This window comes from Paenibacillus taihuensis, assembly GCF_003386535.1.
Lineage (GTDB): Bacteria > Bacillota > Bacilli > Paenibacillales > Paenibacillaceae > Paenibacillus_Z > Paenibacillus_Z taihuensis.
In genome coordinates this window covers 1-57671 of the sequence record NZ_QTTN01000019.1, presented here as the reverse complement: position 1 = coordinate 57671, position 57671 = coordinate 1, and the positions used below count along the sequence as shown (strand labels likewise).

At 52.9% G+C, this 57671-nt stretch carries 53 protein-coding genes and 2 pseudogenes; 6 read left to right on the top strand and 49 right to left on the bottom strand.

All coding sequences use genetic code 11. From position 1 onward, the window contains the following. Positions 1-690: 690 nt before the first annotated feature. From A8990_RS16565 to A8990_RS16510, 12 genes and pseudogenes are all read right to left on the bottom strand, one after another. Positions 691-1152 (bottom strand): annotated as a pseudogene (locus tag A8990_RS16565) (ATP-binding cassette domain-containing protein); the annotation flags it as partial. Positions 1153-1165: 13 nt separating this feature from the next. Next, entirely contained in the window at positions 1166-1441 is a 276-nt protein-coding gene (locus A8990_RS16560; RefSeq protein WP_116190156.1) for a YqkE family protein, read from the bottom strand. Positions 1442-1493: 52 nt separating this feature from the next. After that, entirely contained in the window at positions 1494-2504 is a 1011-nt protein-coding gene (locus A8990_RS16555; RefSeq protein WP_116190155.1) for a HoxN/HupN/NixA family nickel/cobalt transporter, read from the bottom strand. Between the two features lie 103 nt (positions 2505-2607). Next, positions 2608-4044 (bottom strand): sulfatase family protein, encoded by a 1437-nt coding sequence (locus A8990_RS16550; protein ID WP_116190154.1) that lies wholly within the window; start codon positions 4042-4044, stop codon positions 2608-2610. Positions 4045-4065: 21 nt separating this feature from the next. Next, positions 4066-4947, bottom strand: a complete 882-nt coding sequence (locus A8990_RS16545) for an AraC family transcriptional regulator (RefSeq protein ID WP_116190153.1) — start codon at positions 4945-4947, stop codon at positions 4066-4068. Between the two features lie 46 nt (positions 4948-4993). Beyond that, a complete protein-coding gene (locus A8990_RS16540; protein ID WP_181909619.1) occupies positions 4994-6427 on the bottom strand; it encodes a sulfatase family protein in 1434 nt (477 codons plus the stop codon). Further along, positions 6424-6981, bottom strand: a complete 558-nt coding sequence (cysC, locus tag A8990_RS16535; protein WP_116190212.1) for an adenylyl-sulfate kinase — start codon at positions 6979-6981, stop codon at positions 6424-6426. The genes A8990_RS16540 and cysC overlap by 4 nt, the downstream gene beginning before the upstream one ends. A 25-nt stretch (positions 6982-7006) precedes the next feature. Continuing rightward, a complete protein-coding gene (locus tag A8990_RS16530) occupies positions 7007-8005 on the bottom strand; it encodes a Gfo/Idh/MocA family protein (protein ID WP_116190151.1) in 999 nt (332 codons plus the stop codon). Continuing rightward, complete coding sequence (locus A8990_RS16525) at positions 7998-9440, bottom strand: sulfatase family protein (protein WP_116190150.1); 1443 nt, start codon at positions 9438-9440, stop codon at positions 7998-8000. Before A8990_RS16525 ends, A8990_RS16530 begins: the two co-directional genes overlap by 8 nt. A 67-nt stretch (positions 9441-9507) precedes the next feature. Further along, entirely contained in the window at positions 9508-10311 is an 804-nt protein-coding gene (locus A8990_RS16520; protein WP_116190149.1) for a sugar phosphate isomerase/epimerase family protein, read from the bottom strand. Between the two features lie 41 nt (positions 10312-10352). Continuing rightward, a complete protein-coding gene (locus A8990_RS16515; protein ID WP_116190148.1) occupies positions 10353-11459 on the bottom strand; it encodes a Gfo/Idh/MocA family protein in 1107 nt (368 codons plus the stop codon). A gap of 44 nt (positions 11460-11503) precedes the next feature. Continuing rightward, positions 11504-12568 (bottom strand): Gfo/Idh/MocA family protein, encoded by a 1065-nt coding sequence (locus A8990_RS16510; RefSeq protein WP_116190147.1) that lies wholly within the window; start codon positions 12566-12568, stop codon positions 11504-11506. Between the two features lie 216 nt (positions 12569-12784). Here A8990_RS16510 and A8990_RS31585 point away from each other — a divergent pair, with 216 nt between their 5' ends. Next, complete coding sequence (locus tag A8990_RS31585; RefSeq protein WP_181909626.1) at positions 12785-12931, top strand: hypothetical protein; 147 nt, start codon at positions 12785-12787, stop codon at positions 12929-12931. Positions 12932-12998: 67 nt separating this feature from the next. Here the strand turns inward: A8990_RS31585 and A8990_RS16505 are convergent, their stop codons facing one another. Continuing rightward, entirely contained in the window at positions 12999-13937 is a 939-nt protein-coding gene (locus A8990_RS16505; protein ID WP_116190211.1) for a methylenetetrahydrofolate reductase, read from the bottom strand. Between the two features lie 87 nt (positions 13938-14024). Next, the gene (locus tag A8990_RS16500; RefSeq protein ID WP_116190146.1) at positions 14025-14897 is read right to left on the bottom strand and encodes a LysR family transcriptional regulator; all 873 of its coding nucleotides are present in this window, start codon (positions 14895-14897) and stop codon (positions 14025-14027) included. A gap of 114 nt (positions 14898-15011) precedes the next feature. Here A8990_RS16500 and dapA point away from each other — a divergent pair, with 114 nt between their 5' ends. Both dapA and A8990_RS16490 read left to right on the top strand, forming a co-directional pair. After that, positions 15012-15893 (top strand): 4-hydroxy-tetrahydrodipicolinate synthase, encoded by an 882-nt coding sequence (gene dapA / locus A8990_RS16495; protein ID WP_116190145.1) that lies wholly within the window; start codon positions 15012-15014, stop codon positions 15891-15893. Between the two features lie 124 nt (positions 15894-16017). Further along, the gene (locus A8990_RS16490) at positions 16018-16794 is read left to right on the top strand and encodes a DeoR/GlpR family DNA-binding transcription regulator (protein ID WP_116190144.1); all 777 of its coding nucleotides are present in this window, start codon (positions 16018-16020) and stop codon (positions 16792-16794) included. A gap of 336 nt (positions 16795-17130) precedes the next feature. Here A8990_RS16490 and A8990_RS16485 read toward each other — a convergent pair whose 3' ends face one another. The 12 genes from A8990_RS16485 to A8990_RS16430 all read right to left on the bottom strand — a co-directional run bounded on the left by A8990_RS16485 (position 17131) and on the right by A8990_RS16430 (position 30186). After that, a complete protein-coding gene (locus A8990_RS16485) occupies positions 17131-17403 on the bottom strand; it encodes a hypothetical protein (protein WP_147306821.1) in 273 nt (90 codons plus the stop codon). Positions 17404-17464: 61 nt separating this feature from the next. Continuing rightward, positions 17465-17821 carry a hypothetical protein gene (locus A8990_RS16480; RefSeq protein WP_116190142.1) on the bottom strand — a complete coding sequence of 119 codons (357 nt, stop codon included), beginning with the start codon at positions 17819-17821 and terminating at the stop codon, positions 17465-17467. A gap of 75 nt (positions 17822-17896) precedes the next feature. Next, positions 17897-18868 (bottom strand): ABC transporter ATP-binding protein, encoded by a 972-nt coding sequence (locus A8990_RS16475; protein ID WP_116190141.1) that lies wholly within the window; start codon positions 18866-18868, stop codon positions 17897-17899. Next, positions 18865-19845: an ABC transporter ATP-binding protein gene (locus tag A8990_RS16470; RefSeq protein ID WP_116190140.1), complete on the bottom strand. Its 981-nt coding sequence runs from the start codon at positions 19843-19845 to the stop codon at positions 18865-18867. Before A8990_RS16470 ends, A8990_RS16475 begins: the two co-directional genes overlap by 4 nt. Positions 19846-19857: 12 nt before the next feature. After that, positions 19858-20790 (bottom strand): oligopeptide ABC transporter permease, encoded by a 933-nt coding sequence (opp4C, locus tag A8990_RS16465; protein ID WP_116190139.1) that lies wholly within the window; start codon positions 20788-20790, stop codon positions 19858-19860. A 12-nt stretch (positions 20791-20802) separates the two neighbouring features. Further along, on the bottom strand, positions 20803-21756 hold the full coding sequence (locus tag A8990_RS16460; protein ID WP_116190138.1) for an ABC transporter permease: 954 nt from the start codon (positions 21754-21756) through the stop codon (positions 20803-20805). A gap of 64 nt (positions 21757-21820) precedes the next feature. Next, the gene (locus tag A8990_RS16455) at positions 21821-23572 is read right to left on the bottom strand and encodes an ABC transporter substrate-binding protein (protein WP_116190137.1); all 1752 of its coding nucleotides are present in this window, start codon (positions 23570-23572) and stop codon (positions 21821-21823) included. A gap of 268 nt (positions 23573-23840) precedes the next feature. Beyond that, complete coding sequence (locus A8990_RS16450) at positions 23841-24752, bottom strand: ArsR/SmtB family transcription factor (RefSeq protein ID WP_116190136.1); 912 nt, start codon at positions 24750-24752, stop codon at positions 23841-23843. Positions 24753-24899: 147 nt separating this feature from the next. Beyond that, complete coding sequence (locus A8990_RS16445) at positions 24900-26306, bottom strand: NAD-dependent malic enzyme (RefSeq protein ID WP_116190135.1); 1407 nt, start codon at positions 26304-26306, stop codon at positions 24900-24902. Position 26307: 1 nt separating this feature from the next. Next, on the bottom strand, positions 26308-27567 hold the full coding sequence (locus A8990_RS16440) for a Glu/Leu/Phe/Val family dehydrogenase (RefSeq protein ID WP_116190134.1): 1260 nt from the start codon (positions 27565-27567) through the stop codon (positions 26308-26310). Positions 27568-27669: 102 nt separating this feature from the next. Further along, a complete protein-coding gene (pruA, locus tag A8990_RS16435; protein ID WP_116190133.1) occupies positions 27670-29241 on the bottom strand; it encodes an L-glutamate gamma-semialdehyde dehydrogenase in 1572 nt (523 codons plus the stop codon). 30 nt (positions 29242-29271) lie between these two features. Then, positions 29272-30186: a proline dehydrogenase family protein gene (locus A8990_RS16430; protein ID WP_116190132.1), complete on the bottom strand. Its 915-nt coding sequence runs from the start codon at positions 30184-30186 to the stop codon at positions 29272-29274. A gap of 214 nt (positions 30187-30400) precedes the next feature. On the opposite strand from A8990_RS16430, the gene A8990_RS16425 reads away from it, so the two are divergent. Further along, positions 30401-32179: a sigma-54 interaction domain-containing protein gene (locus A8990_RS16425; RefSeq protein WP_116190131.1), complete on the top strand. Its 1779-nt coding sequence runs from the start codon at positions 30401-30403 to the stop codon at positions 32177-32179. Positions 32180-32331: 152 nt separating this feature from the next. Here the strand turns inward: A8990_RS16425 and rocF (A8990_RS16420) are convergent, their stop codons facing one another. From rocF (A8990_RS16420) to A8990_RS31575, 13 genes and pseudogenes are all read right to left on the bottom strand, one after another. After that, the gene (rocF, locus tag A8990_RS16420; protein ID WP_116190210.1) at positions 32332-33267 is read right to left on the bottom strand and encodes an arginase; all 936 of its coding nucleotides are present in this window, start codon (positions 33265-33267) and stop codon (positions 32332-32334) included. Between the two features lie 19 nt (positions 33268-33286). Further along, positions 33287-34477 (bottom strand): ornithine--oxo-acid transaminase, encoded by a 1191-nt coding sequence (locus A8990_RS16415; protein WP_116190130.1) that lies wholly within the window; start codon positions 34475-34477, stop codon positions 33287-33289. A 42-nt stretch (positions 34478-34519) separates the two neighbouring features. Beyond that, on the bottom strand, positions 34520-35431 hold the full coding sequence (rocF, locus tag A8990_RS16410; protein WP_116190129.1) for an arginase: 912 nt from the start codon (positions 35429-35431) through the stop codon (positions 34520-34522). Positions 35432-36081: 650 nt separating this feature from the next. Then, positions 36082-36957 carry a LysR family transcriptional regulator gene (locus A8990_RS16405; RefSeq protein WP_116190209.1) on the bottom strand — a complete coding sequence of 292 codons (876 nt, stop codon included), beginning with the start codon at positions 36955-36957 and terminating at the stop codon, positions 36082-36084. Positions 36958-37043: 86 nt separating this feature from the next. Then, positions 37044-37262 (bottom strand): annotated as a pseudogene (locus tag A8990_RS31580) (DUF6886 family protein); the annotation flags it as partial. A gap of 24 nt (positions 37263-37286) precedes the next feature. Then, positions 37287-37574, bottom strand: a complete 288-nt coding sequence (locus A8990_RS16400) for a HesB/YadR/YfhF family protein (RefSeq protein WP_116190128.1) — start codon at positions 37572-37574, stop codon at positions 37287-37289. 92 nt (positions 37575-37666) lie between these two features. After that, entirely contained in the window at positions 37667-38920 is a 1254-nt protein-coding gene (locus tag A8990_RS16395; RefSeq protein ID WP_245996058.1) for a D-alanyl-D-alanine carboxypeptidase family protein, read from the bottom strand. 181 nt (positions 38921-39101) lie between these two features. Then, positions 39102-40022, bottom strand: a complete 921-nt coding sequence (locus tag A8990_RS16390; RefSeq protein ID WP_116190127.1) for an aldo/keto reductase — start codon at positions 40020-40022, stop codon at positions 39102-39104. A 16-nt stretch (positions 40023-40038) separates the two neighbouring features. Beyond that, positions 40039-41193 (bottom strand): MGDG synthase family glycosyltransferase, encoded by a 1155-nt coding sequence (locus tag A8990_RS16385; RefSeq protein ID WP_116190126.1) that lies wholly within the window; start codon positions 41191-41193, stop codon positions 40039-40041. A gap of 124 nt (positions 41194-41317) precedes the next feature. Beyond that, positions 41318-42145: an MBL fold metallo-hydrolase gene (locus tag A8990_RS16380; protein WP_116190125.1), complete on the bottom strand. Its 828-nt coding sequence runs from the start codon at positions 42143-42145 to the stop codon at positions 41318-41320. Between the two features lie 78 nt (positions 42146-42223). Next, positions 42224-42550 carry an ArsR/SmtB family transcription factor gene (locus A8990_RS16375; RefSeq protein ID WP_116190124.1) on the bottom strand — a complete coding sequence of 109 codons (327 nt, stop codon included), beginning with the start codon at positions 42548-42550 and terminating at the stop codon, positions 42224-42226. 1 nt (position 42551) lies between these two features. Continuing rightward, entirely contained in the window at positions 42552-42971 is a 420-nt protein-coding gene (locus tag A8990_RS16370; protein WP_116190123.1) for an SRPBCC family protein, read from the bottom strand. A 136-nt stretch (positions 42972-43107) separates the two neighbouring features. Then, positions 43108-43251, bottom strand: coding sequence for a hypothetical protein (locus A8990_RS31575; RefSeq protein WP_181909617.1), 144 nt, complete (start codon positions 43249-43251; stop codon positions 43108-43110). A gap of 195 nt (positions 43252-43446) precedes the next feature. On the opposite strand from A8990_RS31575, the gene A8990_RS16365 reads away from it, so the two are divergent. Further along, positions 43447-44379: a DMT family transporter gene (locus A8990_RS16365; protein WP_245996057.1), complete on the top strand. Its 933-nt coding sequence runs from the start codon at positions 43447-43449 to the stop codon at positions 44377-44379. 59 nt (positions 44380-44438) lie between these two features. Here the strand turns inward: A8990_RS16365 and A8990_RS16360 are convergent, their stop codons facing one another. The 4 genes from A8990_RS16360 to A8990_RS16345 form a co-directional block, all read right to left on the bottom strand. After that, on the bottom strand, positions 44439-45074 hold the full coding sequence (locus A8990_RS16360; protein WP_116190121.1) for a hypothetical protein: 636 nt from the start codon (positions 45072-45074) through the stop codon (positions 44439-44441). A 79-nt stretch (positions 45075-45153) separates the two neighbouring features. Then, positions 45154-46218: a M42 family metallopeptidase gene (locus A8990_RS16355; protein ID WP_116190120.1), complete on the bottom strand. Its 1065-nt coding sequence runs from the start codon at positions 46216-46218 to the stop codon at positions 45154-45156. 73 nt (positions 46219-46291) lie between these two features. Then, positions 46292-48034, bottom strand: a complete 1743-nt coding sequence (locus tag A8990_RS16350; RefSeq protein ID WP_181909616.1) for an ATP-binding cassette domain-containing protein — start codon at positions 48032-48034, stop codon at positions 46292-46294. Then, positions 48031-48933, bottom strand: a complete 903-nt coding sequence (locus tag A8990_RS16345; protein ID WP_181909615.1) for an energy-coupling factor ABC transporter ATP-binding protein — start codon at positions 48931-48933, stop codon at positions 48031-48033. The genes A8990_RS16350 and A8990_RS16345 overlap by 4 nt, the downstream gene beginning before the upstream one ends. A 95-nt stretch (positions 48934-49028) precedes the next feature. Between A8990_RS16345 and A8990_RS16340 the strand changes: the two genes are divergently transcribed. After that, complete coding sequence (locus tag A8990_RS16340) at positions 49029-49649, top strand: biotin transporter BioY (RefSeq protein WP_116190117.1); 621 nt, start codon at positions 49029-49031, stop codon at positions 49647-49649. A gap of 22 nt (positions 49650-49671) precedes the next feature. Here A8990_RS16340 and A8990_RS16335 read toward each other — a convergent pair whose 3' ends face one another. From A8990_RS16335 to A8990_RS16310, 6 genes are all read right to left on the bottom strand, one after another. Further along, positions 49672-50262, bottom strand: a complete 591-nt coding sequence (locus A8990_RS16335; protein WP_116190116.1) for a hypothetical protein — start codon at positions 50260-50262, stop codon at positions 49672-49674. 103 nt (positions 50263-50365) lie between these two features. Continuing rightward, positions 50366-52201, bottom strand: a complete 1836-nt coding sequence (gene atzF, locus A8990_RS16330; RefSeq protein WP_116190115.1) for an allophanate hydrolase — start codon at positions 52199-52201, stop codon at positions 50366-50368. Beyond that, entirely contained in the window at positions 52198-55848 is a 3651-nt protein-coding gene (gene uca / locus A8990_RS16325) for an urea carboxylase (RefSeq protein ID WP_116190114.1), read from the bottom strand. Before uca ends, atzF begins: the two co-directional genes overlap by 4 nt. Before the next feature lie 49 nt (positions 55849-55897). Next, the gene (locus A8990_RS16320; RefSeq protein ID WP_116190113.1) at positions 55898-56554 is read right to left on the bottom strand and encodes an urea amidolyase associated protein UAAP2; all 657 of its coding nucleotides are present in this window, start codon (positions 56552-56554) and stop codon (positions 55898-55900) included. A 24-nt stretch (positions 56555-56578) separates the two neighbouring features. After that, on the bottom strand, positions 56579-57301 hold the full coding sequence (locus tag A8990_RS16315; RefSeq protein WP_116190112.1) for an urea amidolyase associated protein UAAP1: 723 nt from the start codon (positions 57299-57301) through the stop codon (positions 56579-56581). Positions 57302-57410: 109 nt separating this feature from the next. After that, the coding region (locus A8990_RS16310; protein ID WP_342772890.1) for a group II intron maturase-specific domain-containing protein at positions 57411-57671 on the bottom strand (261 nt) is incomplete at its 5' end.

Sequence of the window (57671 nt, the reverse complement as noted above, 5' to 3'; positions counted from 1 at the left end):
TAGAGTTTGACTACTGACAAGGGCGATGATCTTCGGACGACGCAAAAAAACCGCAGGATGCGCCTGCGGCTAATAATGAACAGAAATGGTGTGTGTAAATAAACTCTAATACACCTGCGAGAATGTCGTCACAGGGATCGAGTAGTATAAGGAGTCAGCTCCTATAGACACACGTAACCAATTCCGCTCTAGCGCACAGGCTGAGCTTCTCTAATCGTCATATCGAAAATCATGAACGACAAGGGAATTAAGTCCACATGATGTCTAATTGGATACCTCCTAAGCAACTACAAGATACCCCATTATAGCATGCAGGTACTGATTGTGCACATCTCTATTTTGCGAAATGGGAAAAATTAGTCGGAGTACGCAGTGAAGTTAAAGCTCTCAGGACCTACGCGAATCGTGCCGAGCGCGGAGGCTTCAATAAATACGGAATAGGCTTGGTTGGCAATATTTGGCGCATTGAAGTCCGAACCGGAGAACGAAATCAACTGTGCACCAAGAATACTAAGGTCCAGGTTCTGTGAAGCCGAGAATACGTTAACATCTGCTGAGGTCAGTCCTCGGGTTACGAAAACGGTTATATTCGTTGCAAGCGGGAGAAGCGGCAGTTGAACCGCGCATACGCCTGTAAACTCTACCCGTGTAAGACCAGCAGTTCCAGCGGATAGGTCGAGCGTTTGCTGCACCTGTGTACGATTTCATCATCGCTTCAAGCGCTTCTAAAGCCATGAGATCCAGAAAATTGCTCGGTTCGTCCATAAGGAAAATGTTGTAGCGACCAAGCAGCAGCTTAGCAAGCTGCAGTTTAATGATCTCGCCTCCGCTTAATACAGATAGCTCCTTTCGCACATCTTGATGACTGAATCCCATCGACGAGAGTACAGCGCGAATATCCGAAACAGAGTAATCACTGTCCCGCTGCATGTACGTTATGACATCCAGGTTCAGCTTGAACTTATATCCGCACTGGCGAAAATAACCAATCTCTGCTTTTGGGGATAGGACGATGCCATCCTCTCGGTCGAAATTCATGTTGAACAATGTGGTTTTGCCACAGCCATTCTGGCCGGAAACCGCAATCTTGCTGCCAAGCGGGAACTGAAATGAGACACGATCGAATATCAACTTATCACCAAATCGCTTCGAAGCTTAGCCGAGTTTAGCTCTTGTGCGAGCGCCAATCCATTTTCGTATTGTTGAGCAAATACTCGAAGTCATTCTCCTGCCGCTTCTTCTCTGCCGCACGCGCTTCCGCCTCGCGTTTTCGAGCTTCTTCCTTGCGCGCCTCTTCCGCGGACTTCAGCTCTTGGCCGGCAGCCTTCAGCTTATCGAGCATCTCCGGACGCAGCATATCTCCCAGCGTAGCCGGTTTCTCTTCCTTCGCCGCGGCAAGCTGATAGTGCTGCGCCGCTCTGTTCTTCATCTTCTTTGCCATATGATCACCTCGTATTAGATGCAATCATTATAGCAAGTTCAGTTCCAGCCTTCTAGTACCGCTGCTCCACCTTCAGCGATTTCCACACCATCACCGAGATAAGCCAAGCTGCGATGAAGAGCGCGACAAGCACGTAACCGAGATCGCCAAGATCGATCGAAGCGATCCATCGGAAGAACGGCGATGACCATTCCAGCCGTTCTTCCATAATTTGCAGCAGCTCGACCATGCCGATGAGCAGTGCGGAAACGACGGACACGCTCGTCACGGTGACGTTGTAGAACAGCTTCCGCAGCGGCGTGTGGAATGCCCAACGATAGGCTTTCGTCATGAACATGCCGTCCGCCGTATCGAGCAAGCTCATGCCAGCAGCGAACAATAGCGGGAGTGAAAGGATACCGAGCATAGACACCGAGCTCTTCGCAGCTCCCGCAGACAATGCGAGCAGACCGACCTCTGATGCGGTATCGAAACCAAGACCGAACAAGAAACCAAGCGGATAGACATGCCAGCTCCGGCTAATAAACCGCTGCAGCGGACGGAAGATCCGCGAGAACAGCCCTCTTGCCTCGAGCAGCTGCTCCAGCTGGTCGTTCTTGTAGTGGCCTGACTTCATTTTGCGGAAAAGCTGAAACAGGTTGACGAGAATGATCAGGTTCAGAATGCCGATAAGAATGAGGAAAATGCCGGATACCGATGTGCCGATCAGCTTGCCGGTCTCCTGTAGAGACGGCATTTCGCGCTGGATCCATTTGACGGAAAAAGCGACGCCGAGCACCATCAGAAACACGACCGACGAATGGCCAAGCGAGAAATAGAAGCCAACGCCGAGCGGGCTGTGCTTCTGCTGTACGAGCTTGCGCACCGTATTATCGATGGCGGCGATATGATCCGCATCGAAGGCATGCCGCATACCGAGCGAGTATGCGAGCAAGCCGAGGCTCCAGAAGGCTGGATCGTTCCGGCCCGCAATCGAAAGCCCAATGATGCCGCCAATGTGCAAGGCAAGAATGACGAACGCGTAACCAGCCCAAGCTTTGCGATGATTCCATAGTTTACGCATACGGCAAGCCTCCCTTCAGATTTTCTATGTAACATAATCTAACATAGATACCTATCCGCGTCCATGAAAAAAAGACCAATCCAGTCCGTGGATGGTCCTTTGTTTAGGCTCGATGATTCATTTTCGCTCCGGTAAGCAGCTGGCGTCTTGTCCATTCATTCGCGATGGCTGGGTCCCCATCTTGCCGCAGCTGTTCATAGAGCCGGACACGAAGCTCGGCGATGAGCTCTTGATGCTCTGGCAGCGCGATCGCGTTGTGCAGCTCGGCTGGATCATTCACCAGATCATACAGCTCGTCGACGTCTGTCAAATTCCAGACGTACTTCCATTCCTTCGTCCGAATCATCCGCTGCGTGTACAGCCCGAACTGCTGGCCGTTGTATGTCGCCACGATTTGCTCTCGCCAATCGCTCGTCGCAGGTGATTCATTTGCTGCACTCGCTGAGATCAGAGGCACTAGAGATTTCCCATGAAACCAATCTCCCGGGTATTCGAGTCCTGCGAGATCAAGCAATGTCGGACCAATATCGAGCAGGTTGTAGACGAGCTGTTCCCGTTCAGTCCCAGCTGCGACCTGGCCTGGCAGTGAGATCATAAGCGGCACACGCACGACGTCATCATAGAGGATATAATGCTTATCCATCATTCGATGCGACCCGCACATGTCGCCATGATCCGCTGTGAACACGATAATCGTGTTGTCAGCTTGCAAGGTCCGCGTTAATGCGGCAACGACTCGGCCGATCGCATCATCCAGCTGACTGATTACACCGTAATATCTAGCGACAATCGGCGCCCAGTCTTCCCATGTGTACGATTCCACGCCCCAACTAACCAGCTGCTGGGCTTGAATGTAAGGCTTGCCTTGGAAATGATCCCGGAAGCCATCCCACTCCGGCACTTCCGCCGGGTCGTACATCTCCGCGAACCGCTCCGAAGGGCGGCAAGGCAGATGCGGCTCGGCAAAGTGAAGCGCAATATGCCAAGGACGATCTCCTTGGCTGAAGTTCTCCATCGCTTCAATGGCTTGGTCCGCGAACCAGTGCGTCTCCGCATCAGCTAGTGCCACCGGATTATTTTCGCCAAAAAATCCATTCGAGTACTTGAGGTCCGGATATCGATTCTGCCGAAATGCACGGTAGTCCGCTTCGCTTACATAGGACTCATAACCGAACGCGGTTGGGTCGAAATCGGGACTGCCCCCCCATTTGCCGAGGAAGGCAGAGCGATATCCCGCCTCCTCCAGTTGCTTGGACCACGTATATTGCTCCGGCTGCAGATAGCCAACCGGCAAGAAAGAATTGTAGTTCCACAGCGCACCGAATGTCTCGGGCCGCTTGCCATGCAGCAGCGATTGTCTCGCTGGGCTGCAGACAGGAAAGTGTGAATACGCGTGATGGAACACGGTGCTTTGCTCCGCCAGGCTATCGAGGTTCGGCGTCTGAACAGGATATTTGCCACTGTAGCCGACGCAGTCATAACGAAGCTGATCGGCAGTGATGAACAATATATTCGGCTGCAATCGTGATTGGATATTCATGAATGCTCCACCTCCCTCTTATCAGCCCGTCACCCGATACTGCTTAGGCGAGCAGCCGACATGCCGCATGAACAACCGGTTGAAGAACGACTGATCCTCATAGCCGACCATCGTGGCAACGACGATAACTTTCTCCTCGGTCTCCAGCAGCAGATGCTTCGCGCGCTCGATCCGAATTTCGTGCAGCGCCTCGAAGACACTGCGGTTATATTCTTCCTGCATCAGCCGATTCAGCTGCCGAATGCTTGCATTGAACAGCAGCGACAACGACTGCAAGGTAATCTTCTTCTCATAGTTACGCTCGAGATAACCATAAATCCGCCTCGCGGTCATCTCGCGGTCCAGCTGGCGCGGAGATGGATGAATCCGCTGCTGAGACATCATCGTGTAATAGCGCGATAACAGCACGAGCAGCTCAATCATCTGTAGACGAATAAGCGTTGTATGGCCGATGGAGCGGTTATTGATTTCGCGGATCATATTCTCGAGCAGATTCAGCACGCCGACGGCATCCTGTCCGTGCAGATTAAGCCTATGGTTGAAGCGAACATCGTGATCAAGAAAAGGGTGAACGTAGAAGTAGTCCATCGAACCGGTAATTTCAAGCTCAGTCAAGAGCGCGTCGGGGATAAAAGAAGGCATAAACAAGCAGTTGATAATCTCCATCTGCTCGCCCTTCTCCACCTCATAGGCATGCGTTTCGCCAGGATTGATAATAAACACGTCCCCGGCGTGCACCTCGTAGCGGGTCCCTTGGAATACATGCATCCCTTTGCCCCGAACGACATACACGAGCTCAACAAACTCATGCCCATGCTCAGCTATCGAGCCCTGTACCGTTCGGGTAATCCAGAAAGGAAATTCGACCTTCATATACCGATTGCTGCTCAAAATATCTTTCATGCACGCTCACCCTCTATGACAAGTATGTCAGGCTGACTGCTGCTGCTTATTTCGCGTGCCCATGGCTATGTGCCAATGCAGCTTGATCGAACAGCTCGCGGTCAGGGTTCTGCTGCCATTCCTCCCAGCTCAACCCGTACTCCGCGAGAATTTGCTCGATTCTCCGTCTGAACGGGAGGCCTCGCTCCAGAAGCTGCTGCACCATCGGGTCGATTCTACCGCCGAGCTTGCGGCTGACCACTTCATTGAGCTGCTGCTCGAACTCATCGGCTAGCCGCGGATTCGCTTCAGCGAGGTTCACTTTCTCCCCCGGATCAACGAGCAGATCATAGAGTTCGCGCGGTGGACGCTTGAACGGGCCAGGGTCATACGTACGGATAAATTTATACCGATCTGTTCGAATGCCTCTCGCCGCCTGCCATGCACACTCGCTCAGATAAATAGTTTCGTGCGTGCCTTCGGATTCTCCTTCAATCGCCTGCCACATATTAATGCCGTCGAGTCCTCCCGGATCAACCAGCTTGCTCACATCGATACCCGCAGGCGCTTCACGCCGCACCGCATCGAGCAGCGTCGGCAGCAGATCCACCTGCTGCACAAGCCCTGGCACTCTGCGTCCGCCATCGATTCGGCCAGGCCAGCGCATGATGATCGGGACATGAACGGTCGGCTCATACAAGCCGCAATGATCCCAATAAATATCATGCTCGGTTAAGCTCTCCCCATGATCGCCGAACAGGACAAGCAGCGTATCTTCTTGGATGCCGAGCTTGCAGAGATGATCGTCCAGCTCCTTCAATCGGTCGTCCAAGTAGCGAATTTCCGCGTCATACAGCGCGTCATAGTAATCCGTATCCGTCACATTGCCGACGAGATCGTAGTGATGATGCTTAAAGAACGGATAAGCCGTATGATTATAGGCCGGCTCCATGCTCTGATTGCTTGGATCGAACGGGTCCTTCGATTCATCGTAGAACTGCGGAATATACGATTCCGGCGGCAAATACGGCGTATGCGCATCCCAATAGTGAAGGAACAGGAAGAACGATTCGCCCTGATGCTGCTCGATCCAAGGCAGCGCCAAGTCGTTCACCTTGCTGCCGTCAATCCACCGATTGCCGCCGACGGTGTTGATGTAATAATTATAGCCGCGGGCAAACCACTCCTTGAGCTGATAGAGATTGTCGACCGCGCCGGTTGTGAAGCCTGCCGAGCGAAGCAGGTTCGGCAGCCACTCGACCGACTTCGGCAGATGGGTCAGATCGGAGCCGTGGGAGACGACGCCGGTAGTGAGACCGATTTTGCCTGTGAAAATGCCTGTATGGGCAACTTCTGTCGGTATATCTGCTGCGTATGCACGCTCGAACAGCACGCCGTCGCGCGCAATTTGATCGAGATGCGGACTTGTCGGTTTCCCGTAGCCATAGCCGCTCAGCCTGGAGGCACGGAGCGTATCGAGCGAAATGAGGATGATTTTCATCGCAGGCTGAGTCCTTTCTTGATGCTCGACGTTGCCGCTTGCTCCAAGTAAGTAATTACCGTCTGGACGTTCTGATCCAGTGTAGCGCTGGACGAGAGAAGCGTGAGCTCCGGGCATTCCGGCTCTTCATACGGATCTGTGATGCCGGTAAAGTTCTTGATCTCGCCTGCTCTCGCCTTCGCATACAACCCTTTCACATCTCGCATCTCGCAAACATGAAGCGGGCATTTGACATACACTTCGATGTAATTCTGAATTTGCTGCCTTGCGTAATCGCGCATCTCCTTGTAAGGGCTGATGGCTGAGACCAGCACATCAACCCCGTTGCGGGAGAGCAGATTCGCAATATAGGCAATACGTTTCACGTTCTCGATACGATCTTCTCTGCTGAAGCCGAGCCCTTTGCATACCGTCGTGCGAAGCTCGTCGCCATCGAGCAGCTCCACGCGCCGTCCGCGCTCGCGCAGCTTCTTCTCGACGCTCTTGGCAGTTGTTGTCTTGCCTGCTCCGGATAATCCGGTGAACCACAATACCGAGCCATAGGTGCTGTTCATGCTCGTTTCCCCTCCATCTGCATCCCTAGGCAGGGACTGTAACTGGAACGCCGCCAAGCTGGTGCGACTGAATGGCAGCTTCGATAACCTCTTGCGCCGCGAGCGCATCCGCGCCTGACGCCGTTATATCTTCAGGCTGCACGCCTGCTTTAAGCTCTTCGATGAAACGATGAATGCGCTGATCGAACGTATCGTCGAAGCCTTTCATGCCGCCGAACAGCGGGTTACGGACGACGGTAAGCTCATCAGAATCATGAGGATAGTATGTCATGCTCTCGTAAACGTTGTCTACGACAATCCGTCCAGCGTTGCCTGCAACTTCGCAGAACTCAATCGGATGGCGCATCGACATATCGTAGCTGCCCGTCAGATGGCCGACCGCTCCGGAGGCGAACTCCATGTTAATGCTCACCGTCGACCAAGAGCTGCGACCCGGAGCCTTAGTCATGAAGGCTTGCACGCGCTTGATATCGCCGCCGAAGTAGCGCATCACGTCAATGGAATGCGGATGCAGCGCGCGCATGTGCAGCCACTCCGTATCTTCCTGCGGATTGCGGATCGTCAGCCGCATGTTGATGAAGAGCGTCGTGCCGAGCTTCCCGGCATCGACGAGCTCCTTCGCCTTGTACGCAGCTGGCGTGAAGCGGTGATTCAAGTTGCACGCGAGCCGTATGCCCTTCTCCCTGGCAGCGGCAACCATGCGGCGCGCCTCTTCGATATTGTTGGAAATCGGCTTCTCGACGAAGACCGATTTCCCTGCCTCAATTGCCGTCATGACCGGCTCGTAGTGATGGCTGCCCTTCTCTACGCCTGCTGTTGCGACAATGACAGCGTCAACAGCCTCGCGCTCGAGCAGTGTGCTCAGGTCGGTATAATGCGGCACGCCGTGCTCTCGCCCCGCAGCCGCTGCCCGTTCCGGCATCAGATCGCATACCGCGACAAGCTCCGTATCGGGGTGCCGCTTATAAACCCCGCAGTGGATTTTGCCGATGTTGTTGACTCCGACGACAGCAATTCTAATCATTGCTTTCCACCGGCTCTTTCTCTTCGGCTTGCGCTTCCACTTTCTCCTTGTCCTTGGATTGCAGCGAGCGCGCGAAGTTGATGGAGCCAATATAAAGCGAGTCATACGCCTCTTGAGAGGACGTGAAAATCTTGTTCTGTCCGTGCCAGTTCGTATTCGTATAGATCGGATTCGTGCGACCTGTCTGCTCTTCGCGTCTGGCGATATAGTCATGCATGCGCTGTGTCAGGAAGGCGACGACTTCCGGTTCTTGCTCCGCGACGTTCACGTTCTCGAGCGGGTCCTTCGTCAAGTTGTACAGCTCGATCTCCGGCTTGAAGTGGAAATCCGGCTCAAGCGCGCAGATGAGCTTCCATTCCGGCGTGCGCCACCCATGCTTGCGCATCCATGTGCATTCCGTAATATAGAACTCGCTCAGTTGTGAAGCGGTGTCCGCAGTTCCAGCGATTGCTTGCGTGAGCGTACGACCGTCAAAAGCAATCTCCGTCTGGATTTCCAGTAAATCCAGCACCGTTGGCATAATGTCGGAGATCAGACTCACATCGCCTACTCTACGGCCAGCCGGTACTCGTCCCGGGAACTTGAGAATCAGCGGAACGACAAGCGTACAGTCGTATAGTCCGTGATGGTCAAAATAGCAATCATGCTCATACAGCGTCTCGCCGTGGTCGGAGGTAATGACGATCAGCGTATCTTCTTCGAGTCCCATGTCTGCGATCTTCGTGAACAGTGTTTGAATCGCGATATCCATGTACGCAATCGCGCCGTCGTATTGCGCCGTCACATACTCGTGATCCGTCGTACCTTCCGGAATCCATGAAGCGAGGTAATCGCCGAACGGCTTGAAGTTGTACACGGGCTCCATCGATTCGTTCGATGGGTCCTTCTCGTCCTTGCCGTAGAACATCCGCTCGAATGGCGCAGGCGGCAAGTACGGAGAGTGCGGATCCATGTGGCGCATGAAGAGGAAGAACGGTTTATCTTCCGCTGCGAGACGCTCAAGCTCAGGAATCGCAACGCTATTCAAGCTCTCTGCTTTCGGAGCGCGCCCGCTCTCCTCTTCCGGCAGCCAAGACTCGTAGTTAAGGTACGTCTGGAAGCCGCGCGCCGACGGATTGCCTGTGAACCCGATACAAGTTGTGTTGTAGCCGTTCGATTCCAGCACTTCTGCGAGCGTCAGCACATGGCCGCCGAGCGGTCCTTGGTGGCGCAGCGCGACCACGTCTGTGCCGAAGACGTCCATGCCCGTAAGCATGGACGCATATGCTGGCGTCGTTGGGATGCTCGGGCTGAAATGCTTCTCGAACAGCACGCCTTGCGAAGCAAGTTTATCCATATATGGCGTTGTCAGTCGGTGATAGCCATAGCTGCTCATATGGTCACGGCGCAAGCTGTCGATACCGAAAAAGATAACGTTAGGTTTTTTCGCGGACATGTGGAAGTTCGCCTCCTAGATTTGGTTGGCTGATGGTGATTGTGGTGGTTATGGCGGTGGGCACGAGCTAGCGTGCGCCGAGCTTCTTCAAGCAAGCGTTCAGATAGCCGTACGACTCAGCTGCAACGGCTGTCACTTGATCAAGCGCATGTGCAGGCTGCGCGCCAATGACCTCGAGAACGACAGGACCATTATAGCTGCCTTGCACCATCGCTTCGCAGTAGCCGTAGAGGTCGATGTCGCCTCTGCCGCATGCTTGCAGATCAATTGGACCAGGTCCTTGCGCTCTGCCTTTGCAATCGCGGATATGAATATGTTTAACGCGGTTAATTACCGCTGGGAGCGCCTCTTCAGCGTTCTCGCCGGAGCGGTGAATATGGCTCGGGTCCATATCGATGCCGAATGACGAAGAGGAGATTTGATCCATCGCCGCAAGCGTTGTCGGCGTGTTATAGATCGCGTTGCCGACATGTGCTTTCACGCAAAGCGTTACACCGTATGAACCAGCGATTTCCGATAGATTCGTCAGTGTTGCGATCGATGCTGCCAAGTCTTCTTCTACGCCTGACTTGCCGCCAGGCCCGATATTGACGATCGGAATGCCGATTGCCGCCGCCGCTTCAAAAGCAAGCCGGAGCCGCCCTTCATCAAGCGAAGCAACCTCCATCGACAAGAACTTCAGGCCATTCTCCTGCATAATCGCTTGCAGCTCTTCCTTCTGTTCGCTCCAGCGGCTAAGGTCGAGATGCTCGCACATCCCTTGAATGGCCGATATTTCAACGCCATCGTAGCCGCAAGCCGCGATGGAACGCGCTGCCTGCGCGAAGTCGTACTCTTTGAATAAGACCGAGTTTACGCCTAATTGAATCATTTGATAGCAGCCTCCTATTTTTCGGATTCGAATGGTTATGGTTATCTCAAGAACAGCGGATCGCCGTGCAGCGGCGGCAATGGATGAGGTCTGACCATTTCGCCTCCGCGTTCGTACGACTCAATGACCGCAAACGTATATTCCAAGACTGCGAGAGCATCACGTCCATTCGCGCGCAATTGATCGAACGGCACTTTGTTCGACACGTCCTCCAGGAATGCGTGGAGACGGTTGTTAAATGTCCGGTTGAAGTCTGTTGTGCCGTAATCCGTTACTTCCGGCACAATTGGCGTGCTGATGGCAGGTACACCTTTCTCCGCTTTCCAGTACGAGATCTTCTCAACGCAGTTCTCGATACAGAACGTGCCCTTGGAACCAGCCATTTCAAGGCTCCACCAGCCGCCGAGTCCATACACCGCATCTCCGCGCTGGCTGAGCAGGTACCCGACGCCGCCGTTCTGGAAACGAACATGGATGGAGTTGATCGAAGCCATCACGTCGCCGGCGTTGCGTCTGAAGCCCGGACGGTCCGAGAACGTCTGGATATGCGTAATGTCGCCGCAGAAGTGGCGCATAACGCTGAGCGGATGCGTCAGGAACGCCTTCATGTGGAAGTACGGATGACCTTTCACTTTATCCGAGCCTGCAAGGCCGTAGTTCGCTTCCCCGCCGTTGAAGCCCATCTTCGCCAGGCAGTATACGAGCTCGCCGATCTCTCCATTTTCGACGTATTGCTTGCCGCGTGCAGCCGGCTCCGTGAAATAGTGGTTCAGGTTGCAGCCGAGATAAACCTTCTGCTTCTCCGCGTACGCAACAAGCTCGCGCGCCTCGCGAATATCGTGGCAAAGCGGCTTCTCTACGAGCACATGCTTGCCGTAGCCGATCGCTTCCATCGCCGGCTCGAAGTGCCAGCTGCCGTTGTCGATCCCGCCAGTCGTTACATCGATCACTTCGATATCCGGTTCGTTCTCGATCATGTCTTTCAAGCTGTAGTACGCCTTCACGCCGTATTTCTCCGCTGCCGCATCGGCGCGCTCCTTCACAACGTCGCACACTGCGACCAGATCCGCCAATTCATCTTCCTTATGACAAACGGCATGATGATTTCCGATTCCGTTCATGCCTACAATTCCGATTTTGACCGCCATTAATAGTTCCTCCTCGAATTGGGTTTATGATTATACGAACTGGTTTATACGGATTCAATCTTCGCATCACTCAGCCCGACGCGGCGTCCTTCTTGTGATGCAACATATGTAGCAAGTACCATGCGAAGCGAGGTTCTGCCTTCTTCTGCAGTCGCAATCGGCGGACGCTCGCCATGCAGAAACTCAGCTAGTGGTCTCGCTAAATTTCGAAGCCGCGCAACGTGATTGGCTGGTGAAGCAATCTCGCTCGCTGTCCACTCGTCTGTCGATGCCGTATATTTGAGCAGACCTGCTCCCTCAGTCGGCCTCTTCACATTGCAGCTGACCGCATCGCCGTAGTTCTGAACAACCGTGCCGCGCTCGCCAATAATTTCAGTCGTGTTCTGCGCGGCGCTGCAGGTGAATGAGCAGCTGACTTCGGCAATCGGGCCATTCGGATACCGAAATATGGCGATGCCGTTGTCATTCGGGATGCGCGGATTATAGAGCGAGCCGAGCTCCGCGGTAATGCTCTCCGGTTCGCCAAGCAGCCAGTGGATAAAATCAATCGGATGCGACGAATCATCAGCCCAAATATCGCGGTTCGATGCCGGTTCGACATGCCAGGAGTTCGCAAAATCAGCATTTAGCCCCATAGCTAACCCGTGTCTGCGGCGCACCATGAACACTTGGCCGAGCTCGCCGCTTGTGATCCATTCCTTCATCTGTACATTTTGCGGATCGACGCGCATTTGCCAGGCTAGCGTAAACGGCACTTGATGCCGCTCAACCGCTTGAACGATTCGGTCCGCCTCCGCCATCGTTAGCGCGAGTGGCTTCTGCACAATAATCGCTTTGCCGTGAGAAGCGGCCAGCTCGATCAGATCGGCATGTCTCGACGTTTCTGCGCCGATGACGACAGCGTCGATGTCATCACGCTGCAGCAGCTCGTTAACATCCTCATGACCCTCGAGTCCGAATGCACCTCTGGCTGTTTCCAGCCTAGCAGCATCATGGTCCCATCCTGCCAGAACCTTGACGCCTAATTCCGCATTTTTCCATTCTTCGCAATAGACGTTGACATGACCATGGGCGAAGCCAAGCACGCCAACGCCTTTCGTCTCTTTCATACATTCCCTCCGTTACGGATGGTTTTGGGACTGCCATGGAAACGGTTTCTATCCCCATCATACGAGTCTCTACGGCTCAATTCATGGCTGATCTGGACAATAAACTCTCCGATCAGGACCGATTTTCAAATCTATGGAGTGGATTCGAAGGGGGCTGGGCAATCTAGAAAAGCTTGTCATAAGCAAGAATTGACGCTTGTGAAGGGAGGAAGCAGCGTGGCTCGCAAGAAAAACCAGCCTTTTGGAGCGAAGATGCAGGCGATGGAAATGAAGGACAGCCAAGCCGAGAATGACGTCGCAGGGTCTACCGATCGCAACCGTAACCAGAAAGGCCATGTGCCGAATAGCCCGTCTACCGGTTAACGAAAAAAGCCGTCTCCAGGGGACTTTAATCCACCTGAGACGGCTTTTTAATTTATTAGGTTACCGCTTAAACCACACTCGAACCAAGCTTCTTGCCGAGCAGCGACTTAATATTCTTTACCAGCTCCACCGAAGCATCGATCTCGACCTTGCGGGTCGATACGCTCTCGATGCTGCAGCCGATCGGGATGCCCTTCTCGATGCCGTATTCCAAGATCTCTTCGAAAATCTTCTGACAATGACGGATCGACTGATCCAGTACATCGCTCGAATATTTGAGGTCGTTCTCGAGCCATTTCGGAATGCTGATGCCAAGCCACTTCATGAATTCCAGCGTTTTCGTCGAGCCGCACGGCGCCAGATTGAACAGGATTGGAACCATGTCGATGCCGTTCTCGCTGCAATAGTAGAAGTAATCGGACAGGAAGTTCTTCGATGCTTCCACGTTGTAGATCGCTTGGGTGACGAAGAAATCGCAGCCGTTCTTCATTTTGCTCACGACCCGCAAATGCTCATCCTGCTTACTCAAGTGCCGTTCAGGAATGACAACGCCGCCGAAGATCAGATTATCGTTATGCGCCTCACTCAGCTGATAGGCATCCGAAAGGCCTAAATGCACTTGCTGCTTGCTCGAGCTGCTGCCGACAAATACGGAGTACCTGTCCTGATCGGCGTCTTTTCGCGCCCAGTCAATAAACGCTTCCCGCGAATAGTTGCCCACGCAGTTATAAATGATTTTCGGAACATGCAGCTCGTTCAAGTATTGCTTGCTGTATGTATCCGGAGATACCGTCTGCAAATAAGGAAACGGACGCTCTTGTTCGATCCGGTCCGCCTCTTCCTGCACATCATAGAGGATGAGCGCATCCAGATCCAAGTCACGCAGACGTTCGCATTGCTTCTGCGCGATTTCCGCGATTTTCTCGGGCGTATGCGTTGCCTTCGGCGGCGTCATGCCGTATGAGATGAGCCCAGGTTTTCTTGCTAATAGTTTATCCCGCAACATTTGCTCCACTTCCTTGCTCCTTGTTGTATCTATATTTCGCTATCGTAAACTTTCGACCTTAATTGCGCATCTCCTTTATTGCGAACGTTATTGATTTTTTATTAATGATATAAAATATTCTAATGAATGCGTGAGCCACTTGTTTGGATGAATGATCGCGTACAGGTTTAATTTCAGCTCCGGATGGTGAAAAGCAAGCTCGACGAGCGCTCCACTTTGAAGCTCCTCCTCTACTGCCATACGAGGCAGCAGCGAAATGCCCGTCCCTGCTTTCACGCAACGCTTAATCGCTTCGGGGTTCCCGAGCTCCAGCACGATACTCGCTTTCAACTTATGCTTCCTAGTAAGCCTCTCCAGCATAATGCGATAGTTGCAAGTCGGTTCTGGCAAAATCCACTCTGCGCCATCCAGCTGCTCCAGCTCTATTCGATCCCGCTTCACGAATGGGTGGTCAGGCGCTGCAACGAGAGCGAGCTTTTCCTCTCTAATATTGATCCAGCTTAGCGTATCTTCAGGAGGCCTGCTCTCCAAAATAAATCCGATATCGACTGTCCCATCTTTAACGTGATTAATAATCGTCGATTCACGGTCAGGAAGCAGCCGTACAGCGAGCTCGGAGTCGAATTCCCTGAGCTGCCCAATGAATGGTGGCAGATAGTAGGAAGCAAGCGAGTCTATCGTGCCAATGGTCAGGCTTCCCCCTCTCGGCGAAGTCAGCCGTTCCTTCGACTGTTGGAAGAGATCCAGCATTTGATTGACGATCGGCAGCAGCGCCTCACCTGCAGACGTTAATCGAAGCCCTCTCCCATATCGCTCAAACAGCTGAACACCGTAGGCTTTCTCAAGCTTCTGAATCTGTATCGTCACACTGGATTGCGCGTAGCCGAGTTCTTCCGCTGCACGCGTGAAGCTTTGCCGCAGTGCAACCTCACGGAAGGTTTGAAAGTAAGCGAGTTCCAAAGCTCCGCCCTCCCATTAACATTATTGATAATCGCTATTACTAATTATAGATAACTGTAATAGTAAAAGCCATGCTAAAGTAAGTTCAACAACTACTAATGAGGTGGTCTTCCTATGCTGACAGAATCACAATTGCAAGGTATATACGTCCCGGTCGTGACGCCTTTCTTGGCGAACGAGGAGATTGATTTTGCAGCTTATGAGCGGTATTTAATGAACCTGCTGTCTCATGACATCGATGGTCTGGTGATAAACGGGACGACTGCCGAAGCTCCGACTGTTACTTGGGATGAGGTTGCTGAGATTGTCAGGTTAACCTCTAAGCTTCTGAGGGATACAGGGAAGCAGCTCCCGCTCGTCATCGGAACTGGGACAAACGATACACGCTCGACGATAATGCGTACGGAGCAGGCTGCACAGCTTGGAGCTGACGCAGTTCTGGTAGTTACGCCTTATTACAGCCGGCCTTCACAGGCAGGAATCCTCCAGCATTTCGAGCGCGCAGCTAGTGTAGGCATCCCCGTCATTGCATACGAAGTGCCCGCTCGCACCGGTATTAGAGTCGAAGCAGATACGATGAGGAAGATCTTGGAGATTGATGGCGTGATTGGTCTAAAAGATAGCTCAGGCGACTTGCGGCTCATCCGTCAATTGATGGAGTCAGGCTGTTCGAAGCCGATTCTTTGCGGGGAGGATGCGGGGTTCTATGAGATGCTGGGCAGCGGAGCCAAAGGCGGCATTCTTGCTTCGGCTAACTTGAGAACGAGTGACTTCATGGACGTATATCGGGCTTACCAGGCTGGTGATACAGCACGAGCGGAGGCGACTTTCCAATCACTCTCCCCTCTTATCGGGCTGCTGTTCAAAGAGTCCAATCCAACTCCGTTGAAGTGGATGCTGGCCAGACAGGGATTGATCAACAGCGACGCGGTGCGGCTGCCGATGACTGGGATATCGGAGGGGTTGAGGGCGCGTTTGTGCGGTTTTCATGAGTAAATGAGCAATAAGACGTAAAATACCGTAAGTATTCTCGCGATATTCGTCGACAAAACCGAATAAAGCCGAATAAAATGGAACCATCATCAGTAATGGTGAAAATTCCCTTTCGGAGGCTTATACCATGTTCACTGAGGAACGGCGAACTGAAATACTGAAGATGCTCGAAACGGAAGGCCGCGTACTTGCGAAGGATTTAGCAGATCGATTTGAGATGTCTATCGATTCCATCCGAAGAGATTTGACGATCATGGAAGAGAAGGGTTTGCTCAAGCGCACGCATGGCGGCGCTATTCCACCCAGCCAAGTCCGTAATACGATTACGCCAGAGTCACTCCCCACTCGCTATGGGGAAGGTACGCCGCTTCAGAACGCTATTTCCAAGAAAGCTGCCTCCTATATTCATGAAAACGACACCGTCTTTATCTCAGGCACTGGGATCCATTACGGCATGCTGAAGTATCTCCCGACGTTTCCTTTCACAGTTGTCACGAATGCCATTCGAATCGCGGACTGCCTTAAGGATCTCCCCCATATCGATACCTATATTGTTGGAGGCAAGGTCAAGCAGTCTGGCAACATGACAGATGCGCTCGCCTATGATTTTCTACGTCAATTCTCGCTCGATATCTGTTTCATAACAGGCGGGGCTATCTCGAAAAACGGCATCAGCACTGCAACGCCAGAAGTAGCAAGCCTTGGCAGAAGCGCCATTGAAATTTCGCGTAAAACAATCTGCCTCGCTCCTCATGAGAAGCTTGGCATTGACGCGTTCGTTAAGATTGGCCCGATTACACCGATTGATATTCTCATTACTGATGAGGAAGCGTCCATTGATGTGATTGAGGAGATTGAGAGCAGAGGCGTAAAAGTCATTATTGCGAAGGTCGATAGCATATAGACTCTGCAAAAAAGACGTGACCTGTAAGGGTCACGTCTTAGATTAATTGTTGCCTATATTGGAATTTTCCACTCTAGAACTGCTAAAACAATCAAAATTTCACTCTATAATGGAAAAATCCACTCATTTCAGATAGAGAATGGCTGTTTTAGCCTTTTCCGCCGAAAATGAGTGGAAATATCCAACATAGCCTCTGAAAAGCAGTTGTTTTGGCAAAAATGAGTGGATTTATCCAACATAGCCACCTGTGTGCTCACTCGCTCGCTTCCGGTGAAGTTGATGCTGGCTACAGAAGCTAATCGGCATCCACGCAGTTATGAATGTCGGTGAAGGGCATCATGTTCTCAAAATAGGTGCGACGATTTCGGAGAGCCCACAGCGGCCATAAACGGAGCCCATAAAACATCCGAATGCAGCAAACAGAGCAATTCCATCGAATAAACTCTTCCCATCAGACCGTTCAATCGTGTCAAACGAAAGCGTTTTTCCGCTCCCCTTCTCTTCCAGAGGCGCAACAAATATATCTTCCCGATTAACGCCAAGCGACTCTAATGCAGTAATCGCCTTTTCTAAGTACAGGGAGTAATTGAAGGATGCAATAAAGCGCATATTGTTCGGATCATCCTCTAGACGTAATGGGAAATGCTTATTAAGCTTGTCAAAAAGCATATTACGTTCCACGGTGATGACATACGAGTAGTTTGGACAAATAATTCCATTCCAACTGACTGATGAAGAACGTATTCAATGGCGCATTCTCTGTGTTGACGAGTCCGACTAATTCATTGGTAGCAACGGCACTCTTGTAGCTGTGGAAAATTGTAAAAACAAAGACAGAACCATAAGTTAATATCCAATAATCGACTTGTGTATGCTTGAGAATTTCCGTCGCATCTTGAAAACGACCTGTGAGTGCATACAGGATCGCAACATTAAATCGCGAATGGACATTGATCAGCACTTCCCAGACAAATAAGATCCAGCCCAAGAGATACTGCCCAAGCAGCAGATTTCCGAATCCGGGCATTAACAAGGACCATGCGACGACAACCCATGGGTGCCGCAGCTGCCCGCCCTAGACAGACTACTGCGGCCTCTTTAATTACACGAGATGGCAAGCTACCTTGCGGTCGTTGCCTACATCCCGGAATAGCGGCACTTCCTCACGGCAGCGCGCAACCGCGAATGGACAACGCGTGTGGAACTTGCACCCGGGCGGAGGATCGGCGGGATTCGGCAGTTCACCGTTCAGAACGATCCTCTCGCGCTTCAGCTTCGGAATCGGAACCGGCACGGCTGAGAGCAGCGCCTTCGTATACGGATGTAGAGGATCCCGGAACAACTCGTCGCGCGGCCCCGTTTCCATCATCGTACCGAGATACATCACCCCGATATGCGAACATAAGTGTTCGACGACGCTAAGATCATGCGAAATAAATAAGTAGGTTAGCCCCTGCTTCTCTTGCATACCGCGAAACAAGTTGATGATTTGCGCCTGAATCGACACGTCAAGCGCGGAAACAGGCTCATCCGCGATAATAAGATCCGGATTCAAGACGAGCGCGCGGGCAATGCCGACGCGCTGCCTTTGTCCGCCTGAGAATTCATGCGGGAACCGGTCGAAGTGGTACGATGATAACCCGCAAGCGTTCAGCACGTCCAGCACACGGCCGCGAACCTCCGTAGGCGAAGCCAGACCGTGATCAAGCAGCGCCTCGCCGATCGCATCGCCGATTCGCACGCGCGGATTGAGGGAGCTGTACGGATCCTGGAAGATCAGCTGCATCTTCGGCCTCAGGCGGCGCAGCTCGTCCGGCTGCAGGTCATACAAGTCGACGCCGCCGAATTTCACTTCGCCGGCCGTCTTGTCCGTCAAGCGTAGAATCGTTCGGCCGACTGTGCTTTTGCCGCTCCCGGACTCTCCAACAAGCCCGAATGTTTCCCCGCGTTTGATCGAGAAGCTGATATCGTCGACGGCTTTCACATGTCCGACCGTGCGGCTGAGCAGTCCTGACTTAATCGGGAAATATTTCTTCAGTCCATTTACCTCTAGCAGTGCTTGAGCCTCTGTCATACAGGGGTCACCTCCTCGTTCAACCAGCAAGCGACTTTTTGCCCGTTACCCGCATCCTTCAGTACCGGCTGTTGCGTCCTGCAAATATCCATGCAATATGCGCAGCGATCATGGAAGTAGCAGGACGGTGTAAGCTCCAACGGGTTCGGTACCTGCCCCGGAATCGAGTACAGCTCGTCCTGCCGCTGATTGATGATCGGTTTGGACTTCAACAGCCCTTTCGTGTACGGATGCTGCGGGTTCTCGAACAAGGCCACAACTTCGCCTTCTTCCACGACTTTTCCCGCATACATCACCACGACGTAATCCGCCATTTCGGCCACAACGCCTAGATCATGCGTGATAAGTAGAATCGACATGCCTGATTCTTCTTTGAAACGGCGCAGCATATCCAGTATCTGCGCTTGAATCGTTACATCGAGCGCAGTCGTTGGCTCATCAGCGATGAGAAGCTTAGGTTCGCATGAGATCGCTATCGCAATCATAATGCGCTGCAGCATACCGCCGCTGAGCTCATGCGGATAAGAATCCGCGATCTGCTCCGCCCGCGAAATGCCAACCTCGCCAATAAGCTCGATGGCTCGCTTGCGCGCCGCTTTCTTGCTCATTTTCCGATGTTCGATAAGCGGCTCCATCAGCTGCTCGCCGATCTTCAGTACCGGATTCAGCGATGTCATGGGCTCTTGAAAGATCATCGCGATTTCGTTGCCGCGAATGGTACGAAGCTCATTGCGACCAAGTTTCAGCAAATCAATGCCGTCAAACGCGATCCGGCCTCCTGCTACGCGCCCAGCAGGTCCTTCTACCAAACCCATGACAGACATCGCCGTAATGCTCTTGCCGCTTCCGGACTCGCCCACGATACACACGATTTCTCCTTGCCGGACCTGCAGCCCGACATCGTCCACTGCCCGCACTACACCTTCTTCGGTATGAAAATGCGTGCTTAGATGCTCAATCTCAAGTACGTTACTCATGTTAGCTTGCACCTACCTTTTTTGCTTGGGATCCAGTACGTCCCGCAAGCCGTCTCCGAATATATTAATGGCGATGACCGTCGCGAAAATCGAGAATCCCGGCGGAATCCAAAGCCACGGATGATCTTGAAAGTCGATCATATTGTTCGCCGCGTCGATCATGTTGCCCCATGTAGGCGTCGGCGCCATAACGCCGAGACCGAAGTAACTAAGCACCGACTCGCTGAGAATGGCACCGCCGATATTGAATGTAGCGATGACGATAATAAGCGGTACCAGGTTCGGCAGCAGATGATTGAATAGTTTGCGGCGGTCGCGTAGCCCAAGTACAACGGTGGCCTGCATATATTCCCGCTCTCGCAAGCTCAGCATTTGGCCCCGAACCATCCGGGCAAGCCCCGGCCAGCCGACGATGCTTAGCATCAGCATTACGATATACATCCTGTAATCGGTCGGCACCTTCCATTCCGACAGCAGTGCCCCGAAGATGAATAGCAGCGGCAAGCTCGGGATGGTCAGCAGCAAATCCGCAAGCCGCATGACGAGCTGATCGACGACTCCGCGGTAATAGCCGGCGATTACGCCTAACAATGTGCCGACGAAGACCGACAGCACCATGGACGCCAAACCGACTGTTAATGAAATTCGTCCAGCCAGCAGTACACGCGCCAGCACATCCCGACCAAGAGCGTCCGTGCCGAGCCAGTGCTTAAGGCTAGGCGCATTATTCATAACCGCCATATTAATCTTATTATCCGTATACGGCGAGAACAGCGGGCCGATGAAACAGGCTGCGAACATGAACGCCACGACGGCGAATCCGAGCATAGCCAGCTTGTTCTTCAATAACCGCCGGAGCGACTGCCGCCACATTGAAGCGTGTGGCGCAGTTCTAACCGGCACTGCCTTGGCGGCTCCCGCTTCTTCTGCGTGAATCGTTGACATTCTCTTGACCTCCTACAATCGGACCCGTGGATCGGCGACTCGGTACAGAATGTCCGAGAGCAGCGTGCCGATGACGGTCAATATCGCGATAAACATGGTAAATCCCATTAGAAGCGGATAATCCCGCAGCGTGAAAGACTGCATATAAAGCTGACCGATCCCCGGCCAATTGAAAATTTTCTCGATAATGAGCGATCCGCCGAACAGGGCCGGAAGCTCGAAGCCTACCAGCGTGATGGCAGGCAGCAAGGCATTTCGCAATGCGTGCGTGAACAGCACCTTGCGTTCCTTAAGTCCTTTGGCGCGAGCCGTGCGGATGTAATCCTGCTTGATGACATCGATCATGTTGCTTCGGAAGTACCTCGTAAGCGATCCGACGCCGAGCAATGTCATCACGATAACCGGCAGTGTCATATGGTGAATGACTTCCTTGACATAAGCGAGCCCCGTCGCGTTGCTCCCCGTCGTAAGCATACCGCCCGGAGGAAGCCACTTCCAGTCAACAGCGAGTATTTTGATCAGGAAAAGCCCGATGAAGAAGGACGGAATAGACATCGCCGCGAAGAGAAACAACATTACAAAAGTATCGATCCAAGAATATTGTTTGTAGGCGACGAACACGCCGACAACAACCGCAATGAACCACGTCAGGAACGTGGAGATAATCGCAAGCAGGAACGAGTTCCAGATGTATTGGTTGAATAGCGTCAGAACTGGCTTCTGCTGAGCCAGCGAGTAGCCGAAGTCGCCGTGGAAAGCGTTCTTCATCCACGTCCAATACCGCTCGATTACAGGCTTGTTCAATCCATATATTTCTCGAAGCTCCGCTTTGCGTTCCGGCGTGAGCTTGATGTTCCCCGTGATGAAGTCACCTGGCGTCAAGGCATACAGGCAGAAAATCAAGAAGGAAGCCGCGAACAAAATGATGATCATATATAAGATCCGCTTCGTAATGTACGTGCTCATAATCGACTCCTTAATCTGCAATTCCCTGTCCGCAACAGGACAGGGAATCGCGATTCATAATACCTTATTTGCTCAGCGTCCAATTCGGCAAGCTTGGAGCCAGACCGTTGAATGGGCTGATGCTTAAGTTTTGAATGCGTCCGTTATAGGCATACACGCTCTTCTTGTAGCTGGTGAAGATGACAGGCAAATCGTCATTCAACAGCTGGAAGATCTGTTTGTAGATTTCCTTGCGCTCGTCGATGTTCGAAGTAGCCAAACCTTTTGCATATAGCTCTTTGAATTTCGGATTATCATAGCCGGCAATCTCGCCATCGACGAATTGGAGCAATCCGTCCGCAGGGTCGGTCAACAGCGATGTCGAGAAAGAAACGAGATCATAGTCCCCGCCTTCGACCTTGGAAACGAGTGCGTTGAAGTCCGCAAAGACCTCCGGCTCGAATTTAATGCCAAGCGCTTCGTAATCTTCCTTAGCTACGGCGATGAACACATCCGTATCCGGCTTCTTGGAACCGAGATAGTGAATCGTCAGTTTCTTGCCGTCTTTCTCGCGAATGCCGTCTGCGCCGACTTTCCATCCCGCTTGATCCAGAAGCTGCTTCGCTTTCTCCGGATCGTATTTGTACGGATTAATGCCCTCCTCCGTGTATGCCCATGAAATCAGCGACGATGGGATATTGGCAACCTGGTAGGCGCCTTGGCTAGCTTCCACATAGATGCTTTGGCGGTCTAACCCGTACGTTAGCGCTTGGCGGACTAATTTGTCTTTAAGCGCCGGGTGCGCAAGGTTCACTTGAAGATAGCCGTAGTTGCTCGGCGTATAAGCCTGAACATTCACGAAACCAAGCTCCTTGAGCTTATCGATGTTTTCTTTCGTTGCGCTGAACGAAGCGTAGTCGACTTCGCCAGTCTCCAAGTACTGCCATGTGTCTCCATCAGAAGTCTTATAGATAAAGTGCTCCGTCTTAGGCTTGCCGCCAAAATAATTCTCGTTTGCGATCATCCGTACTTCTTGTCCCGGAATAAATTTCTCCAGCTTATACGGACCATTGCCGAGCGGACTGCTGCTAAGCTTCTTCATGTAGTCCAGCTGACCCTGTTTATACTCCTTGCCGTAGTAAGCCTTGGATAGTACATCGGATCCTAGCAGAGTCAGAGCGCTTGCGTTAGGCTGTTCGAGCGTAACCGAGATAGTCTGCGGATCAATGACCTTAATACCCGAGATGCTCGTAGCTTTGCCAGCTTTATAGTCCTCGCCGCCTACTACGTGCAGCGTGCTTACTTGGGAATCGCCGTCATACGACTTATCGTGAAGGATCGTCCATGTGAAAGCGACGTCATCAGCAGTAAGCGGCGATCCGTCGCTGAATTTCAAGTCCTTGCGCAAGTGATAGGTGTAAGTCAGGTTATCTGCCGAAACATCCCATTTCTCGGCTAATCCCGGAATCGGAAGCCCTTTATTATCCACGCTCAGAAGCGGCGTATAGAGCAGCGACGAAACGTTGCCGTCATAACCGCTTTGTTGGAAATAAGGGGTGAATGCTCCGCTTGGATCGGTCAACCCAACGATGATCGTGTCCGTGCGATTCTTCGCCGTATCCGGTAGCTTAGACATATCGCTTGCTTGGTACAGTCCATTCGCATCTGCTGCCGGTGTCGTGCCCGCGTTAGACGCCGTATTGCTCGGAGCAGCCTGGTTCGTGCTAGGCGCTCCATTATTTGCTGTTCCTGCATTGTTGCTATTGCTGCCGCAAGCAGTCAACAAGATCGCGCAAACAAGTATAGCGGTGGATAATGTAACGACTCTTTTCTTCATCTTTGAACAACCTCCCGAAATAAATGGATCTAATCAATATTTTATAATTCCGATTGAATTACTCAACATTGTTGATGCCCTTATTATAGGACTGTGTATCAGTTCTGTAAATAGAGAACTATATAAATATTTCTTTAAGAAAAGAATTATTCGGAAAGTTTGGAAACCCAACCCCTCGCTCCCTGTCGCAAATCATAAAAAAACCATTTCCGCACCGTCAAGAACGATGTGAAAATGGCTTAATTCTTTTATAAGTTTCTCGGTATAGCTATTCGGCTCTCTCGATATATTCCATCAGCTTGCCGTACATCTGAGCCAACGCGCCGATTCGTAAGCTGTATACCGTTAGCGTCTCGCCTTCGAAATGAGCGGTCAACATGCCGGCATGCCGCAGCTTTGCAATATGGTCGTGAGTAATGCCTTTCGAGAGCTCCAGATGGCGAACAATCTCAATAAACGAGCGCGGTCCTTTGTGCAGAAACCGCAATATTTTGAGCCGGCTCCGTTCCGCCACGCTGCGAATCATGCGATACTCATGCGTCGACAGAAAGTCATCTTCGTCCATATCAATTCTTGCGGCATAATGACAGACCGTTAAGCTTCCGTAATGATGAACGACGTTGAACGGTTGAAAGTGATATTGAGGCATGAGCACCAGCTTCTCAAGTCCTTTTACCGGCTCAAAGTATAACCCGTTCGATGTCTCGTCCACGAATTGAGCCGGGTCCAACGAAGGAAGCGCTTGCTTGCGAATACGCACGTCTTCGTCCAGCCGATTGATGAGTGCCGTATCGATATGCTGAAAATATTGCTTGTCCCAAAGCTCGAACAATTTCGCAGTCCGATCACGAAACACGGTCATATTCGCGGGAAATTGATTGCCGTATGGCGACATCAATTCATACAATGCACCTGCCGTCAGTCCTCTGAGCCACTCGGCAAATCCGGCAGCATCTTCATTCGGGCATAAAAAAACGAGCAGATAGGTAAGCTTCCAATCCCCGTCGATGCTCAAACTATCTAGTATTTCCACTAACTCAGGCGTAAACCTCTGTCTTGCCTGCTTAGGCCATGTTTCCGTCAAATCCAATTTCTTATGCGATTTCTTGCAAATATAGGCATGCAAGCTGCTGATGACTTCGTAAAGCGGTTTGAATCTAATATCTAAACTGTATGTCACTCCCGCACGCCCCTCTCTGCCTATCATTATAGCGTGCGTTATTCGCTCCTTACCACTTCGAATTTCCTAGGACCGTTATTTTCCAAATGACTAAACACAAAAAAGCCGCTGTTTCAGTTAACAGCGGCATGTTACTTTTAACGACTATTAACGGAACTCCGGCGGCGTTCTGCGCGCGACGTTCGTCAAGATCGCCGCTTCAATGACCGCCTTGCGTACATTCGCGACGACTTGATCGTTGAATATGCTCGGGATTATGTAATCCGCATTCAGCTCGCTCCCGGAAACGACTGAAGCAATAGCGCGGGCAGCCGCCATCTTCATCGGCTCGTTGATACGCCGCGCACGGCAGTCTAGCGCTCCGCGGAACAACCCAGGGAACACGAGCACGTTGTTGATTTGGTTCGGATAATCACTGCGGCCGGTCGCGAATACGGCAACATGCGGCAGCGCTTCTTCCGGCGAAATCTCCGGCTCCGGGTTCGCCATCGCGAATACGATGCTGCCTGGTGCCATCTTCTTCACATCGTCCCCATTCAACAATCGGCCGCGTGAGACACCAATGAAGACGTCCGCACCTTCGATAACCGACTTCAAGTCACATTCGTTCGCCTCAACCTGAGGCTGATCCGCAAGCCACTGCCACATCGGATGATGATCATACTTGCCGCCGCGGACAATTGCGCCGTCACGGTCAACCGGCACGAGCCGCTTCACGCCGGCTTGCAGCAGCATTTTACAGATCGAAACCCCTGCTGCACCGATGCCGTTCACAACGACGCGAATGTTCTCCATCCGCTTGCCTACTACCTTCAGCGCATTGAGCAAGCCTGCGATAACAACCACCGCCGTACCATGCTGATCGTCATGGAACACAGGGATGTCCAGCTCATCAGCGAGCCTCGTCTCGATCTCGAAGCAGCGCGGAGAAGCAATATCCTCGAGGTTAATGCCGCCGAAGATCGGGCTCATCGCTTTGATCGTGCGGATAATTTCCTCCGTATCCTTCGTATCCAGACAGATCGGGAATGCGTCTACGCCGGCTAGCTGCTTGAACAACATCGCCTTCCCTTCCATCACTGGCGCCGCTGCATGCGGACCGATATCGCCCAGACCGAGCACTGCTGTGCCATCCGATACGACAGCTACGGTGTTCCGCTTAATCGTGAGCGAATAAGCCTTGTTCGGATTTTCCGCAATCGCCGCACAAACCTTGGCCACGCCAGGCGTGTACACTTTGGAGAGATCGTCGCGGTTCTTGATCGGCAGCGTCGGCTGGATCGTGATTTTGCCGCCCAAGTGAACAAGGAACGTCCGGTCCGAGACGTTAATGACAGTCACGCCATCCAGATTACGCAGCGCTTCAACCGTCGCCGCTTCGTTCTTATCCGGCAGATCCACCGTGATGTCACGCGTAGAAGTTTCATGACCTGGACGAATCACGTCAATGGACGTGATGTCTCCTCCTGTCTTGCTTAGCGTCGCCGCTACATCCGCGAAGGTCACCTTCTTATGATCCAGCTCTAGTCGAAAGATAATGCTTGTTTTTGCCATTTTAGACCCACCCCCGCCATTTCACAGCTTCAGCTGTGCGCTTAAGTCCTACCATATATGCAGACAAACGCATGTCTGTCTTCTTCTCGAGCGAAGTATGATACACGTTATTGAACGCGTCGACGAGAATCTTCTTGAGCCGCGTGTTCACTTCTTCTTCGGTCCAATAGAACCCCTGATTGTTCTGTACCCACTCGAAGTACGACACCACGACGCCGCCTGCGCTTGCAAGCACGTCAGGTACAATCATAATGCCCCGTTTGGTCAAAATCTCGGTCGCCGCCTGTGTCGTCGGGCCATTCGCCGCTTCGACCAGCAGCTTCGCTTTGATCAAATAGGCATTGTCTTCGGTAATTTGGTTCTCGATAGCCGCTGGAATTAGGATATCGCAATCTTGGATCAATAATTCCTGATTTGTAATTCGGTTCGGAAATAGGTTCGTCACGCAGCCGAACGAATCTCTGCGATCCATCAAATGGTCAATGTCGAGGCCATTCGGATTGTACAGCGCGCCTGCGGCATCCGAGATGCCAACCACGTTCGCGCCTGCATCGTGAAGGAACTTGGCCAAATAGCTGCCTGCATTGCCGAAGCCTTGAATAATAACGCGCGCGCCTTGAATCGGGATGCCAAGAACAGCGGCAGCTTCATGCAGCACGATGCTCACGCCTTGCGCCGTCGACGATTCGCGGCCGATCGAACCGCCAAGCACGAGCGGCTTGCCTGTAATGAAGCCCGGCGAGTCGAATTCGCGGATACGGCTGTACTCGTCCATCATCCAAGCCATAATTTGCGCATTCGTGAACACGTCTGGCGCGGGAATGTCTTTCGTTGGACCAACGAGCTGGCTGATTGCTCGTACATAACCACGGCTCAGACGCTCCAATTCGCCAAAAGACATTGTGCGCGGATCGCACTGAATGCCGCCTTTTCCTCCGCCGTATGGCAGATTCGTCAAGCCGCACTTGATGCTCATCCACATCGAGAGCGCCTTTACTTCCTCCTCCGTAACGTCCGGATGGAACCGAACGCCGCCTTTAGTCGGGCCGACAGCATCATTATGTTGTGCGCGATAGCCAGTGAACACCTTCACCTTGCCATCGTCCATCTTAACAGGGATACGGACAGTCAAAAGTCGCAGCGGCTCCTTCAACAGCTCGTAGTAAGCGCTGTCATATCCGAGCTTAGTTAGAGCCGTTTCAATCACTTGCTGCGTTCTTGCGAGTACATCGACATTTTCTTTTTCTTTGACGTTAAGCATCCTGATATCCCCCTTGGGTTTATGGAAAACCTTGCTGCTGCGACTGCTACTTTGGCATAGAGAAGGCCCTCTAACCAGCTGGGTAGAGGGCCGCAAAGCTCATTACATTTTGCGGGAAGTCAGTTTCGCTTGTGTGAAGAGAAGCAGGTAGTCGTAGCCCCCGGCTTTGGAGTCCGTACCGGACATGTTGAAGCCGCCGAACGGATGCACGCCTACAAGTGCGCCTGTGCACTTACGGTTGATGTAAAGGTTGCCGCAGTGTACAGTCTCAAGCGCTTCTGCGATGCGCGCTTCGTCTGTCGAGAAGTACGAACCCGTCAGGCCGAACTCTGTATCGTTGTACATCGCGATCGCTTCTTGCCAATCCTTCGCTTTTGCCAGTGCCAATACAGGTCCGAAGATCTCTTCCTGCATGATACGCGCCTTGCCGCTCACATCACCGAAGACAGTTGGCTGAATATAGTAGCCGTTGCCTTCTGCTTTGTCGCCGCCAACAAGCAGCGTACCTTCTTGCTTGCCAACCTCGATATAGTTCAGAATCCGCTCATACGACGTCTTGTCGATTACCGGACCTGCCGCGAAGTTCTCTTCTTGCGGTCCGACTTGCAGTAGCTTCGTCAATTCAACGACACGCTCAGCAACTTGATCGTAAACCGACTCAACGATGATCGCGCGGGAGCCGGCGGAGCACTTCTGACCTTGGAAACCGAATGCCGATGCGACAATTGCCGCTGCAGCTGCTTCCAGATCTGCCGTTTCGTCCACGACGATACCGTCTTTACCGCCCATCTCTGCAATGACGCGCTTGATCCAGATTTGGCCCGGAACCGTATCTGCCGCAAGCTTGTTGATGCGAAGACCAACTTCCTTCGAGCCAGTGAAGCTGATGAAACGTGTCTTCGGATGCGTCGTCAGGTAGTCGCCTACTTCTGCGCCGCTGCCTGGAATGAAGTTGATTACGCCGGCGGGCAAGCCCACTTCTTCCATAAGAGCCATAAATTTATGTGCGATAACCGGAGTTGTCGATGCCGGCTTCAAGAGTACCGTGTTACCCGAAACAACTGCTGCAGCTGTCATGCCGACACAGATTGCGAGCGGGAAGTTCCACGGTGGAATAATAACGCCAACGCCCAGTGGAATGTACGTCACTTTATTGTCTTCGCCCGGAATCTTCGTAAGCGGCAATGTCTGATCCACTTTGCTCAGTCGGATCGCTTCACGTGCATAGAACTCGAGGAAGTCGATCGCTTCAGCTGTATCCACGTCAGCTTCTACGTAGTTCTTGCCGGATTCGACCATCATGAGTGCGGAGAATTCATGCTTGCGTTCACGCATCAGCTTCGCTGCTTGGAACAAGTATTCAGCACGCTCGCGAGCAGGAACCTTCTTCCACGTTTCAAACGTTGCGAGTGCGGCTTGCATCGCTTGTTCAGCCAGCTGTTGATCCGCTTTGCTTACAGAACCGACAACTTCGTCAATGTTACCTGGATTGATCGATGTGATTTTTGCTTCCGTCTCGATCTTGTTGCCGCCGATTGTAAGCGGATAGTTACGGCCAAGCTCCGACTTTACTTTCGCAATTGCGGCTTGCAGCGCTTGCTTGTTCTCTTCGAGAGCGAAATTCGTGAACGGCTCATTTGCATATGGTTTTACTTCTGTGTAAGTTGTAGTCATAGTAAGGCTCCTCTCCGTTTACCCGGTTTATTATTTAAACATGTTCTTCAGCACGAACCATACGTTGGCCGGACGCTCCGCCAGGCGGCGCATGAAATAACCGAACCAGTCCACGCCATAAGGTACATACACGCGTACTTTGTAGCCTTCTTGCGAGAGCTGCTTCTGGAGATCCTCGCAGATCCCGTACAGCATCTGGAACTCGAAGCGATCCTTCGCGATGCCATGCTCGTTCACAAGCGTCTTCGTGTAATTAATGATCGCTTCGTCGTGGGAAGCGACTGCTGTATAATTGCCGTTTAATAAATGCTGTTTGATAATCTTCTTCAGGTTGTCATCCACGTCTTTCTTCTCGGGAAAAGCAACCTCAGGCGACTCCTTATAAGCGCCTTTCACGAGCCGAAGGTTCGCGTTCAGCTCGTTCAGATCGGCAATATCTTGCTCTGTTCTGAATAAATAAGCTTGAATAACGATACCGACATTATCGAACTCTTGGCGAAGCTCGCGGTAAATATCCAGCGAGACTTGGCAGTGCGCGTAGTCTTCCATGTCGATACGCACGAAGTTGTTGTGCATTCTTGCCCGGTTCAGGATGCGCTTCATATTGCTGACGCAAAGGTCTCTGCTAATATCAAGTCCAAGCGACGTCATCTTCAGCGACAGGTTGGATTGCACGCCTGAGCTTGCGATCGCATCAAGCGTCTGAATGCACATATCAGCGGACTCCGCTGCTTCCGCTTCACTAAATACAAATTCACCGAGATGGTCCAGCGTTGCGACGCGGCCATCCTCATTCAATTTGCGAACGGCGTCGATCGATTGTTTAATCGTCTCGCCTGCAACGAAACGTGCTGCGCCAAAGCGCAGGCCGTATTTCTTGGCAAGTCGGTTCGCTGACCGGCTCTTGCCCAGCGCTTGAAACATGTTGCGTAGCATCATTTCCATGCTCGATTCCCCCGTGGAGTTGTACAATGTTGTTCAATTTGTCTATTTGGATTATACAATATGACAGCGTTTTTGAACAGTGTGTGTTCAAAATTCATGTTTATCCACCTGTTTGGACATTTATACACTGTTCAATTGTTCATCTGACACGATTGATCTAACCGTTATGTGTATGGTAAATTTAGTGCAAATCACTCAAGTGGAGAGGACATCTATGTTCAAAATTGAACAGCACTACTTGAACACCAATTTCATTCTGCTTCCTTCTGACGTTAGCATTGCGCAAGTAATCGATGCGCTCACTAAGCATTCCGCAGTCATCATTGAAATTGCGGACGGTTCTGCAAGTGATCGCGCCATTCTAATTCAATCTGAAGAACGCGTCCTTATTGAACGCTGCCTGCCCAATCGCAATGATGCGGCTGCTCCGGCACTTCGGGAGCTCCCTTTCAGTTCAAGCAAGTGCCGCATTTCTGCGGATCTTCAAACCGGGGAACAAATGATTAACGATCGTCCATTAGTTGTTACAGACGATAATGACAGCGAGATACTGGGTTATGTGCCGCTACATGCCTTATTAAGCTACAGTATGAAAGAACAGCAGCGTTGGTCAGCCTATTTCCGGTCATTAGCGGAGACTGTTACAGAAGCAGTCACAGTCGTGGATCGGAGCGGCGAGGTTATTTGCTGGAATCCGGTTGCGGAGGACATTTATCATTTGCCGAAGGCGGACATACTTGGCCGTAGAATCGGGGAACATTTTGAGAAAGAAACGCTAATGGTGCTCAAAATTCTCGACGAAGGCAGACTCATTCGCAATACGTATCACCGCCCGCGCTCGGATACGCATGTTCTGATTAATGCGTCCCCTGTTCGCGATGCGGAAGGAACAATTATCGGCGGCATCGCTGCTGAGCAAGACATCACGCAGCTGGTGAAGCTGAATGAACAGCTGACGAGCGCTCACACGTACGCGCATCAGCATCGTGCGGCGAATACGGACCTGTTCTCGATTGTAAAAGGCAAAGGTCCTGCCATCTTCCGCGTCATTCAATGGGCGCGCAAAGTTGCAGCTGCTGACACCCCTGTTCTCCTTATTGGCGAATCCGGCGTCGGCAAAGAGCAGCTGGCGCAAATCATTCACAACTCCAGCCCGCGGGCGGAGCAGCTGTTCCTCTCCGTTAACTGCGGCATCATGCCGATGGGCTTGCTGGAGACCGAGCTGTTCGGCTTCCAGGGCGGCGCTTTCACCGGCAGCGAATCCGGACAAGCTGGCAAGCTGGAGCTCGCGAAGGACGGCACACTGTTCTTGAATGAGATCGACAGGCTGTCACTCGAGCTTCAAGCGAAGCTGTATCATTATTTGTCGCAGCAGACGATCGTGCGCTCTGGAGGCAGTAAGCCGATTGAGCTGCGCACGCGCATCATTGCAGCATCGACGCAAGACCTCGCGGCCAAAGTGGAGAAAGGCACGTTCCGCGCCGACCTCTATTACGCGCTTAATGTCGTCTCGATCTCGATCCCGCCGCTGCGCGAGCGAATCGAAGATATCCCGGCGATGATTCAGATGTACTTGAAGCAGTTCTCGCTGCAATATCAGAAGCCGCTCTCTTCCCTTTCGCCGGAAGTGATGCTCGCATTCTCGAATTACAGCTGGCCGGGCAATATTCTCGAGCTGCGCAATGTGCTGGAGCGTTGTGTGATCCTGTGCGATGACGACACCATTACACTGGAGCATCTGCCGCCGATTCTGCAAGCGAAGCAGCCGAGCTTAGTGCCGCAGCAATCGAATGATGCCGATTCCTTCTTCGCGGCAACTGGCGCCGGATTCGAGAACCGACTTCGCACAGCGGCTTCGAATGAAGGTGATGAGCTGTCGCTCATTAACGATGCGCTATCAAAGACTGCCGGCAACAAAAGTGCTGCAGCGAAGATGCTTGGTGTATCCCGTGGTACCCTTTATAACAAGATGAAAGAATACGGATTAGAGTAGAGTTAAACTCAACTCAACTCAACTCAATTCAATTCAATTCGATTCAACTCAACTTGATTCAACCCAACTCAAAGTCCATTAAAAAGCCGTTACCGGTGATGACCTCGCGAGAAACGCGGGATCTGCACCGTAACGGCTTTTTTTCTTACATGCTAGAGAATCCGTTTGCCCAGCAGCGATGCAATAAGTCCAATCGCAAGACGAGCAGTGCGTCTGCTCTCATCAAGCTTGGAATTCACTTCCACCACGTCGATGGAACGAATGAGTCCAGTCTCCGCCAGCAGCTCACATGCAAAATGCGCTTCGCGGTAAGTCAGTCCGCCCGGAACCTGTATATCAACACCAGGTGCTTCGATCGGATCGAGGCAGTCCGCGGAGAAGCTGACATGAATGCCATCGGTGCCATTACCGGCGATTTCTACCGCTTTCGAGATCACTTTCTCGATGCCCATACGGTCGATCTCATGCATCGTGAACACGGTAATGCCTTCACCCAAGATCAGTGCGCGCTCTTCCGGCTCGACATCGCGAACGCCGATCAGAACCACGTTTGCTTTGTTGATCGCATCTTCGATCACATCACGATTCAGTTCAGACAGCTTCAGCTTTGCCTGACCAAGCGCAACTGCAAGCGACATGCTGCCGATTCTTCCTGCCTTGTTCGTCTCTTCCGTCTGCAAGCCCGGATGCGCATCAAAGTAAATTACGCCGAGCTTCCCTGCTTGCGCAGCCATTCCGGCTAGCACGCCTATCGTCACACTATGGTCGCCGCCAAGCACAAGGGGAAGATGGCCTTTGCTTGCTTCCTCCGACACTTGCTCAGCAACGAGCTTACCCATCTCTTTCACTTCAGCGAGATACTTGAGACTGCCTTGCTCGCCAGCTCCTGCTGCAGGATGAGCAGCTACTTTCACTTTATGCTCGCTTGCCACTTCGTAAGCGGTTTTGCGGAGCTGCCGCATAAGGCCGATCTGCATCATGCTCTCCGGTCCTTCTTCCGTCCCCGGACGGCCGGCTCCAAGGCCGAAAGGCACCTGAATTAAGCTTAGCTTCATCGTGCGGTCTGCTGTGTTCGTCGATTCTGTCATGATCTGCACCGTCCTCTCCTTAGAAAAGCTGTTTAATGCGTAAGATCGCCCAATCCAGCTGCTCCTTCGTGATCGTAAGCGGAGGCGCGAAGCGAATGGTCGTCTCATGCGTTTCTTTGCATAGAATACCAAGTTCTTTCAGCTTCTCGCAATAGGGACGTGCTTCACCGTGTAACTCCACGCCGATAAACAAGCCGCGGCCGCGAATTTCCTTGATCACCGGACTGTTGATTTGGCGCAGCTGCTCGATAAAATAGTTCCCAAGCTCGTTCGATTGCTTCACCAGTTCTTCGTCCTCCAGCACGTCGAGCGCCGCAATAGCAACCGCGCAGCCGAGCGGATTGCCTCCGAACGTGGAGCCGTGGGAGCCGGGACTGAACACGCCGAGAATGTCTTCATTCGCCGCGACAGCCGAGATCGGGAACACGCCGCCGCCTAATGCTTTACCCATGATGTACATATCCGGAGTGACAGCTTCCCAGTCGCTCGCGAACATTTTGCCCGTACGGCCGAAGCCAGTCTGGATTTCATCCGCTACGAACAGTACGTTATTCGATTTACAGAGCTCAGCTGCTTCTTTCAAGAACCCTTCGGGCGGCATGACGATGCCTGCTTCCCCTTGTATTGGCTCGACCAGGAAGGCAGCCGTGTTCGGCGTGATCGCAGCTTTGAGCGCATCAATGTCGCCGTAAGGGATGATCCGGAAGCCTGGTGTAAATGGTCCGAAGCCTTGTTTGTATTCATCCGAGGATGAGAACGAAGTGACCGTAATCGTTCGTCCGTGGAAGTTGCCTTCGCATACGATAATTTCCGCTTGATTCTCCGGCACCTGCTTCACGCTGTATGCCCAGCGGCGAACCGCCTTGAGTGCGGTTTCTACTGCTTCCGCACCTGTGTTCATCGGCAAAATCATACTTTTGCCCGTTATCTTCGTCAGTTTCTCATAGAACTCGCCGAGCTGGTCGTTATGGAACGCGCGCGACGTGAGCGTCACTTTGTCCGCTTGCTCCTTCAGCGCTGCGATGATGCGCGGATGGCGATGCCCGTGGTTAAGCGCGGAGTACGCACTCAGCATATCCATGAATTTGTTGCCTTCCGGGTCCTCCACCCATACCCCTTCAGCCTTCGAAATAACAATGGGCAGTGGATGATAATTATGCGCGCCGAAACGCTCCGTTTGTTCAATAATGCGGCTAGTTGCCGTTTCCATTCTGCCACTCTCCTCTATACTAATCTCCTGTATTCTATGCGCTTACAGGATACGTTCGCCAAAAACAGAGCCGATCAATTCGACAGCCGTGATCGCCGTCATGTTGTGCTGATCGAGCATCGGGTTCACTTCCACGAACTCCGCGGAGACGAGAATATCACGTTCAAACAGCATTTCCATCGCAAAATGGCTCTCCCGATACGACATGCCGCCGTTTACCGGGGTACCCACGCCTGGCGCCACGCCTGGGTCCATGCCGTCTAGATCGAGGCTGAGATGGACGCCATCCGTGCCGTTCGTGACGATCTCGATCGCTTCCTCCATCACTTGCTTCATGCCGCACTTGTCGATGTCATGCATCGTGAAGACGCGAATGCCCTTCTCCTTCAGGAAGGTACGCTCACCTGGATCAATCGAGCGCGCGCCGATAATGACGACATTTTCCGGATTAAGCTTGTTCTCTGCCCCTCCAATGCCGACCAGATCGGGATGCCCATATCCGAGCACCGCTGCGAGCGACATGCCATGGATGTTGCCAGAGTGCGTGGTCTCATGCGTGTTCACGTCCGTATGGGCATCAAACCAAATGACGCCGAGACGCTTCACGTGCTGCAGCACGCCTTTGATCGTTCCGATTGCAATGCTATGGTCACCGCCCAGTACGAGCGGGAAGTGGCCTTTGCCCATCTCGCCGGCGACTCGGTCGCACAGCTCTTCATTCACTCGCTTAATTTCGCTGAGATGCTTCAGCTTCTCGCCTTCTTGAGGCACAGTCATCATGCGTTGTACGCCCAAATCGCCTAGATCATCTATGTTAAAGCCAAGCGCTTTCAATCGTTCATGCAAGTTCGCGCCGCGGATTGCATCCGGTCCGAGATCGACACCTTTGCGGTCTGCGCCGTATTGCAGCGGTACACCAATAATGGAAATGTTGTTATTCTTCACCGCGTTCATGAGCAGCACTCCTTCCATCTTCTCGTGTACATGTATTGTAACATAGCCCTTTTTCACGAAAAAATTAAATAAATCAATGATAACAATTGAAAGGGCTTATGCTTCCAAGGGGGGGGGGAAATGGTTCGGCATCTGGAACCCGGATTAGTTACATCGTCACTTGAAAGAGGCTTTTCCCGCTTTCGAGCAGCGGAAAACACATTCGTGGGTTAGTTTGGCGTACTGAGAGAGACTTTTTCTTCATACTCCAGGGTCCGAGAGTCGGATTTTCCGACTCTCGGAGAGAAATCACAGCTTTTCTTGGACTGAGAGTCGGGTTTTCCGTCTCTCACCATATCCAAACCTCATTTTCGCCATAATTCAGGCTCTGAGAATCGGATTATCCGTCTCTCGGAGAGAAATCCCAACTGTTCTTGAACTGAGAGTCGGATTATCCGTCTCTCAGATTTGAAAATGCAGCCTTTCTTGGACTGAGAGTCGGATTATCCGACTCATATCGTAAATCGGTCCCCCCCAACATAGCCTCCACGCGTCCTATTTGCAGGATGCGCAAAAAACCTCCACTCCCCGCACACATACGAGAACTGGAGGCTTCTGCCTAAAACTTAAAACTAAACCTTCGCTCTAAAACTAACACCAATACGAATCCTTCAACCCCATTCCTTCCAAATTCGCTGCACGATTTCGGAGAAGGAACGGATATTCTGCTCATCGGCCCGCTTCTTGAGGATGACCATGTTTGTTTCGATTTTGCCGGGGAAACGGTGGATCTCGGCGAGCGTGCCTTTGCGCAGCTCCTCCTCGACGAGCGCTGAGCCAAGCAGCGCCGTGCCGGTATGGTACATCACGGTCCGCTTGATCGTCTCATCGGACACGCATTCGATGTACTTGTCCGGCGTAATGCCGTACTCCTGCAAGCATTCGTTCACGAGCCGTTGAATGTTGGAGCCGGTCTTATAAGTGATGAACGGATACGACGCCAAGAGCTCCCGCGTGTCATGCTGCTCGAACAGCTCGCGAGTCGTCACGAGCACAAGATCCTCCTTGCCGAGCGGCATCGTTTCCATTTGCGGCGAATTACACGGACCTGCGATGATGGCGAGATCCGCTTCCCCAACGGCGACCTTCTTCATCGCATCGTTGCTGTCGCAGGAGAACAGCTGCAGCTTCACTTTCGGATTTTCCGAAATGTAGGAATGGATGATGAGCGATAAATATTGCGTGCAATAAAATTCAGGGGCTGCCACGGTAAGCAAACCATGCGGGTCTTCCAGCTTCCGCAGCTCCGTCTCCATCTCATCCGAAAGCGCAAAGATCTGATCCACATATTGTTTCACCACTTTGCCTGCGGGAGTCAGATACGTCTTCTTCCCTACCCGGTCAAGCAGCGTCACGCCAAGTTCGCTCTCGAGCGACTGGAGCTGAAGCGTGATGGTAGGCTGCGTATACCCAAGCATGTCGGCTGCCCGCGTCAAGTTCAGCGTATCGGCGACCACCTGGAATGTCTTATATTTCTTGAAATCCATCGTACTCACGCCCTGTAATCGTTGATGAATCATTATAGCCTGCATTATAACAGAAGGGCAAGCCTCAGCAGCCTGCCCTTACATTCTTAAGAAAGCATCGCATTCTTCATCCGTATCATGGAAAAGCCTACCGTCGAATCCACAACCGCATCTCGAAGCTGCTTCAATCCCGGCGTCACGCGAAGCTCCACACCAGCATCCACAAGCGAGCCAAGCAGATCATCCATCCGCTCGACCGAGATCGGCTTCACTTCCTTCGTAGCCGTGCAATAGCCAGCATTCGCATCGTACAGCTCAAATCCCTCTTCGTTGAAGTTGCCTTGTCCTTGTTATCCGATTTCCATCAAAATATCGTCTTCATGATCGTTAAACCGCAGATACAAGTCTTTCTCATCCAGGAACCACAAATTATCATCTTCCATGTAGAACGTAATCCCTTCCACAACCTGATGAAGGCCTGGATTTCGAGGCGTATCCTTCATCACTCCGAGCGAGTAGCCAGGTTGAACACTGCCGCTGCCACCTAACCGAACGAAAATCCGCAAATGATCGCCACTAGTTAATTCCATCTCTCTCATGTACCAGCGTGCAGCCGACTGTTCTACCACTAATCTCATCGCGTCCATCTCCTCGTTTTGGATACGGTTACATGTAATATATACGCCACCGGACACCAAATTACCTCTTTGTTAAGATTTGAAAATCGATCTTATAACCCGCGCCAGCGCTCCTGCTTCTGACGCTTCAATCGAATATAAGCGAGAATCGCCAAATAGGCAAGCAAGCCCATCCATACGAAGAAAATCGACAGCTTCTGACCTCGCGTCGGCTCCGCGGCCTTCTCGGCTTGCTCAGCGCCAGCTGCAGCAGCGATGACTGCTGCCGTTTCTGGAGACTCGGCAATTACTGAATCGATGGTCGGTTTCACCGGCTCCATCGTACCTGCCTTAACCGTTCCAATCGTGCTGGTAACCATCACATCTCCGCTCGCCGTCACGCCAACGCTCGGAATATCGCCTTGACGCAGCACCGCCCACATCGGCTCTCGCGCGATGAAATGTGGAGGCTCCTCGCTCATAAACGGATAAGCTTGATTCGCGCTTACCACCTGCTGAAGCTGAAAATTCGCAAATCCATAGTCGAGCAAATGGCGCATATCGTCGTACACCGCATTTTTGGAAGGCGACTTCAACAGCACGCCGATCAGCTCCATGCCATTCCGCTTGGCAGAAGCAACAAGTGTGAAACCGGCCGCTTCGGTATATCCATTCTTAATCCCTGTCGCACCTTCATAATCCTTCAACAGCTCATTATGATTGATGAGCGTGGATGTCCATTCCTTGCCAACCCACGGCAAGCGCTTCGTACCGACGATCTGCCTAAACTTCTCGTTCTGCATCGCATACCGCGCGATATTGGCCATATCGAGCGCCGTCGTTACTTGCGCCTTGTCGGGCAAGCCGCTCGGGTTGACGAAGAACGTATGCTCCGCACCAACCTTCTCTTTTACAAAAGCATTCATCCGCTCCGCGAACTTAGCCTTTGTACCATCAATATATTCAGCAATCGCGGTCGCCGCATCATTGCCTGAATTCATCAGCATCCCATACAGCAGCTTCTCCAGCGTCACCTGCTCGCCTTCAGCCAGGTAAACACGAGTGCCGTCTTCGCCGCGAGCTTCCTTCGAGACGGTCACAATATCGGATAAAACGCTTTCATTCTCCAAGGCTATGATGCCAGTTACAATCTTCGTAATACTCGCTGGGAATTGTTCCTTCTCCGCGTTCTGCGCGAACAGAACGGTCCCAGTCTTGGCATCCATAAGTACAGCTGATTCAGAAGCAATCTTCGGCTCATCTTTGGATAGCCCTTGCCCTTCCGCATGCGAAGGCGGCGCAAAACAACATAATTGAATGAGTAGCATACATGCACTGAAGCAGATTGTTCGGCGCAGTCTAAGCATAATGTGACAACCTCCCAGAGCCCTTCGCATAAAACGATAATCAACTATAAACGTACCATCTGGACGGGTAGCACTTCAATTATTATTTTATGTAAGTGAAACCGGTTTTGCCGTCCTCTGACAAAGGGGCTGCAAGATGGAAGCCATTCAGCTTCACATCAAGCAGCCCCTTGCATGTTGATTATTGCTTCACATCTTGCGGATGACCATCTTCGAGGAGCGATACGACGCTCGCGTTGGAGTCTACTTGCGCCGGATTTTTGCAGCCAGGAATAACAGCCGTTACGGCTGGATGCTTCAAACACCATGCAAGCGCCCATGCCGCCATATCGACGCCTTGCGGCACTTCTTCCTTCGCGATACGCTCCACTTCCTGCAGCTTGAGCTGCGTGCTCTCGCGGTCGTGGCGGTGACGCACATCCGTTGTGTCGAACACAGCGCCTGGCTTATACTTACCGCTGAGATAGCCGCTTGCAAGCGGAACACGAGCCAATACGCCAAGATCCTGACGGATAGAGGATGGGAATACTTCCTCCTCAGGCGCTTGATCCAGACGGTTGTACACCACTTGGATCACTTGCGAGCCAACCTTCGTCGACGCATCCACTTGATGAATATTGCGGTTGCTGCCGATCGATGTGCCGAGATGTCTGATTTTGCCCGCTCGCACCTGCTTATCGAGCACTGTCCAGAGATCATCGTTATCGAATACGGCATCCGGACCCGAGTGGAATTGATAGAGATCTATGTAGTCCGTCTTGAGCGCTTTCAGCGAAGCGTCAAGCTGATGCACGACATCCTCCGGCGCGAATTTATCCGTACGCGAGAAACGCTCATGGAAGTGATGGCCGAACTTCGTCGCGACGATCCAGTCCTCCCGCTTCCGACGCGCAAGATAATCGCCGATGAACGATTCCGACAGGTGATCGCCGTAGCATTCCGCCGTGTCGATCAAGTTGATGCCCAGCTCGGCTGCGCGGTCAAGAATCGCATCTGCTTCATCCTGCGAATAATCTTGGCCCCATTCGCCTCCGAATTGCCAAGTTCCGATACCGATTACCGATACGTTCAGCTCTGTCTTGCCAAGTCTCCGATATTTCATAAGGACACTGCTCCCTCTATACGGTTTTTTTGTTCGTCTTATAGACAAGTGCTGCTGCGATATGAGCTGCCGATTCGGCAGCGTAAGGCTTGCTGACACGAAGCGCTTGGCGGCGCATCGTCTCTAGATGCGAATTGTTCTTCAGCAGAACACGAACAGCCCGCTTCAGCTGATCGAGGCTCGACAAGTGAAGGGCTGCGCCGGAGTGGCTCAGGAAGTTCGCGTTGTCGATCTCCTGTCCAGGCAGCGGTTTGTAGATGAGCATCGGCAGTCCCGATGCTAGCGCTTCAGACGAGGTTAGCCCGCCTGACTTCGTGATCAGAATGTCCGAAGCCGCCATGAGCTCCGGAATCCGGTCCGTAAACCCTGTGACGACAAGCGGCACATAGGAATCCTCCCGCAGCTTCAATAGTTGCTGCCTCAATTTCTCATTATGCCCGCAAACGATGATCATCTGCAAATCCGGACGCTCGTGGCTCTGCACCCAGCTGCACAACGACTCGGTCACTTCCTGCCCCATGAGCCCGTCTCCGCCGCCCATGACCAGCAGCGTCGGCAGGTCGCTTCGCAGTCCAAGCTCAGCACGAATCGCCTGTTTGTCATAGGAACGGCTGTATTCAGGACGAATCGGAATACCCGTAACCGCGATACGGCTTGAATCAACGCCCACCTTCGTTAAGCGGTGCGCCACTTCCTGGGAACCGACGATATACAGATCAGTCTGCGGATGAAGCCAATAGCTGTGATCCGTAAAATCTGTAATGACCGTAATGATCGGCACGTGACAGTATCCGTTCACCTTCATAAACGAAGCAGCGCCAGCCGCAAGCGGAAACGTCGAGATGATAGCCGATGGCTTGACCCGTTCGAGCATAGCGAGAAATTTGCCTAAGCCGAATCCATGCATAAATTTAAGACTGCTGGACAAACGGTTCTGTCCGCGCGTCTTACTATATAAGTACCCATAAGCACGGGGAAACGATTGCACACCGTTCAAATACATGTATTTACTCAGCGGATGCATAAGCGGATGTGCCTGCACCATATAGTCGACGACCATCGTAGCAAGCTCCGGATGAGCGGCCTTTATCGCATTGCGAAGTGCTCCCGCAGCTTGAACATGGCCTGAACCATAATCGCCTGTAAGAATAAGAATCGGTCCCCGTTCCATCTGCTAATGCCCCTTTTCTCCACATGATCTAAAGCGCGGTCAAGCAATTACCGTACATTCAATATACGTGGCAGACGAGCGGGTAATGCGTCATGTTGTACCGTTTACGAAAAATCATTGTCCCTTATATACGACTGGAATGATGAGGACTGTTCTTATAATAAACCAACGTCTCGCCAGGCTGGAAAATATGATACTTCAGCCCGCGGTACTTCGTGTAAAGCTCCTCTACGAAGCCGCTGATGCCTTCACTATTGTTCGGATACATATCGAAGTGCAATGGAACGACCATATCCATCTTCACTTCCCATGCGAGCGCCGCCGCTTCACGTGCGTTCATGTTGCCGACGACGCCTGCCCGTTCCCGGAATAGATCTCTGCCGTTAATCGGAAGCATGCCGACATCAATGTCAAACGTATTCAAAATGGTAATCAGCTGCTCGGTCGCAAGCGTGTCGCCGGCATGATAGATCGTGAACCCGTCCCATTCGAGCATATAGCCCAAAAAGCGATCCCAGCCGTCACTGTCGACTTCGCGCGCTTCATGCCAGGCAGGAATCGGACGGATGATCAGTCCGGACTCGCATAGCATAGGTGCGCCGTGCTTGAGCGCCACGAGCCGGTGTTCCTCAATGTCAACTTCCCGGAGCATCGGGATACAAATACGTGGAGCGGCTATTCGGCAGCGCGGAGAAGCATCTGCGATAGCCAATAAAGTCTCAGGATCCATATGATCCAAATGTTCATGCGTGATGAGAACGAGATCGATGTCGGTTAAGCTGCCAGGCTGTACCGGAGGCGGATAATTGCGCTTCCAGAAATCTGCCGGCTCGGAGACCAGACGATCCACCGAATCGGTTAGATAAGGATCAATGGCGACCGTAAATCCATTGCGGCGAAGGATGAAGCCAACTTGGCCAATATACTGAATCGCGGCTGTTTCCTCTTTCATACTTATTAGCACGCTCCTCTCTCCTTAAGGGTAACAGAAAAACCCGCGATACGTAAATCGCGGGTTACCTGATTGTGACTATTCTTCATCGGATTCAACGAACCGCTGCAGAGCAGAAAGCTTGTTCTCCCAGTAGCGTTCGTAGTAGTTCAGCCAGCTCTTAAGTTCCTGTAAAGGCTGTGTCTCCAGGCGGTAGCGCGTCTCGCGCCCGACCTTCCGCTCCTTCACAAGTCCAGCCTCTGCCAAAATGCGCAAATGCTTCGAAACCGCTGTACGTGTAATCGGAAAATGGCCTGAAATAGCAGATACCGGCATTTCATGGTCAGTAAGAAGCTTCAGCACCTCGCGGCGGGTAGGGTCCGCAATCGCTTGGAAGACATCATGCTTACCGGATGGCAGCGCCATATTAAGCCTCAACGTATTTGCCAAGCGCGCGATGGAGTCCGCCCCAGCCGTTGTTCATCTGTTCGCGGATAACGGCATGCGGCATACCGTGCTCGATGATGTCCGCATTCCAGCCGGAATGAATGAGCGTGCACTCGGTTTGATTGTCGGCAAGATCTTTGAGCAAGAATGTAATCGTCCAATCCTTCCCCCAACCGAAGGAGATGCGGTTTGGCGTTTCAACCTCTTTCACGATACATGGTTGAATGCCGAACGGACCTGCATCAATCTTAAATTCGTGCCCGACAACCGCTTCAAGATCATTCGGCATGAACCAGGCGCTAAGCCCGTTAGAAGTCGAGACGGCGTCCCAAACTTTAAGAATCGGCGCTTTGAAAGTAAGCGTATGAACAATATCCGGAAGTGTGTTTTGCGTTTCCATCGTAATGAGCAGCTCCTTTTGCTTCAACAGTGTAGTCTTATTGTTTCCGTGTATAGCCCATCTAATTAAAAAAAGCGAACCCAATTGGTTTCGCTTTTGATTATATGACACCTTTTGGTTTCATGTCAATCGGCGGTTATTGCTTGTTCTTCTGCTCATTCTCCATGCCGTGGTCTTCCCATCTGCGCGAATAAGCTTTATTGGTTACCCAAATGGTCATCCATGTTAAAAGAATGGCAATAATTGCAGCCGAAATCCAAACTCCTGTCGGTACACCCATCCTATTCTCTCTCCTTTACCTGCAGGGATAGCTTGTCGCTTCATAAATAAAGCATAACAGAAGCCCTCTGGTTCGACAAATGAACACATTTTGACTTTTTCTATCTATTGCAGCAGCCCTGTGCTTAAGTGCATAATGATGAAGGCGATTTGATAAGTATTAAGCATGATCTCGTGTAAGAAAGGAAACTATAGCTTGAAACAAGGACCTTCATCATCATCCAAACTGCCCGTCTCTCCTGTCATCCCGCTGCTAATTGGCATGCTCGCCATTTCATTCGCACCGATCCTGGTCCGTTACTCACACGCGCCAGTTTCTGTTCAAGGCATGTACCGGATGCTGTTCACCTTCGTACTGATGCTGCCTTTCGGTACAAAACAGCTAGGTGCTGTACGGAAGATCTCAAGGAAAGATTGGCTGCTTCTCGTCTTGGCCGGCATCTTCCTGGCACTTCACTTTCTGCTCTGGATGGCGTCACTGACGTACACCTCAATTGCGAGTTCAACCATTCTGTTGGCACTTGAGCCCGTTTTCGTCATGGTCGGCGCCTACTTCCTGTTCCGTGACCGCGCCAACAAGTTTGCCATCATGGGCATGGTCATCGCGTTAATCGGCGCAATGGGCATCGGTTCGGGCGACATTGCGTTGTCGTCGCGCGCTTTCTACGGCGATATGCTGTCGTTTCTAGGCGCACTTGCGGTATCCATCAACATGCTGCTTGCCAAACAGATCATGAAGCGCGTCTCCTCGTACTTGTACAGCTGCATCGTGTTCGGCGTGACGACGATCTGCTTCTTCATCTACAATGTTACGATGGGCATCTCGATGACGGATTATGCGCAGCGTGAATGGATTGTATTCCTGCTGCTCGCGATTGTGCCGACAGTGTTCGGCCACCTGATCTTCAACTGGCTGCTCAAGTATGTGAAACCAACGACGATCTCCATGTCCGTGCTTGCAGAGCCTGTCGGAGCCAGTCTGCTCGGTATGGTGCTGTTTAGCGAGATGATCAGCGGCTTCCAGCTTGTTAGCGGCGCTTTTATCATCATTGGTCTTATCCTCTACATGCGAGCGGAGAAACAGCCGCCGCCCGTGGAACAAAACGCCGAACAGCCCATTAGCGCGTAATCTAATTAGCCAAATAAAAAAAGCCTGATTGCTCAGGCTTTTTTTTCATGTTCTTGAAACTATTCCAAGCCGTGCTCTTCGCGAATGCGGTACAAGCCTTGGATAATGGGTTCAGCAAAATCGCGGTTGAGCAGGTAGTGCGCCATAATAATATGGATCGGCATCGCACAGATGTTATTGCCGTCACTAATGGACGGGAACCCTGCTTCAAGCACTGGACCATGCTCTTCATTGAAATCTAGATCCACATACACCTGCTCGTCCGGAAACTCTTCGCGAATAACCTTTGCGCAAGTCGGAACAAGATAGCTGTCTATAACGGCTTTCGCCAATTCTTCGTTTTGCGGAGGACTTGGGAGCAATTGATCGCCGCCCCGATCCATCAAATCCAAGAAGAAGGAAGCCATCCACAAAGCTGGGTCTTCATTGTTCTGGAATACATTCAACAGTTCTCGCATGAAGAATCCGCATACTAAGTTATTGCCATCTTTCACTTCGAGCTTGAAAACAAAGATTGGGCCATAAAGCTCGTGCATCATGACTTGTCCATCGACTTCATCATTCTCAAACTTAAATCGAAGTGCTTTCATCCCGTTATCCAATAGAACTTGAATAAGGCGCTGCAATTCCTCATCCGGAATAGCTTGTGGTTGCGGTTCTGTCTCATTTGTATTCTCTACATTATTAGTTGTCATCTATAATCACCCGTCCTTCATCATATAATGATCGTTTCCGAGTTGTCTACTCGTAATTTTTTGGGGCTCGCGGTTTCAGTTAGGCACGCGGCTCCATAATGTAAGCTAGCAGCAGAGCTGCAGTATTCATGACCGCATTGCTGTGCGTGCGTTCCATGCCGTGCGAAGCGTGTACGCCAGGACCGATAAGCGCTGCTTTGATATTGCTGCCGCCATGCATGGCTGCGGAAGCATCGGAACCATAATGCGGATAAATATCGACTGCATATGGAAGCTCTTCCCGCTTCGCAAGATCAATCAATGCCGAAGTCATCAAATAATCATAAGGGCCTGTAGAATCCTTCGCGCAGATCGATACGTCAAATTCTGTTGTAGACAGGTCATCGCCCATCGCACCCATATCGACTGCGATCATTTCGGTAATATCCTGCGGGATATAGGAGCTGCCGTGACCAACCTCTTCGTACGTCGAAATAATGATTTTGACTGTGCGAACCGGTTGTCTGCCTTCGTCCTTCAGCCATTTTAATAGACCGAAGATGGCAGCAACGCTTGCTTTGTCATCGAGATGCCGCGACTTAATGAATCCGCTTGTCATCACACGCGTCCGTGCATCCCATGAGATGAAATCGCCAACGCCAATGCCCAGCTTCAGCGCATCGTCCTTCGACTTGACAGGCTCGTCTATGCGAATTTCCATGTTTGCTTCTTCGCGCTTCAGATCGCGCGCATCGGAGAACACGTGAACGGACGGCTTCGTTGTCAGCACCGTACCATCGTATGTTCGGCCATCACGCGTATGGATGAGGCAGTACTCCCCTTCAACGGAATGCATCGCGTAGCCGCCAACTGGAGTGAATCGGATCGTGCCATTAGACTTGATCGAACGCACCATCGCGCCAAGCGTGTCGACATGCGCGGTTAGTGCAATCACTTCATCAGCGCTCGGATTAGACCCCGGAATAGTAATAATCCCGTTCCCCTTCGGCGTCAATTCCATCGCATACCCAAGCTTCGACGCCTCTTCCTGAATCAGGCGCATGATGGTTATGCAGAAGCCGCTAGGGCTAGGAGTGGAAAGCAGTTGCTGCAGTAATTGAATCGTATAATGACGGTCTAAATTCGGTTTAAGCGATGTACTCATAGCTTTCCATGCACTCCTTTATCTAATCTCGGGTACCTCTATCATAGCTGATTCTTCAGCAAAATCCTATTTTCTACTTACGGATTAAAAGTAAAATCGCAGCCCCGCATATCACAAGCAGCGTATCTATTGCTTTCCACTTCTCCGTGACGAGCAGGGTCGGTTGCTGATTTACACCGACGCCGCGGCTTTCGAGCGCATCCGAAACTTGTTCCCCGAGGCGAAATAGCGCCAGCATGAAAGGTACGGCAGTTTCGCGCATTTGCCTTATCGCACTGCGCCCCGAGCGGCGTATTTGCTTCCCTCGTGCCATGGTGACACGGCCGAACCGCTCCCACTCGGACAAGAGCACCGGGATAAACCGCAGGAGGAGCGTGACGATGAGGATCATCTTGGTCCCCCAGAGCGGCACTTTCCCGAAAATACCCAGCAATTGCTCAAGCGATCTGCGCAGCCGCAGCGGAGTAATGGCGAGCGGAAGTCCGAAACCAAGCAGCATCGCTATGAATGGCCGGATGAGCGACTGCAGCGATACCAGGAAGCTGCTTAAGCTGAAGTAGCCCCCGTGCCCATTCGGTCCTACCCCAGCGAAGACGGATAGCGTAAGCGTGAAGAACGCAAGCGCTAGAATAGCGCCCTTCCATCGTTTTAGAGGGAAGCGTCCGAAGTAAATACAGACAGCTGTTAGGATGCTCATGATTGCAACACCAAGCCACGTCGATTGTGTAAGGATAGCAGCGGATAGCAAAATGTAAGTTAGCCAGACAGACCGTGGGTCAAACTTCGTCAGCGGCGAAGGTTTCTGATCGGTGGCGCGTGCTTGGAAAGGTGTTCGGCTTGTCGGCTGCTGCTGCGCCGGTGAAGTCTGAGCCGTCGGTGACGTGCTGGTTGGCGCAGGTGTATGCGCCTTCTGAGATGGAAGTGCGCGTGCCAGCTCGGCCGGACTCCAGAATGCATCGCTTGGGATGTCATCACCATTACCATTGCCAACGTATTTGCGTTGCAAAAGATGCGCGATTCGCAGCCAGTCCGGCACGTCCATCCCGGCTTGAGCGAGCAAGTCCGGCTCAGCAAGGAGCGCTTCTCTTGTGCAGAGCACCGCGCTGCCGTCCTGCTTCATCAGCAGGATGCGGCTTGCGAGCTGCAGCGCCCAATCGCTCTCGTGTGAGATGAGCAGCACGCCTTGCCCTTGCGCAGCTGCTCGCTTGAGCTGCTCGCTAAGCTGCGCCTGGCCGTCGGCGTCGAGCCCTGCGGTCGGCTCGTCGAGCAGCAGCCAAGCAGCGGGAGGCGCGAATAGACAGGCTAGCGCGGTTCTTCGCCGTTCACCGCCGCTCATGAAATAAGGATCGCGCGTCAGCCATGCTTTGTCCCAACCGACGGCAGCGAGCGCTGTTGCCATGCGCTCATGCCGCTCGGTTTCGTGAAGCCCGTACGGCCGCAGCGTGTATTGCAATTCATCCCTGACCGATCGTGCGAAGAGCTGTTCTTCGGGTGATTGGCAGGAATAGCTATATGCGAGCAGCGCTTGCTGGTTGCGCTTCAGCGATGTCGATCCCGATCTCGATGAACTCGTCCACATCTCTTCAGCGCCAAACTGTATGGCAAGCCCACTTGGCTCTCGCAAGCCTGCGCTGATCTCCATCAGCCTTGTTTTGCCCACACCATTCGCGCCGAGAATGACGGTAATTTCACCCTGCGATAGCACGATCGGTTCAGAGATCGAGGCATGTTCTCCCGATCGGTCCATCTCTATATGTAACCCTGCCTGCGTGAATCTCAATCCTCGAATCGAGAGATCTTTCTTATTCTTCGTCATAGCTGCGACAACACCTGCTCCCATTCAGCTGCTGTCTCCGGGTACGGACGCTTAAGCTTCCCTTGCCGGCCAAGCTCAAGCGCGAGTGCCGGCAAATATGGCAACCGCAGCCCGCATGCTTGGCAGGGAGTCAAAGTATGAGGTGTCCGCAGCGCCACGGCACCAGCAACAGCATCAGCATCAGCATCGGCATCAGCTTCCGCTTCTGCTTCCGAGCCATACAAGAAGTCGCTTCCTAATCCATCGAACACGATGCGCCCATCGAGCATGGCAACGACCCTCCCGCTGCCTTCTATCTCCTGCAGCCGCTGCGTTACCCAGACGACCGCAGTCCCTTGCCGGTGCAGCTCCCGTGCGAGACGCAGCACCTCTGTACAAGACTGCTCATCCAGCATCGATGTCGCTTCGTCGAAGACGATGAGAGGCGCGCTTGCCGCAGACGCAGCCGCAACAGCCGCGAGCTGGCGCTGTCCGCCGGATAACCGCTCCCACGGAACATCACCGATGGAGAGAAGCCCCGTGCGCGTGAGAATGGCCTCCGTACGATGCAATATCTCATCGGCGCTAACCCCCTGCCACTCAAGCGCAAACCGAACTTCTTGCCGCGGCGTCTCCGCAAACAGCTGAGAATCTGGCTGCTGCATCACATACGGCATCGGACGGTTTCCGGCGAAACCGCGATTCCATGTCCCTTGAACGCCATCAATTGTTAACCCTGCGAGTAATCTCGCTAAGGTCGATTTCCCACTCCCGTTTGTTCCAACTATATGTACCCACTCGCCTGGCGCAAGCGAGAAATCAATATGATCTAACCGCGGAGAAACCTCTCCAGATTCCAGAAAACGCTCCATATTGACGTCACTTAGAATCAAGCCTCCCACTGCATCCTGCACAGTCACAAACTTCCCTCTTCCCAAAAATGGATTCACGTGATACATTCTAATTGTTAACCTCAACTAGATAACAAGGTTAACATTTGAGAGGAGAAATGACAATGGAACCAACTAAAGTTACTGCCGGCCATTCCCCAATATCGGCTAGCAAACAATCTGAAACTACATACTGGATTCGCGGCATTGTGTTTACCGCACTGTTTGCAGCGCTCTTCATCGCCTTCGGCTACGTCAGCGTCAATCTTGGCTTCACGCCTGTGCCGATTACGCTCCAGACGTTCGCCGTCATGCTCGCAGGCGGTCTGCTCGGCGCCCGTTACGGCTTTTACAGCATTGCGATCGTCGTCCTGCTGACTGCGGCAGGGCTGCCTCTTCTGCATGGCAACGGCGGTTTATCAACGATCTTCGGCGCAACCGGCGGCTACATCTGGATGTTTCCAATCTCCGCGCTATTGATCGGGCTTGTCAGCGACCGCTTGTTCGCACGTTCCAAGTCTTTGTCCCGCAATCAAGTGATCCTATTGTTCATCAGCCTTGTCCTGTTCAGCGTAGTTCTTGCTTATATCGGCGGCGTGCCATGGCTTGCCTATAAGGCGAACTATTCATTCCAAGAAGCTATGGTGGCCGGATGTTATCCATACTTAACTGGCGACTTGGTGAAAGCAGTTGTAGCGACGCTGCTCATCCGAACACTTCGCCCGCTGCTGCCTAAACTCCGTTAGTACCCGAACTCATATTAATCTGTCAGCCGACCTGTTTCTTCAACTCCTGCTCAAGCAGACTTCGAAGATCTCGCAGTGTCGGCTTTCGTATGCTTACGACCACACTTTTCCCCTTGATCGCAATCCTCTGGATATGGACGAAGTTCGGCACTTCGGAACCAAGCGGAATGACCATCTCCTCAAAATATTCCTTCTTCAGCGTGATCCCCTTAAGCTTCGCTTCCTCCGGAACAGCGATCAAGTTAGGCTCGTTCCATTGCAGCCCGTAGGTAATGACGAGTGCTGCCGGAAAACGCTTCTTGTATTTCACATTCACATGTGCGACGAGCTTACCCCCTAATAACTCCAACCTTGCACCCGTGATCCGAATGTCCGGACTGTAGTCGGGATGCTGACTGATCGATGCTTTGCCAATATTGTTGACGTCCGCTTCACTGAGCACAAGATCCGTCTTCAAATGACGAACCATCGTAAGCGCGCGATCCATGATCGGCACCTCGGCGTAGTCTAAATTCAATTCTTCGTCAGGTTTTACGTACCAAATTGCATATGCGCCTGCCCCTACTACGAACAGCAACAGCACGATGAAAGAGATCAGTAACATGCGTATCATAAGGCAACCCTCCTGATCTCCTTATTATAGCTCGGTTTGCAGGAAACGAGAACAAGCCGCCTCCTGCCACGGATGGGCAGGACACGGCTTGATGAAGAGCGCGTTATTGATGTACGACATTCCGCCACGAACCGGCAGCGGTAATATCCTCGGATTGCGCGGCAATGTAAGCTTCACATACGAAGCCAGGCACTTCCGTGCCGTCAGCAAGCTCGACTTTGCCGATGCCAAGCGGAGCCGGAATGCCGGCGACGAATGAGCCAAACGAAGCGAGCGGCATCTCCCATACCTCTAGCGTAATCGCCGCGCCTCCTTGCTCCTGCTTAATCATGCCCGGCTTCGCAGGTGATGTCGGCAGCTTAACGAGCTTATATTTCGGCGCACTCTCCGTCTCGCATACGAATACAGCACCGCAAGCTTGCATCTGCTTCTCGAGCGGGAAGCCGCGCATGTGCAGGCCGCAGACGGCGACGAGCGTTGTCTCGACGGGATCCGCCTCTGTCGCTGGCACTGGTGCCGGTACCGGGGTCGGTGCTGGTGCTGGTGCTGGTTCGCTTTGCGCTGCAGAAGACGCCGTCCCCGCTTGAGCGGCGAACAGCTTCGCCGCGCTGCACAGCAGCGTCTCATTCGCTGCCGCAGCGAACAGCGTAATACCGAACTGTATCTCCCCCTCCGCTTCGCCTGCTTGCAGCGCAACTGCGCACAGATCGAGCAAATTGCAATGATTCGTATACCGCCCCATATCGCTGTTCGTCGCGATCGGGTTGCTCCGTACTTCATCGCGCGAGTAGGTGCCGCCACAGGTTGGGAGCATCAGTACTGCATCCTCGAGCAGCTGGTGTGCTTCTAGCTTGAGCGCTTGCAGCCGATGCGCTGCCCTAAAGACAGATGCGGCTGTATACTCAGGCGCTGCCCCCGTACGAAGCACCTGCTCCGTCACTGGGAACACGCTGCCCGGATGCGCCTCGACGAAAGCGCCAAGATCTGCCCAGCGCTCGGCGACCCACGGACCGCCATATAGAATCGATGCCGCTTCATTAAACAGGTCGAGCGAAACTTCGACCAGTGGAAGTCCGAGCGCGCGCACACGTTCCAGCGCGCGCGCCCACGCTTCGCGATAAGCTGACGCGAACGGTCCATAGAACGCCGGCGTCTCCCGAGGTACGCACAGCTTCGAAGGCAGCCGATCCGTCATCGGCTGCGGGATATTCCGCGACCACGGGTCCGTCAGCTCTGGTCCGCGCACGATCGCGTCAACAGCCAGCGCGTCATCTAAGCTGTGTGCGAATACCGTCACACAATCCAAGCTCGCGCAGGCTGGCACGACACCTTTAGTCGGCCATGCGCCGAGGCTAGGCTTGTAGCCGACCAAGCCGTTCAGCGCAGCAGGCACGCGGCCGGAGCCTGCCGTATCCGTACCGAGCGCGAACGCCGCTTGCCCGCGAGCGACGGCTACCGCAGAGCCGGAGCTCGACCCACCGCTAATAAGCTCCTCTCGGAGAGCATTATGCGTCTCCCCATACGGGCTGCGCGTTCCGACGAGGCCCGTGGCGAACTGATCGAGATTCGTTTTGCCGATCGGAATGGCGCCTGCATCGATGAGCCGTTGGACCACCGCCGCGCTGTAAGACGGTGTATAAGCAAACGCCTCGCAGCCAGCTGTCGTCGGCACGCCCGACCAATCAATATTGTCTTTGATCGCGAAGGGAATCCCCCACAGCGGCGAACTCTCTTGACCTTCTACTCGCGACAGCCGCTCGATATACGGCTGGATCAACGCCTGACTCGGCGGTGTAATCCATATATTCATCGCTTCATCTCGCGATGCTCGGCGAATGATTTCTTCAATAACCTCAGCTGGCGTTACGCACTTTGCAGCATACTGCTCTTGAAGCCAACCGATCGTTAACTGTTCAGGCCACACGATCTTTGCTGTCATACGCGCGTCACCTCTCTTGCCGTTTCTTTGACCAGACCGACAATGAGCTGTCCGGCATGCACTTCATCGCCCGGCTTCACGAAGATCGAAGCGACAACCCCATCGCATGGCGCGGTTTGGTTGAACTCCATCTTCATGCTCTCTTCAATGATGAGCGTCTCGCCTTTCTTCACCTCTTGACCCGGCTCGACCAGCACCTTCCAAACACTGCCCGGCATAGAGCATCGGACTGGAATTGTCCCTTCTGGCAGTTCATCCTCGGCAGTTTCTTTGCCGGCATCCGCGCCTTCAGACACATACTCTGCAAGCCCTTGCGCCTTCCAGCTCTCCCGTTCAGCCGTAAATGCCGTTTGCTGCACTTCGCGGAACGCCTCGGCACTGTCTTCAATAGAAGCCAAGAACTTCAGATAATCGCCCAAGCGGAACGTCGTCTCCGTAATATCCGCCTCAAACCGCCCCCGCGTAAAATCCTCTCGCAACTGCAGCAGCTCATCCGCACTGACCGGATAGAACTGGATTTGGTCGAAGAAACGGAGCAGCCATGGCTTGCCGGTCTCGAAGCTTGCCGATTCACGGTTCAGATGGTTCCACATTTGAATCGTACGGCCGACGAATTGATAGCCGCCAGGTCCTTCCATACCATAGATACACATGTAGGCACCGCCTATGCCAACGGCATTCTCTGGCGTCCACGTTCTTGCCGGGTTGTACTTCGTCGTTACAAGGCGATGACGCGGATCCACAGGTGTTGCAACAGGCGCTCCAAGGTACACATCGCCTAGTCCGAGTACGAGATAATTAGCGTCATAAACAATTCGCTGCACATCATCAATGCTGTCCAGCCCGTTTATTCGGCGGATAAATTCGAGGTTGCTCGGGCACCAAGGCGCGTCGGGACGGACATTTTTCTGATAACGGTCAATCGCCAGCTGCGTCGCCGGATCATCCCAGGAGAGCGGCAGCCTAACAATCCGCGAAGGTACCGATATCGATTCAAGCGGCGGCAATGTGCTGTCGAGCTCAAGAATTCGTTCGCAGGCTTCGAGCACGTTCGTCCGTTTCGGATCAATATGAACTTGCAAGGAACGAATACCCGGCGTCAAATCCAGTACTGGAATCGCGCCGCTCGCTTCAATGGCTTGCATAAGCGCATGAACTTGAAACCGAAGCAGCAGGTCAAGCTCCATCTCCCCATATTCCACGAGGATATTCTCGTCACCGCTGCAGCGCACCGTAATTGGGAATCGACGGCTCTCCGTCTCCTGCACCAGCAGCGGATATGCGGATTCCAGCTCGCGAACTGGCTGCGGCAGCGCCGCCGGCACCAGCTTCGACCACTCCGCTTCTCCGATCGCATCGAGATTCCGTTCTTGGAGGATGCGCAGCTGATCCGCTTCTTCCAGCGTCAGCAGCTGAAAGCGCACGGTGTCGCCCGGCTTCAGCTGGCCAAGCTTCCAAAACTCCGCCGATGCCGTCGTTACCGGGCAGACGAAGCCGCCCAAGCTTGGACCGTCCGGGCCGAGCAGTATCGGCATATCGCCCGTCAGATCAAGCGTTCCGACCGCATAAGCGTTGTCGTGAATGTTAGAAGGGTGCAGTCCCGCCTGCCCTCCATCCTCGCGAGCCCAATGCGGTGCAGGTCCAATGAGACGAACGCCGGTACGGGAGCTGTTAAAATGCACCTCGAATCGCGTATTCGCGAGTTCCTTCAGATAAGACGGCAGCAAATATTCATCCGTGCAGTGCGGACCCGGAATGACGCCGATTGTCCACGAGCGGGTCATCGCCGGACGATCCACCTCGTGCAGCTGCACTTCGGAGGACGGCGGATTGCTGCCGCTCCGGTTCACGCCCAGCACATCGCCAGCCCGCAGCGCGCGTCCGCCATGCCCGCCGAAGCCGCCGAGCGTGAACGTCGCTGCACTGCCAAGCGTCCGCGGCATATCCAGGCCGCCGCCAACGAGCAAGTAGCTGCGCATGCCGCTCGCCGCTTCGCCGTAGCTGAGCAGCTGCCCTTTGCGCACATGGATAGGCTGGTACAGCGGAACGCGCACTTCGTCTAGCAATGCGTCCATATCCGTGCCAGTCAAACAGATCCACATGTCATCACGGAAGCTGAATGCACCGCCGCGCAGCGTAAGTTCTAGACCGGCCGCATCATCCGCATTGCCAAGCAGCTTATTGCCGATGCGGAAGGACAGCGGATCCATTGGACCGCATGGCGGCACGCCGACATCCCAGTGGCCGATCCGGCCAGGGAAGTCCTGCACCGTCGTCTGAACGCCGCCGTCCACCACTTCAATCGCATGCTCGGCAGGTTCGAAGCCGTTCAGCAATTGCGTGTACACATTGCCGCTCAAGCATTCCTCTTCGCCAAGCAAGGCTTTCACATACTGCAAATTCGATGTGATGCCATACAGACGCGTATCTTCGAACGCTTGAATAAGCTTCCCGATTGCATCCATTCGGTTATCGCCATGCACGATGATCTTCGCCAGCATCGGATCGTACAGCGTCGTCACTGTGATACCGTCCCGAATCCACGTCTCGATTCGGGCATGCTCCGTGAACCTCGCTTTATCCACTTTCCCAGCGCTCGGCCGGAAGTTCTGCAAGCAGTCCTCCGCGTAGATTCGCGCTTGAATGCTGTGTCCTCTGGCTGGCTTCACAAGTGATTGAATCTCAACGAGCTCATCCGCTGCTTCGCGGACCATCCACTCTACCAGGTCGACGCCAAGCACTTCCTCCGTGACTCCATGCTCAACTTGAAGCCTCGTATTCACTTCCAGGAAGTAGAACTTGCATGCTTCCGGATCGTACAAGTACTCAACAGTTCCTGCGCTCCGGTAGCCAACCTCCGCCGCCAGCCGCTTCGCAGATGCGAACATCTCCTGACGCACTTCTTCCGGCAGGTTCGGCGCCGGGCTCTCTTCGATCACCTTCTGATTGCGCCGCTGGATGGAGCAGTCACGCTCGCCGAGGGCAACAACTTCGCCGAAACGATTGCCGAAGATTTGCACCTCGACATGACGCGCTCTCGCGATATATTTTTCCAGGAAAATACCGCCGTTCTTGAAATTCGTCTCCGCCAAATGACGGACGCCATCGAACGCCGCACGAAGCGCCTCTTCGTCGTTACATACCCGCATGCCGATCCCGCCGCCGCCGGCGGTGCTCTTCAGAATGACCGGATAGCCAATAGCCGCAGCCTGCGCGATCGCCTCTTCCTGATCCGTAATGAGCGAGGTACCCGGCAGCATCGGCACTCCGGCACGTTCCGCGATTTCGCGAGCGGAATGCTTGAGGCCGAACATCTCCATCTGCTCCGGCGTTGGACCGATGAACACGATACCGCGCTCGCGGCATGCGCGGGCGAAGGAAGCATTTTCGCTCAGGAAGCCGTACCCCGGATGAATCGCCTGCGCCCCGGTATCAATTGCGGTCTGCAGAATGCGGTCCATGTCGAGGTAGCTTTCTTTGGCGGCGCCAGCCCCGATCCATACGGCTTCATCAGCCCCGTCGACGTGAAGGCTATCTTGATCAGCCGTTGTGTATACCGCGACCGACTGAATGCCCAGCTTGCGAAGTGTACGTTCAATTCGAACGGCGATAGCGCCGCGATTAGCGATGAGAATTTTCGTAAACATGCGGTTCCCTCCCGGATACTATTCTCTATGGATATTAGCGACGTCTACACTACGGATTCCAGACCAGCACCCGAATCGGGGTCGGATTATAGGCATTACATGGATTGTTCAGCTGTGGGCAGTTGCTAATCAGCACCATTGTCCGGGTCAGCGACTCCAGCTCGACGTAGCAGCCTGGAGCGGATACGCCGTCCGCGAACCGGAGCCCGCCTTCAGGCGTAACCGGCACGTTCATGAAGAAGTTCACATTCGGCGCAAGATCGCGCTTGGTGTATTCGAAGCCCCCTTCATGCTTGGCTAGCTGGAGCATGAACGTATCGCGGCAATTGTGCATGTGCAGCTTGTCGTGCGAGTAGCGGACTGTATTGCTCTGCGCCGAGCAAGAGCCGCCGACTGTATCATGTCTGCCGCAAGTATCCGCGACGATCTTCAACAGCTCTTTGCCGGATTCCGCTCTCAGTACCGATCCTGTCGTGAGGTAGATATTGCCTTGCCCGGCGATCGTCGCTACAGCGCTGTAGTGATCGTCCGGGTTCTCGGCGTCGAAGAACAATGTGTCCGCCGCTTGGTTCCCCTCTAGGTCCACAATGCGAAGTACTTGACCTGGCAGCAGTTCCTTCATCCAACCGTCACCAGCGAGAACAATTTCATCCATAATTGCTTCTTCGGCTTGCAGCTTGCTTTCATATCGGACAAATGCGGTCATCTCAAATTCCTCCTCATATTCGGATTAGCGGCCTGCGAGCAGCAGATACTCAGCTGTATTTTCAAAAGCTCTTCGGTTCTCGCCTCGGAAGTTGCAGCAATAATCCGTTGCCGGATCGAGCGGCGGCGCATCAAGCACTTCGAGCTGCACGGATGCGGCAGCATAGCTCGCAATCGGATTGAGCGGATTCGGCGTATTCGATAACACGATGAGCACATCCATATCGGTGCGAAGCGTAACGGTCGCGCCTTCTTTGCAGTGGTCGGCGTCGTAGATCATCCGGCCATCATCATCGCAGTATACTTTGGCAAACAGGTTAACGACTGGACCGAGATCACGAATGCCAAGTCCGCTGCGGACAAGCTCGACGGTCATGTTCTCGTAGCCGCTGCGCAGCCATTCATTGCGAAGCTGCTGATAGCTGGTGGCGCCGTATTTGGCATCCGTGCCAGCCCGAGTAGTTAATCCGCTGATCGTGTCATGCCAGCCGAGTTCATCCTCGACAATGCTCGCGAGAACGCGGCCATTGTCACTCATCAGCACATTGCCTCGCGTCAGATGCGCCGTATATTGCGCTTTGAGCGAATCCGGCATATTGTAGCGCTCCGTCAAGTCTTGTGCGTTGAACAGCAGCAGCGCCAAGTTGGCATCGCCTTGCAGAGCAGTAAACCGCAGCAATCTCCCTTTGCTAATTACACCGGACCATTTGTCCCCTGGCTCCAAAGTCTTGCTCCATACCGTTGTCATCGAATGACCTCCCCGAATGAATGGATATAAATCGAGTAGGAGGAGGCGGCTAGCCTCCGTCCTCTCACACCACCGTACATGCGGGTCCGCATACGGCGGTTCCAAAAGGTTAACAAAGCTCCAAATAACGAGAAAGCATACTCTTCAGCCCTTTCACTTCCCAATAGGAAGTCGGAAGGGCGTTGTTTGTGTTTCGGGACATTTCCCATGCACCACGCCTTGAATTCGCCATGATCAGACTCGCCCATTTTGGTACGCCAAGTGCTCGAAGCTCGCGGATCCGGGTGCGTACCCGTTTCCATTGCTTCCACAGACACATTCGAAGTCTTCGGCGTATCCATTGATCGAATCGTTCGCAGTGACTCTTTGC

Bases quoted from the DNA above. Each gene is read 5' to 3' on its own strand.
- A8990_RS16360 (WP_116190121.1), bottom strand. From the start codon at position 45,074: ATGACAACTAATAATGTAGAGAATACAAATGAGACAGAACCGCAACCA.
- dapA (WP_116190145.1), top strand. From the start codon at position 15,012: ATGCTGACAGAATCACAATTGCAAGGTATATACGTCCCGGTCGTGACG.
- A8990_RS16395 (WP_245996058.1), bottom strand. From the start codon at position 38,920: ATGCTTAGACTGCGCCGAACAATCTGCTTCAGTGCATGTATGCTACTC.
- A8990_RS16470 (WP_116190140.1), bottom strand. From the start codon at position 19,845: ATGAGTAACGTACTTGAGATTGAGCATCTAAGCACGCATTTTCATACC.
- A8990_RS16370 (WP_116190123.1), bottom strand. From the start codon at position 42,971: ATGGAAACGCAAAACACACTTCCGGATATTGTTCATACGCTTACTTTC.
- A8990_RS16375 (WP_116190124.1), bottom strand. From the start codon at position 42,550: ATGGCGCTGCCATCCGGTAAGCATGATGTCTTCCAAGCGATTGCGGAC.
- A8990_RS16340 (WP_116190117.1), top strand. From the start codon at position 49,029: ATGGAACCAACTAAAGTTACTGCCGGCCATTCCCCAATATCGGCTAGC.
- cysC (WP_116190212.1), bottom strand. From the start codon at position 6,981: ATGAACAGCACCTATGGCTCGGTATTGTGGTTCACCGGATTATCCGGA.
- A8990_RS16430 (WP_116190132.1), bottom strand. From the start codon at position 30,186: ATGGAAATGATGCTACGCAACATGTTTCAAGCGCTGGGCAAGAGCCGG.
- rocF (WP_116190129.1), bottom strand. From the start codon at position 35,431: ATGAACGCGGTGAAGAATAACAACATTTCCATTATTGGTGTACCGCTG.
- A8990_RS16440 (WP_116190134.1), bottom strand. From the start codon at position 27,567: ATGCTTAACGTCAAAGAAAAAGAAAATGTCGATGTACTCGCAAGAACG.
- A8990_RS16545 (WP_116190153.1), bottom strand. From the start codon at position 4,947: ATGAAAGATATTTTGAGCAGCAATCGGTATATGAAGGTCGAATTTCCT.
- uca (WP_116190114.1), bottom strand. From the start codon at position 55,848: ATGTTTACGAAAATTCTCATCGCTAATCGCGGCGCTATCGCCGTTCGA.
- A8990_RS16480 (WP_116190142.1), bottom strand. From the start codon at position 17,821: ATGCCCGGATTCGGAAATCTGCTGCTTGGGCAGTATCTCTTGGGCTGG.
- opp4C (WP_116190139.1), bottom strand. From the start codon at position 20,790: ATGTCAACGATTCACGCAGAAGAAGCGGGAGCCGCCAAGGCAGTGCCG.
- A8990_RS16425 (WP_116190131.1), top strand. From the start codon at position 30,401: ATGTTCAAAATTGAACAGCACTACTTGAACACCAATTTCATTCTGCTT.
- pruA (WP_116190133.1), bottom strand. From the start codon at position 29,241: ATGACTACAACTTACACAGAAGTAAAACCATATGCAAATGAGCCGTTC.
- A8990_RS16540 (WP_181909619.1), bottom strand. From the start codon at position 6,427: ATGAAAATCATCCTCATTTCGCTCGATACGCTCCGTGCCTCCAGGCTG.
- A8990_RS16350 (WP_181909616.1), bottom strand. From the start codon at position 48,034: ATGACGAAGAATAAGAAAGATCTCTCGATTCGAGGATTGAGATTCACG.
- A8990_RS31575 (WP_181909617.1), bottom strand. From the start codon at position 43,251: ATGGGTGTACCGACAGGAGTTTGGATTTCGGCTGCAATTATTGCCATT.
- A8990_RS16560 (WP_116190156.1), bottom strand. From the start codon at position 1,441: ATGGCAAAGAAGATGAAGAACAGAGCGGCGCAGCACTATCAGCTTGCC.
- A8990_RS16510 (WP_116190147.1), bottom strand. From the start codon at position 12,568: ATGAAAGAGACGAAAGGCGTTGGCGTGCTTGGCTTCGCCCATGGTCAT.
- A8990_RS16505 (WP_116190211.1), bottom strand. From the start codon at position 13,937: ATGTTGCGGGATAAACTATTAGCAAGAAAACCTGGGCTCATCTCATAC.
- A8990_RS16315 (WP_116190112.1), bottom strand. From the start codon at position 57,301: ATGACAACGGTATGGAGCAAGACTTTGGAGCCAGGGGACAAATGGTCC.
- A8990_RS16515 (WP_116190148.1), bottom strand. From the start codon at position 11,459: ATGGCGGTCAAAATCGGAATTGTAGGCATGAACGGAATCGGAAATCAT.
- A8990_RS16460 (WP_116190138.1), bottom strand. From the start codon at position 21,756: ATGAGCACGTACATTACGAAGCGGATCTTATATATGATCATCATTTTG.
- A8990_RS16390 (WP_116190127.1), bottom strand. From the start codon at position 40,022: ATGAAATATCGGAGACTTGGCAAGACAGAGCTGAACGTATCGGTAATC.
- A8990_RS16555 (WP_116190155.1), bottom strand. From the start codon at position 2,504: ATGCGTAAACTATGGAATCATCGCAAAGCTTGGGCTGGTTACGCGTTC.
- A8990_RS16530 (WP_116190151.1), bottom strand. From the start codon at position 8,005: ATGATTAGAATTGCTGTCGTCGGAGTCAACAACATCGGCAAAATCCAC.
- A8990_RS16520 (WP_116190149.1), bottom strand. From the start codon at position 10,311: ATGATTCAATTAGGCGTAAACTCGGTCTTATTCAAAGAGTACGACTTC.
- A8990_RS16335 (WP_116190116.1), bottom strand. From the start codon at position 50,262: ATGATACGCATGTTACTGATCTCTTTCATCGTGCTGTTGCTGTTCGTA.
- A8990_RS16405 (WP_116190209.1), bottom strand. From the start codon at position 36,957: ATGGATTTCAAGAAATATAAGACATTCCAGGTGGTCGCCGATACGCTG.
- A8990_RS16525 (WP_116190150.1), bottom strand. From the start codon at position 9,440: ATGTCCGCGAAAAAACCTAACGTTATCTTTTTCGGTATCGACAGCTTG.
- A8990_RS16485 (WP_147306821.1), bottom strand. From the start codon at position 17,403: ATGCGCTTTATTGCATCCTTCAATTACTCCCTGTACTTAGAAAAGGCG.
- A8990_RS16550 (WP_116190154.1), bottom strand. From the start codon at position 4,044: ATGAATATCCAATCACGATTGCAGCCGAATATATTGTTCATCACTGCC.
- A8990_RS16455 (WP_116190137.1), bottom strand. From the start codon at position 23,572: ATGAAGAAAAGAGTCGTTACATTATCCACCGCTATACTTGTTTGCGCG.
- A8990_RS16385 (WP_116190126.1), bottom strand. From the start codon at position 41,193: ATGGAACGGGGACCGATTCTTATTCTTACAGGCGATTATGGTTCAGGC.
- atzF (WP_116190115.1), bottom strand. From the start codon at position 52,201: ATGACAGCAAAGATCGTGTGGCCTGAACAGTTAACGATCGGTTGGCTT.
- A8990_RS16475 (WP_116190141.1), bottom strand. From the start codon at position 18,868: ATGACAGAGGCTCAAGCACTGCTAGAGGTAAATGGACTGAAGAAATAT.
- A8990_RS16380 (WP_116190125.1), bottom strand. From the start codon at position 42,145: ATGAAAGAGGAAACAGCCGCGATTCAGTATATTGGCCAAGTTGGCTTC.
- rocF (WP_116190210.1), bottom strand. From the start codon at position 33,267: ATGACAGAATCGACGAACACAGCAGACCGCACGATGAAGCTAAGCTTA.
- A8990_RS16355 (WP_116190120.1), bottom strand. From the start codon at position 46,218: ATGAGTACATCGCTTAAACCGAATTTAGACCGTCATTATACGATTCAA.
- A8990_RS16400 (WP_116190128.1), bottom strand. From the start codon at position 37,574: ATGAGATTAGTGGTAGAACAGTCGGCTGCACGCTGGTACATGAGAGAG.
- A8990_RS16445 (WP_116190135.1), bottom strand. From the start codon at position 26,306: ATGGCAAAAACAAGCATTATCTTTCGACTAGAGCTGGATCATAAGAAG.
- A8990_RS16320 (WP_116190113.1), bottom strand. From the start codon at position 56,554: ATGACCGCATTTGTCCGATATGAAAGCAAGCTGCAAGCCGAAGAAGCA.
- A8990_RS16415 (WP_116190130.1), bottom strand. From the start codon at position 34,477: ATGGAAACGGCAACTAGCCGCATTATTGAACAAACGGAGCGTTTCGGC.
- A8990_RS16490 (WP_116190144.1), top strand. From the start codon at position 16,018: ATGTTCACTGAGGAACGGCGAACTGAAATACTGAAGATGCTCGAAACG.